The organism is Corynebacterium sp. LK2537 (assembly GCF_040946485.1).
Classification (GTDB): Bacteria; Actinomycetota; Actinomycetes; order Mycobacteriales; family Mycobacteriaceae; genus Corynebacterium.
In genome coordinates, this window is sequence record NZ_JAYWLQ010000003.1 from 113845 (window position 1) to 171515 (window position 57671).

A 57671-nucleotide genomic window follows, 5' to 3' on the forward strand; every position below is an offset into this window, starting at 1 on the left:
AGCTACCCGAGCTCAGGCTGCTGGAGTTTAGGCTGCTCGAGCCGGTATTCGGTTTCGCCTCCTCCCGGGCGCTGACGTAGTCCGGAAAGGCCCTCGGCTCCTCCAGCGGTTGCTTTGCCGGGGCCATGTCCAGGCCGAGGTCCTTAGCGAAGACGACGCGAGTGGACTCGTATACCTCCGAGGCATCCAGGTTCAGATCGAAAACCCGCGCGCCGCGCAAGGTGTGCATCGCCGGCGTGCCGTCCCGCAGACCATAGGGGCCAAAGCCGGTACCCGGCGCATAACCCAGCTCCACGCCGAAGTAGTTGCCTTTGTACGTGTTGATGTGGTCGTGGCCGCAGTAGATGCCTTTCACGTCTCCCCGGTTAGCCACCGCGGCGTAGATACCGGAGTTGAACGCGCCCTTATAGACGTCCTCGTTCTTCTCGCCAACTATCTGGTGGCGCTCCTTGGCCTTCCCATGATCGGCCAAGGCGTTATTGTCGGGGCCGCCGAACCACATATCGCGGTGCTCGTAGGTCGGGATGTGGAAAAACATTAATCCTGGGACCTTAGTACCCGCCTCAGCCTCGAGCCGCGCAGAGTGTTCCTCGTACCAACGGATCTGCGCCGGGCGGAGGTAATCATAGGCCGGCATACCCTCCAACGCTTGCCCGGCCACTTCCTCACCGAGGTACGCGCCGGAGTCCAACAGCCAGAGCGCAAACGCCGGAGTCTTTCCATCCAGCACGGGAATCAGCGTGTTCGAAACCCCATAGCCCTCCGCCGTGGCCGGCGCGTTGTGGTTGTGGCGGTATTGCCGGACAAAGCGGGTCATCTCCGGCTTCCGCACGGTGACCGCCCCGACCTCCTCGGCCGGGTCCTCGTCGTGGTTTCCGAAGGTCACCGCCCAGGCGATGCCGCGCTCTTCCATCGGCAAGACCACGTTGTTGATGGCCTGGTAGACCTGCTCGTTGGTGGCCGGCCCGGCCGCGATGACGTCGCCGTTAATCAGAGCGAAGTCGGGTTTTTCGGCGTCCAAGACCTTGTCCATAAACTCGATGGTCCGCCGATCGGTCAGGTGATCGTCCTGCGTGTCGTTGAACTGGATGACCTTGCAGCGGCGCTCGGCGTTAAAGCGCAGCGGCTTTAACGCTGGGGCCGCGACGGCGGCCGGCTGGTGGGTGGTGGCGGCGGCCATCCCCAGCGCGCCGGTGGCGGCCAAGAGCGTACGCCGGTTGAAGGAACTCACGGGCTTTTTCTCCTTTAATATACGAATGCAAAAGAAGAGCCTACGCAGTCGAGATAGCCCGTGAGTTAATACTGCGTAAACTCTGCTTCTAGTCTTCTGAGCGCCTTAGGCTTCCTGCGACTTCTTCGCGGTGTAGCGGTAGACGAAGGCGAGCACGACCACGAAGAGGAGGGCGCCGACCCAGTTGGCGGCGGGGCCGCCGTTGCAGATCTCCAGCGGGCTGTCACCGCCGGAGGCGGCGATGATGGCGGCGTTGACCACACCGAACAGGGACTCGCCGACGATGAGGCCGGTGGCGGCCAGGGTGCCCAGCCGCTTCTTGGCTTCCGCGCCGTCCTGCTGGCCGGCCCAGCGGTTGTAGAAATACCCCAGCAGGGCGCCTATCGGGATGGTCACCGAGAGCGTGGCCGGCAGGTACATGCCCATGCCGGCGGCCAGCGGCGACAGGGACTTGTTCGCGGTGGTGCGCTGCAGGGTCTCGTCAATGGCGATCAGGATGGCGCCGATGCCGGCGCCCAAGAAGATGAGGTTCCAGTCCAGGGAGCTGTCGAAGATGCCGGAGGCGACCGAGGACATCAGCGCGGCCTGCGGGGCGGCCAGCGCGTCCTCGCCGGCGCCCTCCATGCCCTGGAAGCCAAAGCCGGTCAGCATGACCTGCAGGATGGGCGGGATGACCAAGGAGCCGAAGACAACGCCGATAACCAGGGCGACCTGCTGCTTCCACGGGGTCGCGCCGACCAGCTGGCCGGTCTTAAGATCCTGCAGGTTGTCGTTGGAAATCGTGGCGATACCGAAGACGATCGCGGCGGTGAACAGGGTGTAGGCCACCAGGGAGAGCGGATCCGCGCTGGTGCCACGGGTAACCGCGGCGATGATGAGGGACGCCGCCAGCACCGCGATGATACCGATGGAGGAGATCGGCGAGTTCGACGCGCCGATAAGGCCCGCCATGTAGCCGCAGACCGAGGCGATGATGAGGCCGGCCAAGAGAGTAAAGAGCACGGAGACGGTAATCAGCACGCCCATGTGCTCGTGGATGTCGGTGCCCTGCACGAAATCCCACAGCAGCAGCCCGATGGGCAGCATCAGCACCACGATGGTGGTGGCCACGTACGGGAAGGGGATGTCGCGCTCGGTGACGTCGACGGCCTGGCCGGCCTTCCGCAGGCGGGAGGAGGCGAGGCTTTCCCCGATGCCTTTGGCGATGGGTCCGATGATTTTCAGCAGGGTCCAGATGGCGGCGATCGCCATCGCGCCCACGCCGATGAAGCGGATCTCGTCCGAGAAGACGGTGTCCACCACGTCCGGCAGGCTGGCCGTGGCCGCTATGTCCCCGGTCTTCCAGGGCAGCAGGATGAAATAGGAGATGCCGACGCCGACCAGCATGGCAATACCCACGGGCAGGCCGACCAGGTGGCCGACGCCGATGAGCGCCGGCGAGAGGCTCATGCCCAGGGTGGTCGCGCCCGCGCCCAGCTTGAAATAGCTGCCCAGCGAGGAGGCCGCGGCCTTCATGGCCGCCAGCAGGCTCATCCCCGCGGAGACTAGGCCGCCGACCAGGATGACGCGCAGGCCGCGGGCGTTTTCGGCGTGGTTGCCGTTGTCGTCGCCGACCTTGAGCACCTCAGCCGCGGCGACGCCCTCCGGATACGGAAGGTCGGAGCCGGTGACCAGCGCGCGGCGCAGCGGGATGGAGTACATAACACCCAGGATGCCGCCGATGGCGCAGACCGCGGCGGTCTCCAGGAAGGAAAAACCAGTCCAGTAGCCGACCATGACCAGGCCGGGCAGCACGAAGATGATGGCAGACAGGGTGCCGGCCGCCGAGGCGATGGTCTGGACGATGTTGTTTTCTTTAATATTGTGCCCGGCGAATTTGCGCAGGATAGCCATGGAAATCACGGCCGCCGGGATGGAGGTGGCAAAGGTCAGCCCCACCTTCAAGCCGAGGTAAACGTTGGCGGCGGTAAAGACTAGGGTGATCAGCCCGCCGATGATGATGCCGCGGAGGGTCAGCTCCCGCAGGCTCGCCTGTGAACCGGCGGCGGTTTCCGTTGTCGCCATGCCAGGTCCTTTCTAGCTAGTATGGAGGTTTTTCGCCCGCGCCCGTGGGGATTACTGCCAGAACCTGACAGGGTAGGAGTCCTAGCAGGTAGTTTCCTGGTTGCGAGTTAACGAAATTCTAGTACTTGACAGGTTGATTCCCTAAACGAGCCTCCCAGTAGGCGGGACGGGTAGTTTAGAGGGCATGACCGAAAATATTTCCGCACAGCAAGCACTCGAATTCGTCACCGGCGACCGCGAGCAGATTTTTAAGCAGCTTTCCGAGCTGGTCGGCTTCAACTCCGTCCACGGCGATCCGGAGCTTAAGGACCAGACCGAAAAGGCCGCCGCCTGGGCCGCCAACGCCCTGCGCGAGCTGGGCGCCGAGGTGGAAGAAATCTCCGCGGTAGACGGCTCCACCGCCGTGGTGGGCACCCGCGCCGGCAAGGAGGGCGCGCCGACGGTGCTGCTCTACTCCCACTCCGACGTCGTGCCGGCCGGCGACCCCGCCGCCTGGGACTCCGATCCCTTCACCCTGACCGAGCGCGACGGCCGCTGGTACGGCCGCGGCGCCGCGGACTGCAAGGGCAACGTCGCCATGCACCTGGCGGCCCTGCGCGCCGTCGAGGCCCTGGGCGGGACCGACCTGAACCTGAAGTTCCTCATCGAGGGCTCCGAGGAGCAGGGCGGCGAGGGCCTGTCCCACCTCATCGAGACCCGCCCGGAGCTTTTTGCCGCCGACGCGATCATGATCGCCGACGCCGGCAACGTGAAGGTCGGCCAGCCGACGCTGACGACTTCCCTGCGCGGCGGCGGCCAGATCGTGGTCCGCGTGGACACGCTGTCCTCCCCGGTGCACTCCGGCCAGTTCGGCGGCGCCGCCCCAGACGCGGTCAAGGCCCTGATGCGCGCCATCGACTCGCTCAGCGACGAGCAGGGCCGCCTGGTCATCGACGGCGTCGACACCCGCGCCAAGTGGGAGGGCCGGGAGTACTCCCGCGAGGACTACCGCGCGGACGCGCAGCTGCTGGACGGCGTGGACATCCTGGGTGACGAGACCGACGCCGTGGCCGACTTCCTCTGGGCCCGCCCGGCCGTGAGCGTGACCGGCTTTACCTCCACCCCGGTCGCCGAGGCCGTCAACGCCGTGCCGGCGACCGCGCAGGCCAACCTGAACGTGCGCGTGCCGGCCGATATGGACCCGCGCGAGGTCATCGACGGCATCGTCAGCCACCTTAAGGCCCACACCCCGTGGGGCGCGCATATCAGCTGCGAGGTCCCGGAGGTCAACCGCGGGTTTACCACCGATCCGACCAAGCCAGCCCTGGCCACCCTGGGCGAGTGCCTGGGGGCCGCCTACGGCGCGGAAGTCGCGCAGGTCGGCATGGGCGGTTCCATCCCGCTGACCGTGGAGCTGCAGGAGGCCCACCCGAACGCGGAGATCGCGCTGTACGGCGTCGAGGATCCGCAGGCGGCCATCCACTCCGCTAACGAGTCCGTGGACCCGACGGAGATTGAGCGCATCGCCACCGCCGAGGCGCTGTTCCTGCTGCGCTACGGCAAGTAAACCCCCGCTGGCACCGCCAACTGACCCCATATAATACCGCCAACTGACCCCATATAATACTGAGTGGAAAAATTTAGGTTTAAAATCCAGCACTTTAACGGTAAAGTGGGGAAACGTTGGCCGCGCCATTCATGACGCCGCCTCAACGCTGGACGCTCCCGCCTGGTGGTGTCGCTTGTGTTTCTCAGTGAAAATCAGATCGGTTCCGCCGCCATCCTCAAGCGCGGCGAATGAGTGCAGACTGCCGCTGGGGCAGCACCGTTGTGCGTCGACATGGACCCTTTACTCGCGGCACCCTGTCCTATCCGCGACTTACACGTAGGGAGCACTCGTCTCACCGTGCTGATTCTGCTTTGCGCACTGCTAATCGCCTCGATCAGTGCGCCTATCCTCATTCACTATCTGGGTAGACCCGCGTTCGGTTTGCTCGCCCTAGTCCCCGGCGCCGGCTTCGTGTGGGTGCTCAGCCTCTTTGCTAACGGGACGTTTAGAAACGGCGGTTCCGTCGACGTCACCGTCGAATGGATGCCCGCCGCGCACCTAGCCTTCGACTTACGCTTGGACTCCCTAGCCGGGCTGTTCAGCCTGATCGTGCTGGGCGTGGGGGCGCTGGTCCTGGTCTACTGCTGGGGTTATTTCGACCAAACGCCGCGCCGCCTCTCGATGTTCGGCGCGCAGATGGTCGCCTTCGCCACCGCCATGTTCGGCCTGGTGGCCTCCGACTCCATGCTGCTGATGTACGTCTTCTGGGAGATCACCTCCCTGCTGTCGTTCCTGCTGGTCTCCTACTACGGCGAGCGCGCTTCCTCCCGCCGCGCCGCCCAGCAGGCACTCATGGTCACCGTGCTGGGCGGGCTGGCCATGCTGGTCGGCATCATCCTCTTCGGCCGGCAGACCGGCATCTGGCACTTCTCGGAGATCTCCGGGTTCGAGCAGATCGAGCTGACCCCGTACATCACCGCCGCCATCGTGCTGATGCTCTTCGGCGCGCTGACCAAGTCCGCCATCGCCCCGGCGCACTTCTGGCTGCCGGGGGCTATGGCCGCGCCGACGCCGGTGTCGGCCTACCTGCACTCCGCGGCCATGGTCAAGGCCGGCATCTACCTGGTCGCCCGCCTAGCCCCGGACCTGCAGGTGGTAGACACCTGGCACCTGGTCATCATCCCGCTGGGCGTTATCACCATGCTGCTGGGCGGCTGGATGGCGCTCAAGCAGAAAGACCTCAAGCTCATCCTGGCCTACGGCACGGTCTCCCAGCTGGGCTTTATCACCGCCGTGGTGGCCATCGGCTCCCGGGAGGCCATGCTGGCTGGCCTGGCGCTGACCTTCGCCCACTCGCTGTTTAAGGCCCCGCTGTTCATGGTGGTCGGCGCCATCGACCACACTGCCGGCACGCGCGACATCAACGAGCTGTCCGGCCTGGGCCGCCGCCACCCGGTGGTCTACGGCCTGGCGATTGTCTCCGCGCTGTCCATGGCCGGCATCCCGCCGCTTTTGGGGTTCGTGACCAAGGAGGCGGTCATCGAGTCCGTCATGCACGAGCAGCTGCTGGTCGGCATGCCGCGCAACATGCTGCTGGTCGGCGTGGTCTTAGGCTCCATCCTGACCATGGCCTACGCGCTGCGTTTTCTGTGGGGAGCCTTCGCCACCAAGCCGGCCAGCCACCCGACCGGCGGCGGCACCTCCGAGGCGGTGGAGAACATGCACGCCATCGGGCCGATGCTCTGGTTCCCGCCGGCCGCGCTGACCGCCTGCACGGTGGCCTTCGGTATCTTCCCGCGCCCGCTGTCGGATCTCATCAACCAGCACCTGGACAACGTCTACGGCGCGGACCCGGAGGCGACCTACCTGGCGCTGTGGCACGGCTTCAACGTGCCACTGGCCATCTCCGCGCTGATTATCGTCTGCGGTGTTGCCATGCACTGGCAGCGCGGCGTGGTCGCCAAGGCCCAGCTGGAGCACCCGGCCCTGGGCTCGGCCGACGTGGCTTACGATGCCACCATTGACGGCATCCGCAACCTGTCGCTGCGCACCACCGCCTTTACCCACCGCGGCTCGCTGCAGATGAACCTGACCATCATCTTCGCCTGCCTCATGCTGCTGCCGGCGGCCGCGATCGTCTCCGGCGGGCTCAACGACGTGCGCATGATCGTGGCGGAAAGCCCCTGGCAGGCCATCGCCGCCATCATCATGATCGTCGCGGCCATCGCGGCGACCGTCACGCACAACCGCCTGTCGGCCGTGCTGATCGTCGGTGTGTCCGGCTACGGGCTCTCCGCCGTCTTCGCCCTGCAGGGCGCGCCGGACCTGGGCCTGACCCAGCTGCTGGTCGAGACCCTCATTGTGGTGCTGTTCATGCTGGTGCTGCGCAAGATGCCGGCCAACGTCGAGTGGCGCCAGGGACCCCAGCTCAACCGGCTGCGGGCCTGGCTGTCGGTGGGCGTGGGCCTGACCGTGACCATCGTGGGCATGTTCGCCATCAACTCCCGCACCGCGGATCCCATCTCCGAGCCCATGCCGGAGCTGGCCAAGGAGATCGGCCACGGCGCGAACGCCGTCAACGTCCTCCTGGTCGACATGCGCGCCTGGGACACCATGGGCGAAATCACCGTGCTGGTCATCGCCGCCATCGGCGTGGCCTCCCTGATTTTCCGCACCCAGTCCTTCGAGCGCGACTCCCGCCGCCCGACGCTGCGGGTGACCGGCCGGCGCTGGCTGGCCGCGGAGGTCGAGACGGAGCAGGCACTGAACCGCTCGCTCATGATCGATGTCTCCACCCGCATCCTCTTCCCGCTGATGATGGCGCTGAGCTTCTACTTCTTCTTCGCCGGGCACAACGCCCCGGGCGGCGGGTTTGCCGGCGGCCTGGTGGCCGCGCTGGCGCTCACACTGCGCTACCTGGCCGGCGGCCGCGAGGAACTGGAGGAGGCCCTCCCAGTCGATCCGGGCCGACTCATGGCCACGGGCCTGTTCGCCTCCCTAGCCGCGGCCATCGTGCCGATGTTCTTCGGCCGCCCGCCGCTGGCCTCGGCCTACGGCTCGCTGGACATCCCGCTCATCGGCAGCGTGTCCTTCCCCTCGGCACTGGTCTTCGACGTGGGCGTCTACCTGATCGTCATCGGGCTTATCCTGTTCATCCTCTTCTCCCTGGGCGGCAAGCTCGACGAGGAGGAAGAGGTCCGTAAGCAGCGCGCCCGCGACCGGGCCCGCTCGCTGGCCCGCCGCCAGCGCCAGCGCGAAAACGCGAAAAACAAGAAGGCCGCGGCGGCCCGCAGCCAACCGGCCAAGGCGGCGGCCCACCACCAGTCCACCGCCAACGACATCACCAACCGATCCACCGGAAAGGAGAAATAAATGGAAGCGAACCTGTTCTTGCTGCTCGCCACAGGCGTGCTGATCTCCGCCGGCGTCTACCTCTTGCTCGACCGCGCCATGACCAAGATGATGCTGGGCCTGCTGCTCATCGGCAACGGCGCCAACCTGCTCATCCTGCAGGCCGGTGGTTCGGCCGGCTCCCCGCCGGTGATGGGCCGGGAATCGGCCCAATACGGCGAGAAGATCGCCGACCCGCTGGCGCAGGCGATGATCCTGACCGCCATCGTGATTTCCATGGCCATGACGGCTTTCATCCTCACCCTGGCCTACCGCCAGTACCGCTACCGCACCGCCGACGTCATTGAGGACGACGCGGAAGATGCCGCAATCGCCAAGATCGCGGCCCGCCCGGGCAACGCGAAGGCCGCACCGGACCACGACGCCTCCGACGACCCGACCACCGGCCGGGCCACCAAGCACGGCGACCAGTTCGGTCCGAAGTTCTTCGAGGAGCCCGTGAAGGGGGCCAAGGATGAGTGAGACTTTCCAGTCCATCGTTGACTGGGCCCTGCCGAACATGGGCTACATCATTCCGCTGCCCATCCTGATCCCGGCCTTGGCCGCCGCGGCCGCGATGATGTTCGCCAAGAAGCCGGGCGTGCAGCGCCAGATCGCGTTCTTCTCGCTGCTGGTGACGGCCGCGGTGAACGCGGTGCTCATCATCGTCGCCGACGCGGAGGGCATCCAGACCGTCCAGATCGGCGGCTGGGACGCGCCCGTCGGCATCACGCTGGCCGCGGACCGACTGGCCTCGGTGATGCTGTTTACCTCCTCCATCGTGCTCTTTAGCGTGATGTGGTACGCCATCTCCCAGGGCGTGCGCGACGGCTCCAAGGACGAGCCGGTGGCGGTCTTCCTGCCGACCTATATGTTGCTGACCATGGGCGTGAACGTCTCCTTCCTGGCCGGCGACCTGTTCAACCTCTACGTCGGCTTCGAGATCTTCCTGGTGGCCTCCTACGTGCTGCTCACCCTGGGCGCCTCGCCCGGCCGCGTGCGCGCCGGCGTGGGCTACGTGATGGTCTCCATGGCCTCGTCGATGATCTTCCTCTTCGGCATCGGCATGGTTTATGCCTCCGTGGGCACGGTCAACCTGGCCCAGATCGGCATGCGCATGGAAGACATCCCGGCCGGCACGCAGACCGCCATCTACGGCGTGCTGCTCATCGCCTTCGCGATCAAGGCCGCCATCGTCCCGCTGGACGCCTGGCTGCCGGACTCCTACCCCACCGCCCCGTCGCTGGTGACCGCGGTCTTCGCGGGCCTTCTGACCAAGGTCGGCGTCTACGCGATTATCCGCATGCGCACCACGGTCTTTACCGACGGCCGCCTGGACACGCTGCTGATGTGGGTCGCCCTGGCCACCATGGTGCTGGGCATTTTGGGCGCTATCGCCCAAAGCGATATCAAGCGTTTGCTGTCCTTTACCCTGGTCAGCCACATCGGCTACATGATCTTCGGCGTGGCCCTCGGCACGGCCCAGGGCCTGTCCGGCGCGATCTTCTACGCGGTCCACCACATTCTGGTGCAGACCTCCCTGTTCCTGGTGGTCGGCCTCATCGAGCGCCAGGCGGGCACGTCGTCGCTGCGCCGCCTGGGCTCGCTGATCTACTCCGCCCCGCTGATTGCGATCTTGTATTTCATCCCGGCGGTCAACCTGGGCGGCATCCCGCCTTTCTCCGGCTTCATGGGCAAGATCCTGCTGCTGCAGGCCGGCGCGAACGAGGGCTCCTGGCTGTCCTGGGTGCTCATCGCCGGCGCCGTGATCACCTCCCTGCTGACCCTGTACGTGATGATGCTGGTCTGGTCCAAGGGCTTCCTGCGCGACCGCGCCGATGCCCCGGAGGGCAACGTGGCCATGGCCCGTCCGTCCCCGCTGGGCGATATCACGGATGAGGTCGCCTACTCCGACCGCGAGGACGTCGGCAAGCTGCCGCTGGGCATGGTCGGCTCCACCGCGCTGCTGGTGGCCGCCTCCACGGCGATCACCTTCCTGGCCGGCCCGATCTCCGGGATCACCTCGCGGGCGGCCGAGTCGGCGCAGGATACCTCGATTTACCAGTACACGGTGCTGGGCGACAACGCGGACAACCCGACCCGGCACCTAGACCAGCGCGAGCGCTACCACGGCGGCCAGGACTCCCTGGAGTCGCGCACGCACCCGCTGCCCGAGCCGGAGCCGGGCATTGCCACCAGCCCGAACGACATCGACGAGTCGGAGGAGGAAGAGTAAATGACTCATCCCATTAAACCCACCTTTTCCCGCCGGCTCAGCTACCGCTTCCGCCCGGGCTTCCTGCTGGCCATCACCATCATGTGGGTGTTGCTCATGGGCGAGGTCTCCTTTGCCAATATCGTGGCCGGCATTGGCGTCGGGCTCATCATCATGGTGATTTTCCCGCTGCCGGCGATGCCCATCAACGGCCTGTCGGTGTCCTGGGGCCGGCTCATCAAATACGCCTTCACCTGGACCGGGGAGCTATTCCAGGCCTCGCTGAAGGTCGGTTGGTTGGGCGTGCGCCCCCAGCCGAAGCCGCGCAGCGCCATCTTGAACGTCCCCATGCGCGTGGAGAGCGAATTCGTTCTATCCTTTGCGGTGATGCTCTACAACCTGCAGCCAGGTGGCACGATTACGGATATCGACATCGCCAACCGCATGCTGACCGCCCACGTGCTGGACGCGGACTCGGAGGACGACATCGCCCGCGAGATCGCCGACATCCGCAAGCTGGAGGCGCACATGATCGATATCTTTGAAAGGAAGGTGCGCTAGATGGACCCGACAATCTACAACATCGTCTTGGCGGGCGCCGCCGTGCTGTTCATGGCCGCATTCCTGATGACCACCTGGCGGATCATCGTCGGCCCGAACTCCATGGACCGGCTGATCGGCATGGACGGGTTTGTCGCCATGTTCCAGTGCGCCATGGCGGTTTATATCTGCTGGACGCTGAATACCACCGTGGTCAACTCCATGCTGGTCGTGGCCCTGCTGGGCTTCATTTCCACGGTCTCGGTCACGCGCTTTAGGAAGAGGGATAACCAGTGACTTATTCGCTCATCGCCGATATTGTCTCGCTCATCCTCATCGTCTGCGGCGCGCTGCTGGTCTTCTCCGCCGCCGTGGGCGTGGTCCGCTACAAGGACACCATGTCCCGCGTCCACTTCGTGACCAAGCCCCAGACCGTGGGGCTCATCCTGACCATGCTGGGTGCCCTCATTAGGGTGACCGGCTCCGAGACCTTCGGGGTCGCGGAGCGAGGAGACCTCGGCATGCTCTTCCTGCTGGTACTCTTTGCAATGATGACCAGTCCCGTTACCGCGCAGCGCATGTCCCGTATTGCCCGGCGTGAGGGTCTGTACGGAAAGGAAGACGATATGACGCGCAACGACCGACCGGCAGGCAAATCCATGCGCCGGAAGTAGCAGGCACGCCACCGTGAAGAAAATCTACGGTCTGCCCACCGTCGGGCTGGTCTTTTTGGCCCTGACCTGGTGGGCATGGCACCAGATCGCCCCAGTGCGAGAGCAGTCCGCCTTCGTGTGGCGGATGCCCCTGGATTTGGCGATCTACCTCAAAGGCGGCGCGGAGGTCGCCCAGGGCCAGCCGCTCTACGACGGCCCCCTGATTTTCGACCTCCCCTTCACCTATCCCCCGTTCGCCGGCGTCGTTTTCGCCGGCCTCGATCCCTTAAGCGACAACGCGACCATGGCGCTGTGGCACGGCGCGACCTTCCTGGCGCTTTTTGCCGTCGTCGCCCTGGCCCTGCGGGAGCGCGGCCTACGGCTGGGGGTGCTCGGGATCCTCGTCTTCTTGGTATTCACCCTGACCACGGTCAACCTGGAGCCCATTCACGGCACGGCCTACTACGGCCAGATCAACGTCTTTTTGATGTTTTTGGTCGCGCTCGATTTCCTGCCGCGGAAGTTCCGCCTGGCCGGCATCGGCACGGGCCTGGCCGCCGGGCTGAAGCTCACCCCGGCGTATATGGGCCTGATTTTTGTCATTCAGCGGCGCTGGTGGCACGCGGTGATCTGCGTGCTGACCTTCCTGACCACCGTGGTGGTGGGCCTGGCGGTCGTGGGCGACGGCATGCGCTTTTGGACGGAGTCGATGTTCGAGTCCTCGCGCGTGGGCGCGCATACCAACCCGGGCGCGCAGGCGCTGCGCTCGGTGCTCGAGCGCGCCTTCGGCGTGGCCGGCGGGCCGGTCTGGCTGGGCGTTATCGTGGCCGTTTTCGCGCTGACCTGCGCCGCGGTCTTCCTGGCCAGCCGCAGCGGGAACAACACGCTGGCGCTGGCCTTTACGGGCTTGAGCTCCTGCCTGGTCTCCCCGTTTAGCTGGTACCACCACTTCGTCTGGGTGGTGCCGCTGGGCATCGGCTTTTTCGCCTGGATCAACCAGACCCTGGGCCGCAAGTGGCGCGGCACCGTCCTGCGCGAGCAGGTAGTCGGGCTGGTCTCCGTCGCCGGCCTCTGCCTGATCCTCGCGCCATTCGTGGGGCAGCGCAGCTTCCCCTGGTTTGCCTACCGCACTCTGGACGGGCTCGAGGCCACCTGGCCGGCGCTGGTGTTTTCCTGCTCGCCCATCGTCTTCATGCTGGTCTATGTCATCTACCGGCTCATCCCGCGCACCCCGGTCGACGAGGGCCCGGACACCCAGGACCTGCCCGTGGTCACGGGCCGGCACCGCGCGGCCTAGCGCACCGGGCGCTTGTTCTCCATCTCCTGGCAGGCCAGGTCGACCGCGCCGACCCAGCTGCCGGTGGATTCGAAGATGGCGCGCTGGCGCTCGTAGCCGGCGCCGCCGTCGATGATCTCGCGGATAAGCAGCAGCTCCTCCTCACAGCCCAGCTCGCGGCTTAGGTCGGCCAGCTCCTCCATGAGATCGGCCAGCTCGTCCTTGACCCAGCGCTCGTCCGTCTCCCGCGAGGTGATGACCAGCGCGTCCATGCCGTAGCGCGCCCCGCGCCACTTGTTCTCGGCCACGTGCCACGGCTGCAGGGTGGGCAGCGCCTCCCCGGCCTCCAGCATGCGGTCGTAGTGGACCACCAGACAGTGGGTGAGCGCGACGATGGCGGAAAGTTCGCGCAGGTTGCTCGTGGCGTCGGAGACGCGCACCTCGACCGTGCCCCACTTGGAGGCCGGCCGGATGTCGAAGTGCATGGAGCCGGTGTGGTTGATGACCCCGGAGATCGCCTGATCCCGCATGTAGTCCTGCCACTGGGACCAGCTGGTGAACTGATACGGCATGCCGGCGGTGGGCAGCTGCTGGTAGAGCATGGTCCGGTTGGAGGCGTAGCCGGTGTCAATCCCCTCCCAGCCCGGGGAGGAAGCGGAGATGGCCAACAGGTGCGGGTACTTGGTCATCAGCGCGTTGATAATCGGCCAGACCTTGTCCTCGTGGCTGATCCCGACGTGGACGTGGGTGCCCCACAGCAGCATCTGCTGGCCCCAGTACTGGGCGCGGTTGATGATTTCGCTGTAGGCCTGCTTTTCCGAGACCGGGTTTTCGCGGAAGTCGGAAAACGGGTGCCCGCCCGAGGACCACAGCTTGACCCCCATCTCGTCCGCCACGGCGCGGACCTTGTCCAGGGTGCCGCCCAGATCCGCCATGGCCTCCGGCACGGTGTGGGTAATGCCCGTGACCAGCTCGACGGTGTTTTGCAGGAATTCCTTTTCCAGGCGGACGTCCGGGTGCGCGGCGCGGACCCGGTCAATGAGCTCGGCGCCGCGCGGGACGAAATCCCGCTTTTCTGGATCCACCAGCGCGATCTCCCACTCCACCCCCAGGGTGGGTTCGGCGGAGCGCGCGAATTTTTCTTCCGGGATCTTCACGCGTCAATCGTATCTATTCAGCGTTAGAATCCGTTAGCTGCCGCGCCTTTTAATTCTTTATTTATCCGTGGCTAGGCGTCGGTGAGCACCACGGTCAGGCCGCGGCCTTCCGTGGCCTTGTCCGGCAGGCTGTCAATGTTTTCGCGGGCGATGCCGCCCAGCTCCGAGGCGATCTTGCGGGCCTCGGCCTCCGCGGCCGCGTCGCCCTTGGGGAAGAAGACGGTGGTCTCCGGCAGGACTTCCTCCGGGAAGTTGCCGACCTCGCCCAGCTCGTAGCCCTTGCCCTCTAGGTCGCGGGAGACGCGATCGGCCAGGCCCTGGGTCATGGAGTTGTTCAGCACGCTGACCTTCTTCGGGGCCGGCTGCTCGGCCGGGGCGGGGGCGGCCTGCTCCGGCTGGCCCGCCGCCGGGGCGGCTTCCTCCCGGTTGCTGTCCTCGGCGGGCGCCGGGGCCTCGGTGCTGTGCTCGGCGTCGGCGTCCTTCTCCTGGCTGGGCGCGGCCGCGGAGGTGGTCGGGCCCTCCGCGCCGCCGGCGGGGGCGGAGGAGGTGGCGGCGGCCGGGGTGGATTCTTCGTCCCCGCCGCCCTGGGTCAGGGCGTAGAGGGCCCACAGGCCCAGCACGACGGCGACGGCGATGAGCACCATCGCGAAACCGCGCAGGGGCAGACTGGTCGAGGTGGCGTCGTTCTTCTCCTGATTCACATTAGTCACAGAACTTACTTTAAACCCCAGGAGTTTCATTTTGTTGCGCGGCGCGCCGGATTTCTTCGCGTTGGCTGCGCACCCGCCGCAGCCGGCCCACCAGCACCGGCGCGTATTCCTGCGCCGCCGGCAGGTCCAACAGCGCGTTGAGGCGTTGGTGGTAGCGCACCGGCGTCAGGTCCAGCTGGGCGCGGATGGCCTCTTCCTTGCGCCCGACGGCGCGCGGGGCGTGCGCCTCGAAGTCCAGAATGGCCACGTCCTGCTCGGATAGGCCAGACAGGTCGGGTAGGTCAGATTGCGCGGACATGCTTAAACTGTAGAACATGAGTATTCGCCCCATCGTGATCCACGGCGACCCCGTGCTGCATCACCCCACCGAACAAGTCACGGAAGACATCTCCAGCCCGGAGTTCCAGCAGCTGATTAGCGATATGCACGAGACCATGGACGCCGCCCACGGCGTCGGGCTGGCCGCCAACCAGATCGGCATCAACAAGCGCCTGTTCGTCTACCACTGCCCGGACACCGACGGCCCGGACGGCACGGAGAAGGAAGACGGCGGGATGCGCCGCGGCTGCGTCATCAACCCGGTGCTGGAGACCTCCGAGATTCCCGTGACCATGCCGGCGGACGACGGCTCCGACGACGAGGGCTGCCTGTCCGTGCCGGGCGAGTCCTTCCCCACCGGGCGCGCCGACTGGGCGCGGGTGACCGGCCAGGACGAAAACGGCAACGACATCACTGTCGAGGGCTACGGTTTCTTCGCCCGCTGCCTGCAGCACGAGGTCGGCCACCTGGACGGCTACGTCTACACCGACACCCTCATCGGCCGCTACAAGCGCGCCGCCAAGAAGGCCATCAAGCGCGAGGGCTGGAACGTCGCCGGGCTGACCTGGACCCCGGGCGTGGACGAGGATCCCTTCGGACACACGGACGGTGAGGACTAGGCCGTGGGCTTCGCGTTTCGCTCCGACGCGGTGGAGGTAGGCGACCGGGTCGTGGCCCGGCGCGAATACGCCGGCGGGGTCAAAAGCGACGTCATCGGGCACGTGCAAAGCCTCGACCCGCTGGTCATCCGCCCGCAGCAGGTGGGCGGCTACCCCTCCGACAAGGAGGCGGTGGAAATCGCGCCGGAGGAGCTGAAGATCATCAAGAAGCTCTCCCCGCGCACCATCCGCAACTCGGATATCCGCCACGTCGAGGAGGCTATCGCCGACGCCTACCCGGACCCGCACGAGCAGTGGTCGGCGGACGGGCAGTGGCTAATGCGCGCCTCCGGCTCGGTGCCGCTGGGTCCCTCGGCCGGGTTCACGCCCCTGCCGGCCACCGAGATCCTCGATAACGCCGGCCCGCGCCTGCTGCTGCCGGAGCGCATCGGCAAAAACGGCCTGCCACACTCCCGCCCCGTGGGCCCGGAGCAGGTCTGCTACGTCGGGGAACTGCCCGACGAGACCAGCGCCGAAAGCACCGACACCGCGCCCGCCGCCCTGGGCACGGCCGGCGACGACACGGTGTGGGTGGTCGTGCCCACCGCCCCGGCCAGCGCGGCCGAGCTGCGCGAGAAGCTGCGCTGGGGACGGGCCCAGGGCGCGACCCGTGCGGTGGTGGTCCTGGAGGTCCCGGACGCCGCCGCCCGCGCGATTGCGTCCGAGTGCGGCCTGGATGAGCACCATCGGCGGCGGTTCGCTACCCTGTAAATCATGCGCATAGCCACCTGGAACATCAACTCCGTCCGCACGCGGGCCGAGCGCGCGCTGGCCCTGCTGGACGCCCACGACATCGACGTGTTGTGCCTGCAAGAGACCAAGGTGGCCGATGACAAGTTCCCGACCCAGGTTTTCGAGGACGCCGGCTACCACGTGGCCCGGCACGGCCTGAACCAATGGAACGGCGTGGCCATTATCAGCAAGCAGGCCCCGGAGGAGACCTACGAGGGCTTCCCCGGCCAGCCCGGCTTCGCCAAAGACCCGGACAAGGAGCAGGCCCTGGAAGCCCGCGCGCTGGGAGTGGTCATCCGCGGCGTGGAGATCTGGAGCCTGTATTTCCCCAACGGCCGCGAGATCACCGATCGCCACTACGACTACAAGCTGCAGTTCTACTACGCGCTGGCGCGCTACGTGGAGCAGCGCTCCCACCGCAAGCTGCTGCTGACCGGGGACTTCAACGTCGCCCCGCGCGACGAGGACGTCTGGGACCTGTCCGTTTTCCGCGGCAAGACCCACGTGACCGAACCGGAGCGCGCCGCCTTCCAAATGCTGCTGGAGGCCGGCACGCAGGAGGTCACCCGCCAGTTCACCCGCGAGGAGCGCTGGACCTACTTCGACTACAAGGGCATGCGCTTCCAGAAGGGCGAGGGCATGCGCATCGACTTCCAGCTGGCCTCGCAGCCGCTGGCCGAGCGGGTCCAGTCCGCCGCGGTCGACATGGCCGAGCGCGCGGAGAAGGGCACCTCCGACCACGTGCTGCTGATGGCCGACTACGACCTTCCGGACTTCGACGCGGTGCGCTAATGAGCCTCAGTATTGATCTGACCTTCTGGCAGGCCTTCTTCATGGTGCTGGACTACGCCATCAAGGCCGTCGCCATCGGCATCGTCCCGGAGGGCCGCCGCCCGTCCAGCTCCAATGCCTGGCTGCTGGCCATCCTGTTGCTGCCCTTCGTGGGCCTGCCGCTGTTCCTGTTGATGGGCTCGCCGTATATCAACCGGCGCCGCCACCGCATCCAGCAGGAGGCGAACGAGATGATCGACGACATCACCGCCGCCACCCCGGATCACCCGGAGGACCGCCTGCCCTCGGAGGTCGAGTCCCTCATCCACCTCAACCGGGAGCTGACCGGTTTCCCCTGCGTGGTCGGCCACAACCAGGGCCTGCACGCGGACTACGACGAGTGCATCCGGGCGATTGCCCGCGCTATCGATGCCGCCGAGGAATACGTCTACGTCGAAATCTACATCCAGTCCTGGGACGAGGCCACCGACGTCTTCTACCAGTCCCTGGCCCGCGCCCGGAAGCGCGGGGTGGAGGTCAAGCTACTGCTCGACCAGATCGGCAGCATCAAGTACCCCGGTTACTTCAGCTTCGGTAAGAAGCTCAGCGCCATCGACGTCGACTGGCGCCTCATGCTGCCCATCCAGCTGCACAAATTCCGCTTCCGCCGCCCCGATCTGCGCAACCACCGCAAGATCGTGGTCATCGACGGCCACACCGGCTTCCTCGGCTCGCTGAACATGATCAAGCGCCAGTACAAGACCGACGACCGCGCCTGGATTGACTACATGGTCGAGCTCACCGGCCCGGTGGTCACCTCCCTGGCCGCCGTCTTCGCCGTGGACTGGTACCTGGAATCCAACGAGACCCTGGGGCTCAAAGAACTGCCCTACGACGACGCCTGGGACGCCGACGCCAACTTCTTGCAGCTCATCCCCTCCGGCCCGGGCTATACCACGGAGCCGAACCTGCGCATGTTCAACTCCGTGGTGCACCACGCCAAGGAACGCCTGGTGATGGTCTCGCCCTATTTCGTCCCGGACGAGTCCCTCATGGAGGCCGTCACCACCGCCTGCTACCGCGGTGTACGGGTGGAGCTCTACGTCTCCGCCAAGGCCGACCAGTTCATGGTCAACCACGCCCAGTCCTCCTACTACCAGACCCTGCTAGAAGCCGGCGTCCACATCTACCAGTTCCTCGAGCCCTACGTCCTGCACTCCAAGTTCACCCTCGCCGATCCGGACGAGCCGGCCAATACCTCCACCTACCCGCTGGCCATGTTCGGCTCATCCAACATGGACATGCGGTCTTTCGGCCTGAACTACGAGTCCACCATGCTGGTAGCCCGCGGCGACCTCATCGACCAGCTCAACCAGCTAGCCGCCAACTACCGCGGCGTCTCCCACGAGCTGACCCTCGAGGAATGGAACACCCGCGGCTTCTTCCGCCGCTACGTGGACAACGTCATGCGGCTGACCTCGGCGCTGCAGTAGCCGCCCGTGCGTGACACATCAACATTGCTAGAGTGGGGAGCAGAAAGTTCAATCACCGATCGCTTTTTAAGGAGCATCATGTCCAAGTCTTCCAAGCCGACCCTCGGCCACCGTCTCGCCTCCGTCGCCCTGCGCGCTCTCCCGGGCGCTTTCATCCTCAACTCCGGCATTGGCAAGCTGGGCCTGCGCGGGGAAAACGCCGCCGGCCTGCGTGACTTCGCCGCCACCGGCATCCCGGCCCTGGGTGACATGGATCCGGACGACTTCGGCAAGTTCATCTCCTACTCGGAGATTGGCGTCGGCGGCGCCCTGCTGGCCCCGTTCATCCCGAACCGCCTGGCGGGCCTGGCCCTGACCGGCTTCTCCTCCGGCCTGCTGACCCTGTACTTCAACAACGACAACATGACCCAGGACGACGGCATCAGCCCGTCCGAGGACGGCACCGCCATCGCCAAGGACAGCTGGATCCTGTCCATCGGCCTGGCCCTTATCGCCCTGGGCAAGGGCAAGAAGTAAAACTACTCACCCACATGCCAACGCGTGGCGGCAAAGGCGGCGGCCACCGCCACGCCCGCGCAGACGCACATGCCCAGTGACATCGTCAGCAGACGATCACTGCCCAGCCCCATCAGCGGGCTGACCAACCCGCCCAGCAGCGACTGGACCCCGCCCATCACGGCCGAGACCGAACCGGCCTTATCCCGGCGCAGGCCCGTGGCCAGGGCCGCGGAATTGCCCATGATGAACCCGGTGGGCGCGACGCAGAAAAACAACGCGACCAGCACCACCCCGCCGCCGGCCCCGAAGGCGATGGTGGCCAGGAGCACCGCGTTCGCGCACACGCTTAAAATCACCCCGGCGCGCAGCATCACCTTCGGTCCGTGGCTATCCACCAGCCGCATATTCACCAGGTTCGCGGCCAGCAGGCCCAGCGAATTCACCGCGAAAACCAACGAGTAGCCGGCCGGGCTAAAGCCCAGCACGTCCTGGATGACAAAGGGCGAGGCGGAGATATAGCAGAACATCGCGCTAAAGCCGAAGGACATCGAGCCCAGGTAGCCCAGGATCGCCGGGTGGGACAGCACCGTGGCGTAATTGCCCAGCACCTGGCCCAGCAGGCGGCCCTGCCGGTTCCGGCCGCCGGTTTCCGGCACGACCAGTCACGCCAGGAGCAGCTGCACCACGTGCAGGCCCACCAGCACCCAGTAGATGCCGCGCCAGCCGATGGGCTCGGCCAGCAGGCCGCCGATGATGGGGGCGAGCGCCGGCGCGATGGCCTGGATGGCCATGAGCAAAGAAAAAGCCCGGGCCGCGGCCTTGCCGACCAAAAGGTCCGGCACCACCGCGCGGGAGAGCACCACGCAGGCCCCGCCGCCCAGGCCGTGCAGGAAGCGGGCCGCGATCAGCACCCCTATGTTGGGGGCCAGCGCCGCTAGCACCGATGCGGCCACCGCCCCCACCGCGCCGAGCAGGAGCAGGGTCTTGCGCCCGAGGGCATCGGAAAGCGGGCCGATAAACAGCTGGCCCGCCGCCAGGCCGACGAAGAACGCGGTCAGCGTGAGCTGGACCCACGCATCCGCCACCCCGAACTCCGCCGCGATGGCGGGCATGACCGGCAGGTACACGTCCGTGGCGAAGGCGGCCGTGGCCGACAGCAGCGCCAGGGACAGAAGAAGTGAATAGGGCACGGTTTCCTAGACTAAACCGTGCGGGCTTTAGGCGTCGCGCTTTTGCAGCAGCAAAACGCCCAGCAGCCACAGGCCACCGGCCCACAGCAGGAAGATAACCAGGTTCATCCAGTTGGCGTCCCACATCGCCTTTTCCGGCACGGTCTCAAAGATCCAGTTCTGCAAGGCCGTAAACGGCATGAACGGGGCGATGTGCTCACCAATCTTCGGCAGTCGCCCGATGAGCTGGTCGATGCCCAGGTTCAGGATCAAGCAGATGGCCACGGTGCCGGCGGTCTGCCGCAGCAACAGGCCCATGCCCTGGGAAAACAGCACCATCGCCGCCATCACCAGCGGGTAGACCCAAAGGAAGCGCCGGGCGCTCTCACTGTTCCACGGGTCATAATCCGGGGCGACCTCGCCGGCAATGGCCTGGGTGAGCAGGTAGACGCCCACCAGCGCGATGAATACCAAAAGAGCGGAAATTACCGCGTACATGACCAGCTTGACCACCGCCACCATCGGGCGGTTCGGGTTGGCCATGTAGACGTTCGTCTGGATGTTGTAGCGGTATTCGGTGGTGATGATCATGATGGACTGGATCATCAGCACCGGCAGGCCCAGCATCCAGACGGCGGTGGCCGAGGACTCCGGAGTCAGGAACATGGCGGTCTCCGGCGTCTGCCGGGCAACAGATGCGTTCAGGGCGCTCCAGCCCCAGGTCAGCAGGAAGAACACGGCGCTGGTGAGCCAGAACGACCGCGTGGTAATCAGCTTGGTCCACTCTGCGCGCAAAGTATTAACGAGCATCGTCAGCCCCCTCAATCTGGCCGTGGTATTGGACCGCGTGGCCGGTCATTTCCATGAAAGCGTCCTCCAGCGAGGCGCGGTGCAGCGTGAGCTCGTTCAGCGGCACGCCCACCGAGTACGCCAGCTGCCCGATAAGGTCCGTGGCCTGCTCTGGGATAACCAGCGTGGGCCGGCCCTCCTGGTCCTGGCTGTACTGGTAGGTGATGTTCTCCTCCTCCAGCGCGTTGGTGAACGCGTCCAGGTACTCGGAGCGGACGATGACCTGCGAGGCGGCGTGCTCCTTGATGAAGTCGTAGGTGGACTGGTTAGCCACCAGCTGGCCGCGGCCGATGACCACCAGGCGGTCGGCGGTCATGGACATCTCCGACAACAGGTGCGAGGAGACCAGGATGGTGCGGCCTTCCCGGGCCAGGGCCTGGAGCAGGTCGCGCACCCAGCGGATGCCCTCCGGGTCCAGGCCGTTGACCGGCTCGTCCAGGATCAGCACGCCCGGGTTGCCCAGCAGGGCGCTGGCCAGGCCCAGGCGCTGCCCCATGCCCAGCGAGAAGCCGCCGGCCTTCTTGCCAGCCACGTCGGACAGGCCCACCAGGCCCAGCACCTCGTCCACACGACGGGTGGGGATGCCGTTGGACTGCGCCATCCACTTCAGGTGGTTGGCCGCCGAGCGGTTCGGGTGCACGGCCTTCGCGTCCAGCAGCGCGCCAACCTCCCGCAGCGGGTTCTTCATCTCCCGGTAGCTTTTGCCGCCGATGCGAGCCGTGCCCGCCGTCGGCTTATCCAAGCCCAGGATCATGCGCATGGTGGTGGATTTGCCCGCACCGTTGGGTCCCAAGAAGCCGGTCACCATTCCGGGGTTGACCGTAAAACTTAAGTTATCGACGGCGCGGACCGACTTATACTGCTTAGTCAGCCCGTTCACTTCAATCATGCCCACTAGCGTGCCACAATTCGGGCGGTTTTACCTGCCCAAGGCACGCGCCGCCCGGCACAAATCCGCGTAAGCGGAGCGGAAGGCGGACAGCAGCGGCAGCTGCTCGACCTCGCCGAGCGGCACCCAGCGCAGCTCCAGCGACTCCTCGTTGGGCACGGTGTCCAGCGGGTTTCCGGTCTTGGTCCGGGCCAGCACCGAGGTATAGGTCCAGCCGCCGGGCAGGTCCGGGCGCGCGGGGTTGGCCGGGTAGGGGCCGGCGGTAACAATCTCATCAATAATTTCTATGTCCGCCGGGTCGATGGTGCATTCCTCGACCGCCTCGCGCACCGCCGCCTGGCTGGCGGTTTCGTGCAAGTCCCGCGCGCCGCCGGGAATCCCCCAGGTGCCGCCCTGGTGGGTCCACTGCGCGCGGTGCTGGAGCAGGACCCGCGGGCCCTCGGCCAGCAGGAAGAGGCCGGCCGCGCCGTAGAGTCCCCAGGCGGGTTTGCCGCCCGGGCCCGCTGCCCAGCCGTCGCCGCTTTCGGGTTTGCCTGCCACATTCATCACCCTCCATGCTATAACTTTTGGCAAAACCCCGCGGTCAGGTGGCGTAGCACACAGCGGAAAAGCTATTCTAGATGAATGACCGGTTCCGGGGCACCCAGCTTGATGCGGCCACGCCGCAGGAAACCTAAGTCGACCCAGCCCACCGAGCACGACTCCCAGTTCGCCGGGGGCGACCACTGGCTCGACGACCTCACGGCCCCAGCAGACCCTGCCTTCAACCCGGCCACCCACCTGGCGATGTCCACCTTCGCCGGACCCGCGCGCCTGGCCCGCCGCGTCTGGTCCTTCCTGGAGACCACGCCCGGCAAGCTTTTCACCGTCACGGTGATTCTGACCCTGGCCATCGCCGCGGCCGGCATCTCCATGTCCAATTCTTCGGCCGCCCGGCAGGACAACCTGGACACCCTGCTGTCCACCACGGAGCCGATGTCGAACTCGGCCCACAACCTCTACACCTCCCTCTCCCTGGCGGATACCGTCGCCACCACCGGTTTCGTCCAGGCCGGCGTCGAGTCCGGCGAGAACCGGCAGAAATACAACGACGCGATCGACCGGGCATCGGTAGCCGCCACCGAGTCCATCCTGGGCACCTCCGACGACGACCAGCGCATCCGCGACCTGGTCGGCTTCATCCAGCGCGAGCTGCCGGTCTATACCTCCATGGTGGAAACCGCCCGGGCCAACCACCGCGCCGGCAACGCCGTGGCCAGCGCCTATATGTCCAATGCCTCGTCGCTGATGCGCGAGGAGATCCTGCCCGCCGCCGACGAGCTTTTCCAGCTGACCAGCCAGAAGGTCTCCGACGAGCGCCGCGAGCTCACCCGCCCCCAGTGGGTTCCGCTGTCCGGCCTGGTGGCCGCCGTCATCTTCCTGGTACTAGCCCAGTGGTGGCTGTGGCGGCTGACCCGGCGCCGCTTCAACCGCGGCTTCGTCACCGCCACCAGCCTGCTCACCCTGGCGGTGCTGTGGGTGGGCCTGTCCAACCTGGCGACCTGGTCCGCCGGCATGCAGGGCTTCGAGGACGCCTCCCGCCCGTGGGACGCGCTGACCAATTCGCGCATCGCCGCGCAGCAGGCCCGCACCTCGGAGACCCTGGCCTTGGTCAACCGCCAGTCGGAGCAGGAAACCGCCGTGACCTTCGACGAGACCACCGAATCCATCTCCCACGCGCTGGAGGACTACGCGGCCTCCGAGTCGATCACCACCGAGTCCGAACTCGACCGCGACGACCTCATCCGCGGCGCCCAGCACTCGCTGGAGCGCTGGACCCAGTCCCACGAGGCGCTGCTCAACGCGCTGAGCGAGGGCCGCTACGACGACGCCATCTTCCTGGCCACCGATCCCAACCCGGGCGACACGCTGCCCGGGGAGACCTCACCCACCAGCGCCGCCAGCTCCTTCAACGAGCTCGACCGCACCCTGGACCAGCTCATCGCCGACGCCCGGCGCGCCATGCGCCTGCATATCCAGGAGGGACTGACCGCCATGACGCTGGTCTCCAGCGCGGTCATGCTGCTGACCGTGGCCGCGGTGATTTCGGTCTGGCTGGGCATCCGCCCCCGAGTGCAGGAGTACCTCTAATGCGCAAGAAAGTCCTGCCCGCGCTCGCCATTCTCCCGCTGCTGCTTACTGGCTGCGTGACGCACTCTTCCGAGCTCGCCCCGACCAACGAGATCGACCGCATCCTCCCCGAGCGCACGCAGGAAGAACAAGCCGGCCCCCCGCTGCCCGCCGGCGCCTACTACGAGCCCGCCGATGCCGAAGCCGCCGACGCGGACTCCCGCGGCAACCCCGCCGGTTCCTGGCGCCCCGACGACAAGGACGCCAAGGAGCGGGTGCCCGAGATCGTCAAGCGCGGCTGGGTGATTGTCGGCGTGGACCAGTCGCACAACCTGCTCAGCTACCGCGACACCACCACCGGGCAGATGAGCGGCTTCGAGGTCGACCTGGCCCACGAGATCGCCCGCGATATCTTCGACGATCCGTCCAAGGTGGATTTCCGCTTCCTGTCCTCGGCCGAGCGCGTGGACGCGCTGGAGTCCGGCGAGGTCGACATGGTGGTCCGCACCATGACCATCAACGAAGACCGCCAAAAACAGGTGGAGTTTTCCACGCCCTACCTCGACGCCTCCACGCGCCTGCTGGCGCTGAAGTCCAGCGGCATCGACTCGCTCGAGTCCACCGCCGGCAAGCGGGTCTGCGCCACCGCGGGCTCGACCTCGCTCAACCAGGCCCGCCTCCACCTGCCCGACGCCCAGCTTTTGATCACGCACTCCTGGGGCGACTGCCTCATGGCCCTGCAGCTGAGCCAGGCCGACGCCGTCATCACCGACGACACGCTCCTGTCCGGCATGGTGGATCAGGACTCCTACACCGAGATCGTCGGCGAGCCCATGTCCACCGAGTCCTACGGCGTAGGCATCAAGAAATCCCGCCCGGGGGCAGACACCCGCCCGCTGGTCCGACAGGTCAACTCCACGCTGGAGCGGCTGCGCCGCGACGGCACGTGGGCGCGCCTCTACAACGAGTGGTTCGGCCCCTACCTCGCCCCCGCCAGCCCGCCGGCCCTGGACTACCGTAGCGAAGACCCCGACGACGACTCCGAGGAGGCACGCAATGACTGATCGCTCCGATCACCTGGAACCGGGCCCGGATTCCGACCTGGACGCCGCCACCGCGGCCGTGCCCTTCGATCCCTTCGCCGACGACGAGGAAGGCGAGACCGGCACCGCCGCCGTGGCCTTCGATCCCTTCGCGGACGACGACGAGGACGACGAATTCGCCGCCGACTCCGACAACATCGCCGCGCTGATCAAGGACCTGGGCAACCTGCGCGACAAGAAGGCGCGCGACGCGCAGCAGGTGGCGGATACCTCGCAGCGCTCCCGCCAGAAGGCGCTCGACACCTTCCGCTCTAGGCGCGCGACCCGCCGCCGCGACCGCGAGGTCGCCGACGGCATGGTCCACCTGCCGTTCGTCTCCCCCAGCAACCCGCGCCAGGCGCTGCTCGACGTGGACGAGGTCGTCGAGCGCAAGAAGATCCCCCGCCCGCAGCTTAACCCCGGCGACATGGTGGCCAGCCAGTACGAGATCCTGGGCGTTATCGCCCACGGCGGCATGGGCTGGATCTACCTGGCCAACGACCACTTCGTCTCCGGGCGCGTGGTCGTGCTCAAGGGCATGCAGGCCCACAAGTCCGAGGACGAGACCGCCGCCGCGGCCGCCGAGCGCGAGTTCCTGGCGGATATTACGCACCCGGGCATCGTGAAGATTTTCAACTTCATCGACGACGCCCGCGTGCCCGGCGGCTTCATCGTGATGGAATACGTGGGCGGGCCCTCCCTGCGCAGCCGCCGCAACGCGCAGCCGGGCAAGGTGCTGCCCATCGACATCGCCATCGCCTATATCCTGGAGCTTTTGCCGGCCCTGGACTACCTGCACTCGCGGGGGGTGGTCTACAACGACTTGAAGCCCGACAACATCATCGTCACCGAGGACCAGGTCAAGCTCATCGACCTAGGCGCGGTCTCCGGGATCGGCGCCTACGGCTTCATCTACGGCACGCAGGGCTTCCAGGCCCCCGAGGTGGCCACCCAGGGCCCCTCGGTAGCCAGCGATATCTACACCATCGGCCGCACCCTGGCCGCGCTGACCATCGACCTTCCCAGCGAGGACGGCATCTACCTGCCCGGGCTGCCGAGCCCGGCAAAGGAACCGCAGTTCCGCCGCCACCTGTCCTTCTACCGGCTGCTGCTGCGCGCCACCGACCGCGACCCGGACAAGCGCTTTAACAACCTGGGCGAGCTGCGCACGCAGCTCTACGGCGTGCTGCGCGAGGTCATCGCCGTCCGCGACGGTGTCCAGCACCCCTCCCAGCACTCGCTGTTTTCGCCGCAACGTACCACCTTCGGCACCAAGCACCTGGTCTTCCGCACGGACCAGCTCATCGACGGCATCGACCGCACCGTGCGGACCACCGCCCCCGAGGTGGTCTCCGCCCTCCCGACCCCGCTGCTGGACCGCAGCGACGTCGGCGCCGCGCTGCTGCAGGGCGCGTCCTATACGGAGCCGCAGGAGGCCCTGGAAACCCTCCGCCAGGCGATGCAGACCGACGAATACGAGCAGTCCGCCGAAATCCCCCTGGGCGTGGTGCGCTCCATGATCGACCTCGGTTACACGGGTCAGGCCCGCAGCTGGCTGTCCTCGCTGGAGCAGCGCCTGGGCGGCGACTGGCGCTTCGAGTGGTACTCCGGCGTGACCGCGCTGCTGCTGGACGACTACGCCGAGGCGCAGAAGCACTTTTCCACCGTGCTCAGCCTCCTGCCCGGCGAGGCCGCGCCGAAGCTGGCGCTGGCCGCCATCAACGAACTGCTCCTGCAGCAGCTGGGCTACGACGGCTCCTCCCTGCTCATGCCGAAGGTCGCCCGCGCCTGCGCGGTCCAAGAGCTCAGCTTGGGCGACCTGCCCGACGAGGACTTCGCCGGCCAGCCCGAGCTCTGGGAACACATCACGCAGGACCCCGGCGTCCTGCGGTTTAACTCGATGCGCCTCTACGGGCTGGTCTGGGCCACCAACCCGACCACGGTCTCCTCCGCCTTCGGGCTGGCCCGCCAGCTGCGCACCGAGCACCAGGTGGAGATGGCCGTCAACACCCTCGACCGCGTGCCGAACGCCTCCCGCCACCAGCGCATGGCGCGGCTGACCACGGTGTTGCAGCTCATCTCCCACTCCCTGACCGAACCCCGCGTGCGCCGCGCCGCCCGCCGTCTGGAAGAGATCCCCACCAACGAGCCGCGCTTTTTGCAGATCAAGGTCGCCGTGCTCTCCGCCGGGCTGACGTTCCTGCGCGATCACCAGCTCACGCACGCCGCCAGCCCGAACGACCTGTTCGAGTACGCCTTCACCCAGCGCGGCCTGCGCTACGGGCTCGCCGACACGCTCCGCGCGCTCGCCCGCCAAGCCCCCTTCTCCCGGCACCGCTACGCGCTGGTCGACCTGGCGAACCAGGTCCGGCCGGTGACGACGTTTTAGGTTCGGTGGGTACTGGGGCCGGGTCCGGGGGAAATATCGACCCCTGCCAGCGGGTTGGTCCGCGGATTTCACCTTTAACGCGTTGACCAGCGGTTTTACGGGTCGGAAATATCTGCCTTTGGGCAGAGGGCGATATTTTCCGCGGATTCTCCTCTGCCCCGGCCGAAAATATCTACTTCTACCGCCCAACCTCCCCGCAGCCGACACGCACAAAGTCGTGAACAGCGGTTTTAGACACCGGAAATATCGGCTTCTGTGCAAAGGACGATATTTTCCGCCCAGCGCCCGGCACCCAGCGCCCGGCGCTCGTCGCCCTACCTCCCCGCCCGCCGCAACGTGGTGGTCAGCATCTCCATGAACTCGGCGTATTCGTAGAAGAGTTGCCGCGGTGTCACGCGACGGACCACGAAACCCTGGTTTTGCAGGTAGGCCTCGCGGTCGCGCTCGGAGCGGATGACGTCCTCGACCGCGCGGCCGTAGGTCTGCCCGTCGTATTTGGCGGCGCCGTCCACCTCGAGGACCAGCCATCCGTCGATGAGCAGGTCCACGCGGAAAGCGCCGATCTGGGCCTGGGCCTCGACGCGGTGGCGCTTAGCCAACCCGCTATGGATTAGCAGTCCGCGGGCAAGCGACTCGTACGGCGACTCCGAGTTGCCGATCGCGGCACCGATGACCTGACGGGCCTGACCAATCCCCCGGGTGCCTTTGAGCCTGCCGGCCACGGCCATCAACTCGGCGCGCTCAAAACCGCGGGCCAGGTAGCTGTCGGCGGCGACTAGCCCGCGCACGAAGCCGTGCAGGCGGGCCAGATCCACCACGGTGCGGGCCGGGCTGGTGGCTCTGACGCTGGCATCACTTTCCGCAACCGCCACCGAGACGATATCGCCCGGCGGCAGCTTCATCTTGTGGTAGCGCCACCCGGGCGGGACCTGCGCGTTAGGCGGGGCGGTGCCGCCGGCCAGGGCGAGTTCTATGTCCTCGCCCCCGCGGGCGCTGAGCACCCACAGCCGGTGGATGCGGGCGGCCGAGCGGGAGGTCAGCACCGCGCGGTGGGCGCTCAGCGCGGCGGCCAGGCAGCGCAGCCGGGCCTGTTCGTGGGCGGGCAACGACGTGAAATCCTGCGCGTCGGCGGTTACCTGCGGCGCGAGGCGGGTGCAGTGGTTATCAGTGGTACGGGGTCTTAGTCAGTTTCATACCGCCATCCTGACCGCCCACGCAAACACCGGTCTAGGCCGCCCGGGCCCAGATACAGCAAAACTGTGGATAACTGGGCGCGGGCCCTAGTTATCCACAGTCGCAGGCGCACTCAAGTGGCGCGCGGCAGCACGAGGTGCTAGTACAGGCCGGCCTCGCGGGCCATGGCGGCGATATCGGCAGACTTCTGCGCGATGGCCAGTTCCTCGTTGGTCGGGACGACGAAGACCTTGACCGGGGAGTCTGCGGTGGAAATCATGCGCGGCTCCTTGGAACGGACCAGGTTGGCTTCCTTGTCAAAGTGGATACCGTACATGTCCAGGTTGTACAGGGAGTCCTGGCGGACCTCGGTGTCGTTCTCACCGACGCCGGCGGTGAACGTGATGGCGTCGACGCGGCCGAGCGCAATCATGTAGGAACCGATGAAGCGGCGCAGCTGGTGGATGTAGATGTTGTACGCCAGCCAGGCGTCGGAGTCCTCGTTCTCGATGCGCTCGCGCAGCACGCGGAAGTCATTGACGCCGGAAATGCCCTTCACACCGGACTGCTTGTTAAGCAGCTTGTCGATCTCATCGATGGTCATGCCCGCCTGGCGGGACAGGTGGAAGATGATGCCCGGGTCGATATCACCGGAACGGGTACCCATGGCCAGGCCGGCCAGCGGGGTCAGGCCCATCGAGGTGTCGATGGCGCGCCCGTTGGAGATCGCGGCGGCGGAGGCGCCGTTGCCCAGGTGCAGCGTGATCTGGTGGGTGTGGCCCGGGTCGCGGCCCAGCAGCTTCGGGACCTGCTGCGAGACGAACTCGTGGGAGGTGCCGTGGAAGCCGTAGCGGCGGATGTCGTACTTCGTCGCGACTTCCTTGTTGATGGCATACAGCGCGGCGGCCGGGGCCATGCGGTTGAAGAAGGCGGTGTCGAAGACGGCCACGTGCGGCAGGTCCGGCAGGATGGCGCGCGCGACGCGGATGCCGTCCAGGTTGGCCGGGTTGTGCAGCGGGGCCAGCGGGATGAGGTCCTCGATCATGGACTCGATCTGCTCGTCCAGCAGCTGCGGCTCGCTGAAGAGGCGACCGCCGTGGACGACACGGTGGCCGACGGCGATGAGCTCCAGCTGGGTGGGGCCGACCTGGTTGTCCTCCATGATCTCGAAGGCGCGCTTCAGGCCCGCGGTGTGGTCCGGGATTTCCAGCTCTTCGCGGATCTTCTCGCCGTTGACGGTGACGTTGATGGCACCGTTCGGCTCGCCGATCTGCTCGACCAGGCCGGTGACCAGCGGAGCGTCGGTGGCTTCGTTCTCCGGGTTCACCACCTGGAACTTGATGGAGGAAGAGCCGGAGTTAAGTACTAGAACGTAGGCCATTTAGGCGTTGCCTCCTGCCTGGATAGCGGTAATAGCGACGGTGTTGACAATATCGGGAACGGTAGCGCCACGGGACAGATCGTTGACCGGCTTGTTCAGCCCCTGCAGGATCGGGCCCACGGCCAGGGCGCCGCCGGTGCGCTGCGCGGTCTTGTAGCCGATGTTGCCGGCTTCCAGGTCCGGGAAGATGAAGACGTTGGCCTGGCCAGCGACCTCGGAGTCGGGCATCTTCTTCTTGGCCACACCCGGGTCGCAGGCGGCGTCGAACTGCAGCGGGCCGTCGACCTTGAGGTCGCCGTTGATCTGAAGGGCGGCCTCCACGGCGGCCACGGCGCGGTCCACGTCCGGGCCGGAGCCGGAGGTGCCGGTGGAGTAGGACAGCACGGCCACGCGCGGGTCGATGCCGAACTGGGCCGCGGTCTTCGCGGAGACGGCGGCGATCTCGCCGAGCTGCTCGGCGGTCGGGTTCGGGTTGACCGCGCAGTCGCCGAAGGCCCACAGGCGCCCGCGCATGACCATCAGGAAGATGGAGGAGACCACGGAGGCCTCCGGGGTGGTCTTGATGATCTGGAAGGAAGGCTTGATGGTGTGGGCGGTGGTGTGCGCCGCGCCGGAGACCATGCCGTCGGCCAGGCCCTTGTGGACCATCATGGTGGCGAAGTAGGAGATGTCCTGCATGGTCTCGCGGGCCTGCTCGAGGGTCACGCCCTTCTTCTTGCGCAGCTCGGCGAAGTCGGCAGCGAATTCCTCGGCCAGCGGGGAGGTCAGGTGGTCGATGATGGTGGCGTCAGTCAGATCCACGCCCAGCTCGCCGGCGCGGGTGGCAATGGAGTCCGGGTTGCCCAGGATGGTGAGCTTGACGATGCCCTTTTCCAGCAGCTGGCCAGCCGCCAGCAGGATGCGGTCGTCGTCGCCCTCCGGCAGCACGACGTGGGCGCCGGCGGCCTTGGCCTGGCCCAGCAGCTGCTGCTCGAAGACGGGAGCGGACATGACCGGCTCGACGTTGAGGTTAATCTGGCGGGCCAGGGCCTCGCTGTCCTTGAGCTGGTCCGGCGTGACAACGCCGGCGACGGTCGCCTGCACGTCCTTGGCGTGGCGGACCGCGAGTTCGGCCGCGCCCTTTTCCTGCTCGGCTACGAACAGCAGCGGCACGCCGACGGCGGCGGCAGCTACGGAGTCGAAGTGGGTGTCGCCGGTGCCCTGAATAACTACGGGGCCGTCGGCGGTAAGTTCCGCAGCGACGACGTCGGCGAGCTTCGGGTTGAGCTCATCCAGAGTGCGCAGCTGCGCGTCTAGCTGGTGGGCAGTTTCCGCAAGGTTGAGGTCGGCAAAATCACGACCTACGACACTGACAAGGACAGAACGAGCATTAGACATGCGACGAACCTTTCATTCGCTGTCACGGGGCAATATCCACAGCAAAAGTGCTGTATATCACTCAGTAATTTGTTTAGTGACCTCCTCTACCCTACTTCAGAATGCCCATTTTTTCCGATTCGCGTAGATGTAAAACAGGTCACTCATGACTATAAGTTTTGGGCAGAATCCGCGATTGCGCGTTTAACCGCAGCTACGGACTTTTCTAAGGCCTTCGTTTCCCAGTCATCCAGCTCCACTGTCAGGCGCCGGAGGACCCCCGAACGCCCGATCAAACATGGCAGGGAGACCGCGACGTCGCCGTCGTAGCCGTATTCGCCGTGCAGGGTGGTCGAGACCGGGAAGATGGCGCGCTCATCGAGCAAGACCGCCCGCGCCAGGCGCATGGCCGAGGCGGCGACGCCGGCGTTGGTCCAGCCCTTGGAGTGGAAGACCTGGTAGGCGGCCTCGACGACGCGCTCGGCCAGGTCCGCCGCGTCGAGCCGGACGCCGGGGAAGTATTCGCCGAGCCGGGCGGCGGGAATGCCGGCCACGGACAGGTGGGACAGGACCGGGAAGGCGGCCATGCCGTGCTCGCCCATCATGTAACCGTCGACGGAGTCGGGGCTAATCCCCAGATCGTCGGCGACCAGGCGGCGCAGGCGGGACGAGTCCAGCATGGTGCCGGTGGCGAAGAGCTTGTGCTCCGGGTAGTCGAATTCGTTCTGGGCGATCCAGACGATGGTATCGGCCGGGTTGGTGATGAAGATGAGCACGGGGCCGGCGTCTTTGTCGGCCACGTTGGCGCACACCTCGCGCATGATGCCGCGGGTGATGTCGCCGTTGACGGGCGCGAGCGCCGCGCGGTCCGGGTTGGCGTCGGGGTTGTCGGGGTCCACGATCATCGACGGGCCGGCGGCCGAAATGACGACGTCGGCGTCCGCGCACTCGGAGTAGTCGCCGCGGCGCACGCGCGGGACGAAGCTACCGGGCACGCCGGTCAGGTGGTGTTGGTCGAGGGCCTCGCCGCAGGCAATGTCGGGGTCGCTATCGATGACCACAATGTCGGCAAACAAGCCGGAATGTACCGCCTCTGCCAGCACGTAGGAACCTACGTGGCCCGCTCCGGTGATAACGAGCTTGGCTGGTCGGTTCATGATTTTCCTTTCAACGAGTAGTAAAACAGTACGGGTTCTCGGCAAGCGAAAACCGCCGACCTCGAGTGTAGGCCGGCGGTAGCAGCGCTTACAGGGAGTGGAAGATGGAGAAGAAGATGGTTGCCACGGCCACCAGGCCGATGAAGGTGACGAACCAGTTGGACGGCTTGCCGCGGAAGCGCTTGAGCGCGTCCACCTTGTGGATGGCCCACATCGGAATCAGGAAGAGCAGGACGGCAATGGCCGGGCCACACAGGGTCTCAATCATGCCCAGGATGGACGGGTCGGCCCAGGCGACCAGGATGCAGGTCACCAGGATGAAGATAAGCGAGCCGGTCTCCAGCGCGCGGCTGTGAGTGAACTTGGTGTTGCCGGCGACGTGGTTGCCGGTGACCACCAGACCCTCGACGGACTCGGCCGCGCCTAGGTAGTGGCCCAGGAAGGACTTGCAGATGGCCACCAGCGCCACGATGGGGGCTACCCATTGCAGGAAGGGGGCATCGAAGTGGTTGGCCAGGTAGGACAGGATGGTGATGTTTTGTTCCTTGGCCTCGGCCAGGTTTTCCGGCGACAGGGACAGGGCGCAGGAGAAGACGAAGAACATCACGACGATGACCATGAGGCCTTCGGCCGCCGCCAGGACCTGGCCGGTCTTCTTATCCGCCCACTTGTCGCCGTATTCCTGGCGCTTCTCGGAGGCGAAGGAGGAGATGATCGGCGAGTGGTTGAAGGAGAAGACCATCACCGGCACCAGCAGCATCAGCGTGGTGGCCAGGCCGTTGCCGGAGGCCTCCCGCGCGACGTCTAGGTCGAAGGTAGAGAAGAAGGCGGTGTTCCAGCGCGGGATGAGGTAGAGCGCCAGGAAGATCAGCACGGCGATGAAGGGGAAGGCCAGCGCGGACATCACCTTGACCACGATTTCCTGGCCCATCTTCACCACGAAGATGAGGCCGCCGACCAGCAGGGTGGCTAGCGCCCAGCGCGGCCAGGGTTCAACGTGCAGCTGGTGGATGAGGAAGGACTCCAGGGTGTTGGTCAGCGTGACGGCGTAGACCAGCACCAGCGGGTAGACCGCCACGAAGTAGAGGACGGTCATCACGACGCCGGCGTTGGCGCCGAAGTGCTCCTCCATGACGTCGGTCAGGTGGGACTTCGGATCGGAGCCGGACAGGACCAGGCGGGTCATCGCACGGTGGGCCCAGAAGGTCATGGGGAAGGCGATGATGGTCATGATGATCAGCGGGATAATGCCGCCGATGCCCGCGTTGATGGGCAGGAACATGACGCCGGCGCCGATGGCGGTGCCGAACAGGCTCAGCGTCCAGATGGTATCGGTTTTGCCCCAGCCGGGGGCTTTGTCAGCGCTGTCGGGGCTACCCGGCGCCGTGGTGGTTGGTGCCCGCCGGGCGTCAGCGGCCTCGGGAGGGATGACGGACATGGTGTGTTCGACCCTTTCGACGTGTTCCCCGCAGCCCTACGCGAAAGAACGGGCCGATGGAGAACTATTTATCACTTCACGCTCCATCCTCCGGAAAACCCCCGCAGGATGCTATGAGCAAATTCACATTTGATGATTAATTATTATCACATCACCAAAATGAGAACTTTTCCGCAGGGATCCGTTATAGTAATTAGCCACACTCGGTTCTGACATAGTTTTTACCTAGTAGCCAACAGGAACCACCGGAAAACCCGCCCAGGCTGCACCGACCCCAAACGCCCCCTGAAAATCCCCTAGGGAAACGGTGTTTCACCCTAAGGCCGCACCTCCCCCGCCGGATGCCCCCGACTATTGGGCATGTCACGGAAAAACCGGGCACTATGACCAAAATCAAAGCCCTTTTGCCCAGGTCAGAGAACTTATAACATCGGAGGCATGAGCACTACAGTCCAGACCCCGCTCGTCACCGCCGCCGAAATCGAGGCCGCCCACGAGCGCATCCAAGATGAAATCAACCGCACCCCACTGCGCTACAGCGAACGACTGTCCCAACTGACCAACTGCAACGTCTACCTCAAGTGCGAGGAACTGCAGGACGTGCGCTCCTACAAGATCCGCGGCGCGCTCAACAGCATCAAGAACCTGAGCGACGAGGAGCTGGCCGCCGGCATCGTCACCGCCTCGGCCGGCAACCACGCCCAGGGCGTGGCCTACGCCTGCAAGACCATGGGCGTCCAGGGCAAGATCTTCGTGCCGGTGTCCACCCCGGCCCAGAAGCGCGACCGCATCCTGGCCCACGGCGGCCGCTTCGTGGACCTGGTCGTGACCGGCGAGTCCTTCGACGAGGCCTCCGCCGCCGCCCATGAGGACGCCGCCGAGCGCGGGGCCACCTTCATCGAGCCCTTCGATGCCCACGACACCGTCGTCGGCCAGGGCACCATGGCCAAGGAAATCCTCGAGCAGCTGGCCGAGGAGGGCAAGGAGCTGCACGCGCTGATCGCCCCCGTCGGCGGCGGCGGCCTGCTCTCCGGCCTGACCAGCTACGTCGCGGAGAAGGCCCCGGAGGCCCAGATTTACGGCGTGGAGCCGGCCGGCGCGGCATCGCTAGCCGCAGCCTTCCGTAATAATGGCCCGATGACGCTGCCGACCGTGGACCCGTTCGTGGATGGCGCGGCCGTCAAGCGCATCGGCGCGCTGCCCTACGAGATCCTCTCGGCCAACAAGGACCGGCTGGAGCACTTCGCAGTCAGCGAGGACGACGTCTGCATCGAGATGCTCAACCTCTACCAGAACGAGGGCATCGTCTCCGAGCCGGCCGGCGCGCTGTCCGTGACCGGCCTGACCAAGCTGGACCTGGCGCCGGGCTCGACCGTCGTCTGCGTCATCTCCGGCGGCAACAACGACGTCATCCGCTACACAGAGATCATGGAGCGCTCCCTGGTCCACCGCGGCCTGAAGCACTACTTCCTCATCAGCTTCCCGCAGGTCCCCGGCCAGCTGCGCATCTTCCTCGACGAAATCCTCAACCCCGGCGACGACATCACCCGGTTCAAGTACCAGAAGCGCAACAACTGCGTGCTGGGCACCGCGCTGGTGGGCCTGGTGCTGGAAAAGCCCGAGGAAATCGACCAGCTCATCGAACGTTTGGACAACTCCAAGTTCGAGTACGAGTACCTCAAGCCAGGTACGCCTGAATATAAGATAGTCGGATAAGCCCTTCTGAGGCTGATTTGGGGAGCAGGCTTGTTACCCTATCTAGTACGTTGCTCGCATCCGAACGTATGATGAGCTCAGATTAGACAAGTAACAGCCACTCCCCCAAGAATCAGTGAGGACACCGACATATTATGACTTCCCCTCTGCGCGTTGCAGTCGTTGGTTCCGGCCCGGCCGGCATTTACGCATCCGATCTTCTGGTTAAGTCCGAGGTCGACGTCCAAGTCGATCTGTTTGAGAAGATGCCCGCCCCCTTCGGCCTGATCCGCTACGGCGTGGCCCCGGACCACCCGCGCATCAAGGGGATTGTTCAGTCTCTGCACAACGTCATGGAAAAGGAAGACATCCGCTTCCTGGGCAATATTGAGGTCGGCCGTGACGTCACCGTCGAGGAGCTGCAGGACTACTACGACGCCGTCATCTTCGCCACCGGCGCCACCGCAGACCGCCTGGTCAACATCCCGGGCGAGGACCTCGAGGGCGTCCACGGCGCCGGCGAGTTCGTGGGCTTCTACGACGGCAACCCGAACTTCAAGCGCGACTGGGACCTGTCCGCCGAGTCCGTGGCCGTCATCGGCGTGGGCAACGTCTCCCTAGACGTCTCCCGCATCCTGGCCAAGACCGCCGATGAGCTGCTGGTTACGGAGATCCCGGACAACGTTTACCAGACCCTGAAGACCAACCGCGCCAAGGAGATTCACGTCTTCGGCCGCCGCGGCCCGGCCCAGGCGAAGTACACCCCGAAGGAGCTCAAGGAGCTGGACGAGTCCCCGACCATCGAGGTCATCGTCGATCCGGAAGACATCGACTACGACGCTGCCTCCGAGGAAGCTCGCCGCGCCACCAAGTCCACCGACCTGGTCTGCCAGACCCTGGAGGGCTACGCCATGCGCGAGACCAAGGGCGCCCCGCACAAGCTCTACATCCACTTCTTCGAGGCCCCGGTGGAGATCCTCGGCGAGGACGGCAAGGTCACCGGCCTGAAGACCGAGCGCACTGAGCTCGACGGCACCGGGCGGGTCAACGGCACCGGGAAGTTCACCGAGTGGCCGGTCCAGGCGGTCTACTCCGCCGTGGGCTACCACCCGCAGGACGTCAAGGGCGTGCCCTACGACGAGGAGAAGGCCGTCATCCCGAACGACGGCGGCCACGTGCTGCGCGATAACGGCGGGGAGAAGATCCCGGGCCTGTACACCACGGGCTGGATCAAGCGCGGCCCGGTCGGGCTTATCGGCAACACCAAGTCCGACGCGAAGGACACCACCTCCATGCTGCTGGCCGATCACCTGGCCGGCGAGCTCACCGAGGCCACTAAGCGCGACCCGCAGGACATCCTGGACCTGCTGGCCAGCCGCGAGATCGCCGTGACCACCTGGGAAGGCTGGCACCGCCTGGACGCGGCCGAGCGCGCCGCCGGCGAACCGCAGGAGCGCGAGCGCGTCAAGATCGTCGAATGGGACGACATGGTCCGCTACGCCGGCCCGCAGGAGGACTAAGCCCGGCCGCTAAGCTGGTGGGCGTGACTAAAGAATCTTTTAACCCCACCATCACCGCCGCGCCGCTCGCGGCGCTGGCCCCGCTAGACGTCCACGCGCTCTACAAGCTGCGCGTGGACGTCTTCGTGCATGAGCAGGCCACCCCTTACGCCGAAATCGATGACACGGACGCCCAGCCGTCCACCATCCACCTTTTGGCCTGGGACAGTCCTGCAGCCGAACAAGAACGAGCGCAAGCACAAGAACAGACCCAGGATCCCACCTCCCGGCTCCTGGGCACGGCCCGCCTGTTCCCGGCGACCATCCCGGACCCGGACGCCGCAAAGCAAGGCGAGCCCGCCGACGCCCCGACCATCGAGGTCGTCCAGTTCGGCCGCTTCGCCCTGGATCCCGCCGCCCGGGGCACGGGGCTGGGCCGGCAGCTTATCGATGCCGCCTTGCAGTTCGCCGCCACCGCCCGTCCGGGCACGCCGGTCTACCTGGAGGCGCAATCGCCGCTGACCGGCTACTACGGCCGCTTCGGCTTTAGCGTGTGCGGCGAGCCCTTCGACGAGGACGGCACCCCGCACACGCCGATGATTAAGCGCGCCACGGCGAAGTAGCTAGGAGGCAGGCTCCTACTTCCGGCCCCACAGGGTGGTGTTTTCGACCGCGGCTTCCTCCTCGTCATCGTCGATGCCGCCGGTCAGCTCGGGGTTGACTCGCACGAGCGGCTCGTCGAGCAGCACCACCTTGTGCAGCTGCGGGATATCCGGGGTCTGGGAGTCCTCGACGACCTCGGCCGCGGTCGGGGTGCCGCGCACCTCGATGCGCGCGGCCGCCACGTTGGCCCTATCGCGGGCCTCCTCGATGTCCTCGCCCGTGGAGACCACCAGGCCCATGCGCCGGCCCTTGTAGGCGCCCGGCTTGCCAAACAGCGTCACGTCGGTCTCCGCGACCGCCATCGCCTGGCCCACGCCCTGGTAGGCCACGTCCTCGATGTCGTCGTCCGCGTGCAGCATATAGGACGCACCGGGGGTTACCAGGGTGACGTCGATCGGGTAGCCCAGAATGGCCCGGGCTTGCAGCTCGAACTCGGAGAAGCGCTGGGTGTAGCCGGTCAGCATGGCGGTATCCGACGGCCGCGGGGAGACGGAGGAGAAATACACGTCGTCGCCGGCGACGAAGAGCTCCACCCCGTAGACGCCGCGCCCGCCCAGCTCGTTGGAGATTCGCGCGGCCACCGAGCGGGCGTTTTCCAGCGCGCGCTGGCTCATGGGCATCGGCTGCCACGACTCCACCAAGTCGCCGTGCTCGTGGCGGTGCCCGATGGGCTCGCTAAACCACGTGGCCATCTCCTTGGTGGACGGGTCGATGGAGCGCACCGCCAGCAGCGTGACCTCGTAGTCGAAGTCCACGAAGCGCTCGGCCACCACGCAGTCCGAGTCTGAGGACACACGGCGGACCTTCTGCCAGGCGCTGGCGATTTCCTCCGGCTCGCGGACCAGCATGTGCCCCTTGCCGGAGGTCGACACGTCCGGCTTGATGATGCAGGGAAAGCCCAGCTCCTCGACCGCGGCGACGAGCTGCTCCTCCGAATTCGCAAAGCGGTAGGCCGTCGTGGGCAGGCCCAGCGACTCCGCCGCGCTGCGGATCGATTCCCGGTCCCGGGTGAGCTCACAAGCGCGTGCGGTGGGCACTACCACGGCATCCGTTTCCGCCTCCAGGCGCGACAGGGCATCCACGGCCACCATCTCCACCTCAGGCACGACGAAGTCCGGCTGGACCTGGGAGGCAATCTCCCAGACCGCCTGCGGGTCGGAAATCTGCGCCACGTGCGCCACGTGGGCGATGTGCAGCGCCGGCGCCCCCGGGTAGGAGTCCACCGCGTGCACCTCCAGCCCCAGGCGCTGGAACGCAGCCGTCAGCTCCTTGCCGAGCTCACCACCGCCGAGCAGCAGCACCTTGGTGGCGTTGGATGTCAGCGGCGTTCCGATATGTTGTGCAAAGTCCATAGATTGTTCCTCCAGAAGCTGTGAGACACCACAGCAAACTCTGCGACCATTATCGCATAGCGCCAGCTATCTGCCGCATTGGAACAGGCCATAACATTGCGCAGGTACCGGTCCCGCAACGCACAAACTCCCGCCCAGCTGCCATCACAGCATTCGACGGGAGTGTGTGTTCTATTGGTTTTCTGCCTGCTTAGGCGTCCTCGAGGACGTCGTGGCGCACGATGGTCTGGTCGCGGCCGGGGCCGACGCCAATGTAGGAGATGCGGGTGCCGGACAGCTCCTCGAGGCGCAGGACGTAGTCCTGGGCCTTCTGCGGCAGTTCCTCGAAGGTCTGGCAGCGGGTGATGTCCTCGTCCCAGGCCGGCATGGTCTCAAAGATGGGCTCGGCGTGGTGGAAGTCGGACTGGGTCATGGGCATCTCGTCGAAGCGCTTGCCGTCCACGTCGTAGGCCACGCAGATGGGGATCTCCCCGATTCCGGTGAGAACGTCCAGCTTGGTCAGGAAGTAGTCGGTGAAGCCGTTGACGCGGGTGGCGTACCGGGCGATGACGGAGTCGTACCAACCGCAGCGGCGCTTGCGGCCGGTGTTGACGCCGATCTCCCCGCCGGTAGTCTGCAGGTACTCGCCCCACTTGTCGAAGAGCTCCGTGGGGAACGGGCCCGCGCCCACGCGGGTGGTGTACGCCTTGATGATGCCCAGGGAGGTGGTGATCTGCGTCGGGCCCACGCCCGAGCCCACCGAGGCGCCGCCGGCGGACGGGTTGGAGGAGGTCACGAACGGGTAGGTGCCGTGGTCCACGTCCAACATGGTGGCCTGACCGCCCTCCATGAGGACGTGCTTGCCGTTGGACAGGGCATCGTTGAGCTCGAGCTCGGCCTCGATGACCATCGGGCGCAGGCGCTCCCGGTAGCTCAGGAAGTACTCCACGACCTGCTCCGGGTCGATGGCCTTGCGGTTGTACATCTTGACCAGCATCTGGTTCTTGATGTCCAGCGCGGAGGTAACCTTCTGGCGCAAGATGGACTCGTCGAAGATGTCTTGGACGCGGATGCCGATGCGCGCGACCTTGTCCGCGTAGGCCGGGCCGATGCCGCGGCCGGTGGTGCCGATGGCGCGCTTGCCCAGGAAGCGCTCCTGCACGCGGTCGAGCGTCTGGTGGTACGGCGCCACCAGGTGCGCATTGGCGGAAATCTTCAGGCGGGAGGCCTTCGCGCCGCGGGCTTCCAGCCCGTCGATCTCGTCGAAGAGGGCCTCCAGGTTAATCACGACGCCGTTGCCCAGGATCGGGGTGGCGTTTTCCGACAGGATGCCGGCGGGCAGGAGCTTGAGCTCGTACTTCTCGCCGCCGACCACGACGGTGTGGCCGGCGTTGTTGCCGCCGTTCGGCTTGACAACGTAGTCGACCTTGCCGCCGAGGATATCCGTCGCCTTGCCCTTGCCTTCGTCGCCCCACTGGGCGCCAACAATGACGATTGCTGCCATGGTTGCTAGTTCACTTCCCCATTTAAATTGGAGTCAAATACGCACTAACTCTACCTGGTTAGCCATCCGCGTGGGCTCTCCTACCCCGGCGAAGTAGCATAGAAAACATGCGTGTGATGATCTTACGCTGCGGTGCGCCGCAGTTTGCCCTGTCCTCCGCTCCGGACTCCAACTGGGAAATCCTGGACTGCGAGGCCGTACCCACGCGCAAAGAGCTCAAGGCGCTAGACGCCGCCGCCCGCGAGATCCTGCCCGAAGACCCCACGCCGTCGCTCGATGAAATCGCCGCCCAACCCGACGTGGCGCACCTAGGCGCGCCAGCGCCCGCGCCCCAGCCGGTACCCGAAGCGCTGCGCGTGATCGTCATCGGCACGGACGCCGCCCTGTCCGCGGTGATTACCCGGCTCATGCGCGCCGACACAATGTGGGTCGAGGTCGCCTACGTGCCGGTGGAAGACACTTCCGCCGCCGCCCAGAACTGGGGCCTGCCCCAGAATACGAACGATGCCTTCCGCCTGGCGCTGGAAGGTGTAGTCGCGCCGGTACCCACCATCCGCAACGACGCCGGCCAGGCCGTGGCGGGCTCGGCCACCATCAGCCAGTGGAACCCCGGGGCCATGACCGGGGAGATCATCGTCGACGACCACGTGCTCGTCCGCCAAGACGGCGAGGCCCTACGCGGGCCCCAGGCGGGCGTCTACGGCGCCAAACTGGTGCCCATGGTGGACGCCCCCGGCATCGTCGCCGCGGCGGCGCCAGTGGCCCGCCAGGGGGTGCTAGGGCGCCTGCGCCGGAAGCCGGCCGCGCCGCAGCCCGGCCCGGTCGATCCGTCCACCGTGGCCACCGGGCGCGCGGTCCAGGCCGGCGGGCCGGAGCTGCGCGTGACCGTGGACGGGGTCTCCCGGCCCCGCCCGGTCGACCGCGTGACCTTCTACCGGCACCTGCGCGACCTGCAGGTGGTGCGGGTGGCGCGCCCCTAGCGTTTAAAGGTCGTGCTCGTCCTCGTCGTAGATCTCCGGCGGGTAGGCCGGGGTCTGCGAGGTCGGGATGAGCACCGCCACGGCGGACTCGCGGGACATACCGCAGATCATTAGCAGATCCACCACGATGGAGCGCGTCTGCGCCAGGATGGCGTAGGCCGACAGCTGGCTGCGGCCCTCCACGATGTCCATGCTGGCCCTAGCGCCCGCCCGGCGCAGCCGCTGGACCAGGTGGGGCAGCTCCTGGGCCTCGTTGAGGCCGCGCCGGCTGCCGTAGATTTCGGCCAGCTCCTCCATCACCGAGCACAGCTCCTCGATGAGCTCAATCTGGACCGGGGAGACCTTGTCCCCGTCCTCGGTGATCACCAGCGCGCGGCGGGAGAGCACGCGCACCCCGCGCACACCGTTGTCCACGGGCACGAGGATGCGTTCCAGCGAGCGGATATTGCGCCTAGAACCCCACATGATGGGCGAGACCTCGGAGGCCTCCCGGCCCTGCTTGGCGGCATCGGCCAGCTTCTCGATATTGGTCTGCGTGCCGAAGACGGCCTGGCGGGCCTCCTCGATGATCTCGACGTCCTGCTTCTCCAACCCGCGGGAGACGTCGTAGAGCACGCTGGCGGCGATGCTGAGCACCTTGGAGACCTCCCGGCGCGCCTGGGCCAGCGGCGAGTTCGGGATCAGCGCGATGGTGACCACGCCGATGACGGACCCGATGAGGGCATCGATAGCGCGGTTGAGGCCCCCGGCTCCCTCGGTGGGCGGGAAGATAGTGGCGATCAGGATGGAGCCAAAGACGATCTGGTTGGTCAGCAGCGGCGACTTGGTCATAAACGAGCCGAGCAGCAGCGTCGCGCCCACGATGACGGTGATCTGGAACGGGCCCTGGCCGACGAATTGGAAGAGGATATCGCCGACCGCCACGCCGGTGATGCCGCCGATGGCCATCTCCACCGCGCGCTTCATCCGGTCGCCGCCGGACAGGCCCAAGATGATCACCGTGGAGATCGGCGCGAAGAAGGGCTGCGCGTGGCCCGCGATGTCGTTGGCCACCCAGTAGGACAGCCCCGCGCCGACGGTGGCCTGCAGGATAAACACGAAGCGCGAGCGCACGCGGTTCAACCGGGCCATCAATGACCGGTCGATACTGCGCAGGCGCTCGCGCGTGGTGAGTCGTTTACGTTCTTCGGCCATGGGCGCCATTCTAGGACACTTTTATAGCGCCGCGGACCGAAAAGACTGCTTTAGCGGGAAACCGTCTTCCCCACCGAGTGCAGGTCCTGGCAGGCCTCGATGACGCGCTCGGACATGCCCTGCTCGGCCTTCTTCAGGTAGGAGCGCGGGTCGTAGACCTTCTTGTTGCCCACCTCGCCGTCGATCTTGAACACGCCGTCGTAGTTGGCAAACATGTGGCGCGCGACCGGGTTGGTAAACGCGTACTGGGTGTCGGTGTCCACGTTCATCTTGATGACGCCGTAGCGCAGGGCCTCCTCGATCTTTTCCTTCTCAGAGCCGGAGCCGCCGTGGAAGACGAAGTCGAAGGGCTGGGCGCCCTCGTCTAGGCCGAGCTTCTTCTGCGCGGTCTGCTGGCCCTCCAGCAGGACCTCCGGGCGCAGCTTCACGTTGCCCGGCTTGTAGACGCCGTGGACGTTGCCGAAGGTGGCGGCCAGCAGGTAGCGGCCGTTCTCGCCGGTGCCCAGGGCGTCGATGGTCTTCTCGAAGTCCTCGACGGTGGTGTAGAGGTTGTCGCCAGCCTTGGCTTCCACGCCGTCTTCCTCGCCGCCGACGACGCCGATCTCAGCCTCCAGGATGATGTGGGCCTTACGGGCCTTTTCCAGCAGCTCCTGGGCGATCTCCAGGTTCTCATCGATCGGGATGGCGGAGCCGTCCCACATGTGGGACTGGAACAGCGGCAGCTCGCCGCGGTCGACGCGTTCCTGGGAGATGGCGATCAGCGGGCGGACGTAGTCGTCCAGCACTTCCTTCTGGCAGTGGTCGGTGTGCAGCGCGACGTTGATGCCGTAGTGCTTGGCGGCCTCGTGCGCGAAGGCGGCCAGCGCCTGGGCGCCCGCTACCTTGTTCTTGACTGCCAGGCCGGAACCGAACTCCGCACCGCCGGTGGAGAACTGGATAATGCCGTCGGACTCGGCCTCCGCGAAGCCCTTGAGCGCAGCGTTGATGGTCTCCGAGGAGGTGCAGTTGATGGCCGGGAAGGCAAAGCCAGACTGCTTCGCCTCGTCCAGCATGGCGTTGTAGACCTCTGGGGTAGCAATAGGCATAGAAGTGAATCTTCCTTACTTGGTTCGCGTTTGACTTACTGCACTACCAAGTATGCCTGTGATTTGGCTTGCGCGCCGCAGGTCTTGGTTAAGGAAAGGTGTGAGTTTGTACCTAGCCGGTGTCTGGTCCCGGCTAGTGGGGCTAGCCCCGGCCTTCTGCGCGGTCGCGGGCGACGCGGGCGGCGGCCTCCATCAGCATCCAGCCGGACAGCTGCACCGACAGGTCGCGCTCCGCGATGCGGATGACGCCGACCTTCTCGCCCAGCGTGGTCGGGCCCAGGCCGAAGTTGTGGGGCAGGCGCGCGTCCGCGGTCCAGTCCGTGCCGAAGATGGGCAGACCGTCGACCTCCAGGCGGTGCTCCCAGACCGAGGCGGCCGAGGACATCACCAGGCGGGCGGCCAGCTTCTTCGCCGCGCGGTTGGCGGGCGAATCCCCCGGCAGGCGCACGGCCGCGTCCGCCAGGTAGCGCACCAGGATGCCCTTGAACAGGCCGCCGTCGCCGTCGCCGGTGTCCCAGTCGATGACCCCGGCGGGGGTGGCCATATACGAGGCGATGGCCTGGATGAGCCCGCGGATGCGGGTCAGGTACTTCACGGTGTCCTCGGCGCGCTCGGCCTCCTGGACCGAGTCCAGGTGCTCCAGTGAGGAAAAGCCGGCGCGCTTGCGCAGGGCCAGCGCGATTTCCACGCAGGCGCCCAAGACCACGCCCTGGCAGTAGGGGTGCAGGTTGCGCACCCACTCCGGGCCGTCCATGCGCATGCGGATGCCGTCCATGATAAGCCCCTGGTCATCGACCAGGTTTTCGTAGAGCCACTCGACGATCTTCTCGGCCTCCGCCAGGTGCCCCGTGCGCGCCAGCAGGATCGCCGCCGGCCCGTTGGAGGGCACGTTGAAGAAGTTCTCGCCCTCCCGCCACGGCAGCACGCCCAGGTGCTCGTCGCGGCCGGCGCGGATGTTGTCCTGCAGCTCCGCGAGCTTCGAGTAGGGCTTGACCTTGCTCAGCTGCCCGGCGCGCTGCAGGGCGAGCGCCAGCCAGGCCTTGTCGTCGAAGTAGCGGTTGTTCTTCAGCGGGCTGAGGTTGCGCACTCGGATGCCGCGCACGGTTTCGGTGATCCGCTTGCGCCGCATCTTGGTGTTGTGGCGCTGGGCGGCATCCACCAGGCAGTCCAGGTAATGCGCCTGCCACCAGTAGTGCCAATGGAGGAAGATCTTTTCCTTGCCGGTGGGCGGCCAGCGCACGATTGCCAAGTTGGTCTTTGGCAGTCCCCACACGCGTGCTGCGTGGCGGTCATTGATGGCGGTTTCTGCCAGATCCGCGCGGTGTGCCCACTTTTCGTCCACTCAGGTGCCCTAATTTCAGTCGATCTATTACTCACAGGAAGTCTAGCGCGCTCCCAGCTCACACGTGCAATTTTGCGCAACTGGCTGGCGCCCCCCGCCTACCAGCTGTGGGACAGATCCGCGTGCTGGCGGATCCAGGCATGCATGGCGATGCCGGCCGCCACGCCCGCGTTGATAGACCGGGTGGAACCGAACTGGGCGATGGAACAGGTCATCACCGCCCCGTCCTGGGCGGACTGGCTCACGCCGGGGCCTTCCTGCCCGAACAGGAGCAGGCATTTCTCCGGCAGCTCGGCGGTCTCCAGCGGCACGCAGCCCGGGGTGTTGTCGATGGCCACGACCGTCAGCCCCTCCTGCCCCGCCCACTCCAGCAGCTCTTCTACCGTGTCGTGGTGGGCCAGGTGCTGGTAGCGGTCCGTGACCATGGCGCCGCGGCGGTTCCAGCGGCGGCGGCCGACGATGTGGACCGTGTCCACCGCAAAGGCGTTGGCCGTGCGCACCACGGTGCCGATATTCGAGTCGTTCTCGAAGTTCTCAATGGCAATGTGCAGGCTGTGGCGCCGGCTATCGATGTCGGCGACGATCGCCTCGCGCCGCCAGTAGCGGTAGGCGTCCACCACGTTGCGGCGGTCGCCCTCGGCCAGCAGCTCCGGGTCGTAGCGCTCGGCCTCCAGGCCGGTGGGCCACGGCCCCTCCCACGGGCCGACCCCGTGCCGGCCCTCGTTCCATTCGGTGGGGCCGGGCTGTTGGTCGGCTTCGCTGCCGCGGGCGTCCGGCTTAAGCAAGGTCGAGGTCCTCCAGGCCCAGCAGGAAGCGGTATTCCAGTCCCTCGGCCGCGATGGCTTTGTCCGCGCCGGTGGCGCGATCCACGACGGTGGCGATGCCGACGACCTCGGCGCCGGCCTCGCGCAGGGCGGCCACCGCGGTCAGCGGGGAGTTGCCCGTGGTGGTGGTGTCCTCGACCACCAGGACCTTCTTGCCCTGAACGTCAGCGCCCTCGATGCGGCGCTGCATGCCGTGCTTCTTGGCCTCCTTGCGCACCACGAAGGCGTCGATCGGGCGGCCGTCCGCGTGCATGATGGAGGTGGCCACCGGGTCCGCGCCCAGGGTCAGGCCGCCGACCGCGGCGAAGTCCCAGCCCGCGGTCAACTCGCGCAGCAGCGCGCCGATCAGCCGGGAGGCCTCGTGCTGCAGGGTCGCCCGGCGCAGGTCGACGTAGTAGTCCGCTTCCTTACCCGAGGACAGAGTCACCTTGCCGTGCACCACGGCCAGCTTTTTGACCAGCTCGGCTAGTTGGCTTTTTTTCTGCTCGTCCAGCTTCATGAGGTTTAAAAACTCCTTTGCTTAGCCCGCGCGGGACGAAGTCTGCGTCCGCTACTCGCGCAACTGCGTTTTTGTTGTTTTCTCGCTGTTTTCTAGCTTAAGACACCCCGTGGGTGAAAACCACGCCCAGGGCGCCTTAGGCGTCGCGGTTGTCGTCGCCTTCTTGGTGGTCGTTGTGGTCGCTGGGCTCGGCGGGGTCGCGGACGGGGTGCTCCGGGATATCCCCGATGGGGCCCAGCTCGGCTTCGATCTCGTCGAAGATCGAGGAACCTCGGCCCAGGTCGCGCGGCAGGCGGGCGACGGATTCGTCCGCGTGCGGGCGCTCCTGCCCGTCGGCGATGGCGTCCACCTCGTCCGCGCCCAGCGCGCGGTGCTCCATGGAGCCGTGGGCGGCGCCGGCCCGGCGGCTGGGCAGCACCATCGGTTCCTCCGGGCGCTGGACCGGCGGGCGCGCCATGTCCTCGGCGGGGTTGGGCACCGCGGTCGGGCCCGTCGGCGCGACCGGCTGCGGCGGCGGCACCACGCGCGTGGGATCCCCCTGTTCCGGGTGGTAGACCAGCCCGGCGGCCGGGCGCGGCGGCAGCACGCGGGCGACGTCCGCCAGCACCGCCATCGGGGCGAGCATCTCATCCCACTCGGCGCTGCGGGCGGTCTTGTCGGTCTGCGCGAGTACCCATTCGTTTTCCATCCACACCGCGGTCACTGCCTCCGGCAGGTATTCCAGCCCGGTGGCCAAGCGGTCGTCGCTCATGCGCTCGACCACGCCCGGCTCCGTGGCGTAGACGCTAAAGCCGGCGATCTCGTTCGCGGCGACCAGGTCCTCCGAGGCCTCTTCCACCAGCGGCAGGCCCGTGCGGCGGAAATCCACCACCACGTCGGAGCTCGCGCCGGTGCGCAGCGCCATCACGTTGACTCCGCCCAGGTCGAGCAGGAAAAGCTCGTGGCCGAAGACCGTGCCGTGGGCGATGTCCCGCGGGCGCGCGCCCCCGGCCGCCGCGCCCCGCGTCCACTCGTCCGCCAGGTAGGAATCCTCCTTGGCGAAGTCGAAGCCGTGCTGGTTTGCCCAGGCCTTGCGCTCCCGGCGCAGCGCGCCCGGCAGCATCGGGCGCCCGATCTTCTTCTTCGGCACCGCCTTCGGGGCCGGCTCCGGCTCCTCCGCGCTGGCGGCTTCCGGGGCCTCCGGGGCCTCGGCTGCTTCTTCCGGTTCCGCGGCTTCCTCGTCCCAGCCGTCGTCGGCAGCGTCGACGCCTTCCGGCTCGGGGCTATCGACCTCGGCGGTCTCGGGGTCGTCGTCCTCTTCGTAGACGATGTCCGGCGCCGGCGAGGGATCCGGCTCCGGCACCTCGGACGGGGCCTCGGCCTTGCCCCAGGTCTCGGGCTCGGTCTCGGGTTCGGTATCGGCCGAGGGGGCATCGGCAGCGTCAAGGCTGTCGGCACGGCTGTCATCGCGCTCGGCCAGCGAGCGCTGCTGCGCGGCTTCCTGGGTCTGGGCGGCGCGCCACAGGAAGACTGCGCCCGCAACAGCCAGCAGGGCCAGGATCAAAAGCAAAATAGGTGTCATTAGCGCCTTAGTTTACTGCCTCCCGCGGCGGCGCGCGGGCGGTGGGGCCGAAGGGTTTTAGGCGCCGAGGGACTCGCGGTCGCCGCGCTCGACCGGGTTGGTCGCATCCGCCGACCACTGCGACCAACCGCCGACGTAGTGGCGCGCGCCGGTCAGGCCCACCCAGTCCATGGTGGCCAGGGCCAGGCCGGAGTGGTTTCCGGAACCGGAGTAGACGATGGCGTCCTTGACGTTGTCCTCGTTGATGCCGGCGTTGTGGAAGACCTCGCGGATCTCCTCCTGGGTCTTCCAGGTGCGGTCCGCGTGGTGCAGGTAGCGCTCCGGCACGTTGACCGCGCCCGGGATGTGCCCGGCTTTGAGGTCGAGGTTCTCGCGACGGCCGGCAAAGCGGTTGGGCTCGCGGGTATCAATCAGGATGCCGTCGTGCTCCTTGACCTCGTCGATGGTGGCGACCATGTCCGGGTTGGGGTCCACGGTGGCGTTGGTCTCCACGGAGATATTGCCCGGGCCGGTCAGGGTGGGCAGCTGCTCCCGGCGCCAGTGGGCCAGGCCGCCGTCGAGGACGCGCACGTCCTCGATGCCCGCCCAGCGCAAGATCCACCACGCGCGGCCGGAGAAGAGCCCGCGGCCCTCGTCGTAGACGACGACCGGGCGGTCCTTGCGCAGGCCCCAGGTCACGAACCATTCCTGCAGCTTGTCCGGATCCGGCAGCGGGTTGCGGCCGTTGCGGGAGCCCGGCAGGCCCGCCATGGCGGCGGAGACGTCGCAGAGCTGGGCGGTCGGGATGTGGAGTGCGTGGAACTGGTTCCGGGCGCTGTTTTCACCCGAGCCCCACAGGCAGGCCAGAACGGTGAGGCGATCGCCGGCGTAGATGGCATCGAAAAGCTCGCGGGGGGAGACCAAAATACTCATGTTTCCCACTCTAGAGCCAAAGCGGCCGCGCCGCCCGCCGTGGCGGCATGACCTGGACGCGCGCAGGCAAAAGGCCCCGGCCACCCCGTCACGATTGGCGGGAAAGCCGGGGCCTAGCCGCGGGCCTTTAGTCCTCCGACTGCTCGGTGGACTGCATGTCCAGGGACTCGCCGTCCGCGGCCACGGTGACCCGCACGATGTCACCGTCGCGGATCTCGCCGGCCAACAGCTTGCGGGCCAGCTTGTCGCCGATGGCCTGCTGGGTGAGCCGGCGCAGCGGGCGGGCGCCGTAGTCCGGGTCGTAGCCGCGCTCGCCCAGCCAGGTCTTGGCCTCGTCCGCCACGTCCAGCGTCAGGCGCTTGGCGGCCAGGCGCTCGGCCAGGTTAGCCAGCTGGATGTCCACGATGCCGCGCAGCAACTCCGTCGACAAGCTCTCGAACATCACCACGTCGTCCAGGCGGTTGATGAATTCCGGCTTGAAGGCCTTCTTCACCGCCGCCATGGTCTCCTCCTTCGTGCCGCCGGCACCCAGGTTGGAGGTCAGGATGATGACCGTGTTGCGGAAGTCCACCGTGCGGCCCTGGCCGTCGGTCAGGCGACCTTCGTCCAGCACCTGCAGCAGGACGTCGAAGACGTCCGGGTGGGCCTTTTCCACCTCGTCGAAGAGCACCAGCGTGTACGGGCGGCGGCGGACCGCCTCCGTGAGCTGGCCGCCGGCCTCGTGGCCGACGTATCCCGGAGGGGCACCAACCAGGCGGGAGACGGAGTGCTTCTCCCCGTACTCCGACATGTCGATGCGCACCATCGCCGAGGCATCATCGAACAGGAAGTCCGCCAGGGCCTTGGCCAGCTCGGTCTTACCGACGCCGGTCGGGCCCAGGAAGAGGAAGGAGCCGGTCGGACGGTTCGGGTCCGCGACCCCGGCGCGCGAGCGGCGCACCGCGTCCGAGACGGCCTTGACGGCCTCGGACTGGCCAACCACGCGGCGGCCCAGGATCTCTTCCATGTTCAGCAGCTTCTCGGTCTCGCCCTCGAGCATCTTCCCGGCCGGGATACCCGTCCACGCGGAGACGACCTCCGCGATGACGTCCGGGCTGACCTCCTCGGTCAGCATGGAGTTGGTCTCCGACTGGGCGTGGGCGCGGGATTCGGCGTCGGCCAGCTGCTTCTCCAGCTCCGGGATGCGCCCGTAGCGCAGCTCCGAGACCAGCTCGTAGTCGCCGTCGCGCTCGGCGATTTCCGCCTTGCGCTTGAGCTCCTCGAGCTCCTCCTTGGCCTCCTGGACCTCGTCGATAGCCTTCTTCTCGTTAGCCCAGCGGGCCTTGAGCTCGCCCAGCTTCTCCCGCTCGTCGGCCAGCTCCTGCTGGAGCTTGGCCAGGCGGTCCCGGCTGGCGGCGTCGGATTCCTTCTTCAGCGCCAGCTCTTCGATCTCCAGCCGGCGGACGACGCGCTCGAGCTCATCAATTTCCTGCGGGGAGGAGTCGATTTCCATCCGCAGGCGGGAGCCGGCCTCATCGACCAGGTCGATGGCCTTGTCCGGCAGGAAGCGGTTGGTGATATAGCGGTTGGATAGCTCCGCCGCCGAGACCAGCGCCGAGTCCTGGATGCGCACGCCGTGGTGCACCTCGTAGCGCTCCTTGAGGCCACGCAGGATGCCGATGGTGTCCTCCACCGAGGGCTCGCCCACGTAGACCTGCTGGAAGCGGCGCTCCAGGGCCGCGTCCTTCTCGATGTACTTGCGGTACTCGTCCAGGGTGGTCGCGCCGACCAGGCGCAGCTCGCCGCGGGCCAGCATGGGCTTAATCATGTTGCCCGCGTCCATCGAGCCCTCGCCCGTCGCGCCGGCGCCGACCAGGGTGTGCAGCTCATCGATGAAGGTGATGATCTGGCCCTCGGAGGCCTTAATCTCATCGAGCACCGCCTTCAGGCGCTCCTCGAACTCGCCGCGGTACTTCGCGCCGGCGACCATCGAGCCAAGGTCCAAGCTAATGAGGGTCTTGCCCTTCAACGACTCCGGCACGTCGCCGGCCACGATGCGGCGGGCCAGGCCCTCCACAATCGAGGTCTTACCGACGCCGGGCTCACCGATGAGCACCGGGTTGTTCTTGGTACGGCGAGACAGGACCTGAACCACGCGGCGGATTTCCTGATCGCGGCCGATAACCGGGTCAATCTTGCCTTCCCGGGCCCGGGCGGTCAGATCCGTGGAGTACTTCTCCAGGGCCTGGAACTGGTCCTCCGGGTTTTCGGTGTTGACCTTGGCGGCCCCGCGCACCGACGGGAACGCGCCCTTAATGGCGTCGTAGGTAGCGCCGCGGCCGGTCAACAGCTCCGCCGCGTCCGTCTTCGAGCCGGCGATGGCTGCCAGCAGCACCTCGGTCGAGACGTAGTCATCCCCTAATTCGCCCGCCAACTCCTGGGCCCGGGTCAGCACGTTGAGCGCGTCCCGGTTGAAGTTCGGGTTGGCCATGTTGGCCCCTTCGGCCTTCGGGTAACCGTCGACCAGCGCGCGGGCCTCCTGCAGTACGGTCTGCGGGTCCACGCCGGTGGCCTTCAGCACCGGGGCAGCGATGCCGTCCTGCTGGTCCAGGATGGCCGCCAGCAGGTGGGCCGGGCGAATATCCGGGTTCCCACCCGCGGAGGCGGTCTGCAGCGCCTGCTGCAGGGCCTCCTGAGTCTTCGTAGTTGGGTTGAATGAGTTCATAATCTGCTTTCTCCTTTAAGTAAATCTCCCTACCTCGGGGAGGTGATCCCACTGTAGAGGCTTCACTAGATGTAACGCAGACAAACTTGAGTATATTCCACTCAACTTTCGAAAATCTTATTTTTCTTGGCCGGGGGCCGCGCTCTGGGCTTCGTGGCTGCCTTCGTGCTCGTCCTCGCGCCAGCCACTGGGCTGCTCCTCGTCGCTGTCGCGGCGCTCGTTCTCACGGTCCGAGAACGTCGCGCGGCGCACCTTGGCCGAGCCGTCGAAGTTGGAACCCAAGGCCCCACCCATGATGCCCAGCGAGGTGGTAAACCACGCGATGTCGACGTAGTCGCGCCAGCCGACGGCCTCGCCGAGCTGCTCGGTCAGGTAGTCCGGCGGGATGACCACCACGGTCAGCGCCGCCATGCCGCAGAAAGTCAGCCCGAACATCATCAGCACGGTCGCCAGGACGGTCAGGCCCGTCGAGGCGTTATCCAGCCGCGCGCGCTGCCGGAAGGTCTGGTGGGAGACCCGGTGCCACATGCCGTTGTAGATGACCAGCCAGGTGGACAGCACCAGGATGGCAACCACGCTGACCAGGGCCAGGCGCTGGGGGCTAAGCGCGTGCGCCATCTGCCAGACCGAGCCGTAGAAGATACCGAACCCGCCGGTGGCGACCGTGACCGCCAGGCAGCTGGCCAGGGCCGTCAGCATCCGGCCGGGACGGTTGGTGCGCACCATGCCGGCGACGAAGCGGGCGCGCTGGCCGGTGACGAAGGTAGCATCGGCATGCTCGTCCGCGCCGTCAACGTGCGACGGGGAGCACTCCTCACCTGGGCCCGACCACTGGCCGCTATTGCCGAAGGCCCGGACCCGCTCGGCCAGGTTCTGGCGGCCGAGCCGGAAGCCGAAGGCCGGCAGGCTCACGATGGCGGCATCGCCGGCCTGACCGACCACCTGCGCGGCCACGGGATCGCCGTCGGCGGTCATCGGCATGTCCGTGATGTAGACGAACCGGTCCCAGCCGTAGCGGGTCCGTATCGCCTCAGCCGAGGCCGACAGCGCGATGTTGCCGGAGCCATCCGTGGGCACCGACTCCACCACCACGTCGGCATCGCTTAGTTCTTGATTGACCACTCGGGCGGGCAGGCCGTTATCGACCAGCACTCCCCATTTCGACACACGCGTCACGCACCTTTTCTCTTCATATATTCGGGGGTGCTTATTCTACGCGCGGGGTCTGGCTCGGATCGAACCCCTGGATCGACAAAGCCGCCGCGACCCCTTATCGGACTTGGGGTGCGGCGGCTGGCGGCGCGAGGTATTAGGACTTCTGCCCCACGTGGCCGATGCCTTCCTTGAGGATGGTGCCGCGCGGCGGCATCCAGCCAGCGAACTTGAAGGTGAGGTAGATGCCGACGGCAATCGCCAGCGAGATCCAGCCCAGCCCGGCGGTGAAGCCGTAAATCACGGCGATCGGGGCCACGACGGTCATGCCGATCTCGAAGGGGCCGAAGCCGACGTAGGCCATGCCGTATTCCGACAGGGTGCCGGACTCCAGCTTCGGGTCGACGATCTTGAGGATGGCGATACCGGTGGCGACGGTGGCCGTGGCCCAGCCCCAGCCGAAGATGCCGCGCTCAATCCAGCGCTCGCCGAAGAACTCGGCCGGGAACCACAGCAGGAAGAAGGTGCAGTAGATGGTACCCAGCACGAACAGGACCAGCAGCGGGACCCAGTAGCTAGCGATGGCGGCCGGCACGATGGCGGCGATACCGAAAGCGATCAGGTAGTCGGTGGCAGCACCGGAGACCATGGAGATGGCCTCGCGGTCCAGGTAATCGTTAGCACCCACGGCGTTCATGATGGCGCGGATGATAAGGCCCACCACCATGGACATGGCGAACAGCGGGATGGAGACGTTCTCCCAGACCGAGGAGATAGCCGAGTTGATGAGGTAGGCAATCATGACGGTCAGAACGATGAAGCCCAGGTGCAGGGTCAGCGGCTCAATCGCGGACGGGTTGGTGGTCGCCCGCCCCAGGGACGGGCGGTCCTCGACGTTGCGGATGTAGCCGCGGCGCAGCTCCTCCGGCAGCTCCTTCGGGACGTGGGAGACCTTGCCGCGGCGGATGCCCCAGTTGCCGGCGACGACGCCGCCGATGATGGCGGCCAGCGTACCGACGGTCGCCGAGGTAAAGCCCAGCGAGGACGCGGCCTCAGCGCCAACGCCCTCCAGCGCGCCGCCGACTGCCGCGGCGGTACCGAAGCCGCCGGTGAAGCCGACCGGCAGCATCATGCCGAACCAGTTCGGGGTGTCAAAGACCGGCATGAACAGGAAGACACCCAGCAGGATGAACAGGCCCCACTGGCCCGTGAACATCATGGTGGAAAAGCCCCACATGTTGCGCGCGCCCTTGCGCATGGAACCGCCGACCTCCATGGAGTAGGCCATGGAGGCGAACACGACGGCGATCAGCAGGGAGGTGTAATCGCCCAGCGCGTCGGAGAAATTGATCCAGCCCAGCAGCTCGGGGCCCAGAATCAGGCCCAGCAGGCCGGCCGTAATCGGGGCGGGCAGCAGCAGGTCCTGGAAAATGAACTTGACCTTGTGACGCAGGACGTTGCCGATCACCATGAGCAACGAAATCCAGCCCACGTCCAACATCAGGGAATAAGCAGAAAACTCTTCCACCGGCTATCCTTTCACCTTCATCGTGAATTGCCGCTGCCCACCGTGGGCCGCGGCCGCTCCCCACGGGGCGCCGGCCTGTGAATTTGCCGTGGAACCGCTGTCACCGCGGCACGCCAAATTCCAAATAGCTGACTTTTGGGGGAGTTCTGACCGTGAACACATTACTTGCTTACGGGTGATATACAACATACCGGGGTGTTTTATTAGGGCGCCATTACCCCCGAATAAAAAGGGCCAATCCTCGGCAAACGGTTAGACTAGCTGGTATGTATTCAGCTGAAGTTGTGGTCATCGGCGCCGGTCAGGCCGGCCTCGCGTCCGCTCAGCAGCTCAAGCGGCGCGGCGTGTCCGCCATCGTCCTCGACGCCAACCGCGGCCCCGGCGGCGCCTGGCGCCACCGCTGGGATTCGCTCACCCTAGGTAAGGCGCACGGGATTGCCGATCTCCCCGGCCTGGCCGCCCCGGCCGGCGACGACGCCACGCCGGCTTCCCGCGTCGTCTCCGACTATTACGGCACCTACGAAGAGCACTTCGGCCTCGACGTGCGCCGCCCGGTCCGGGTGGAAAACGTGCACTACGATTCCGCCGCCCACACCTTCCACCTGGCGACCACCGCGGGCAGCTTCCAGGCGCCGGCGCTCATCAACGCCACCGGCACCTGGGACAGCCCGTTTATCCCGCACGTCCCCGGCGCGGCGGAGTTCCGGGGCTGCCAGCTGCACACCAAGGACTACACGCGCGCGGCCGATTTCGCCGGCCAGCGCACCCTCGTCGTCGGCGGCGGGCTGTCCGCCGTGCAGTTCCTGCTGGAGCTCGAAGGCGTCACGGAGACCATCTGGGCCACCCGGCGCCCGCCGGACTTCGTATCCACCGCCTTCGATGCCCGCTGGGGCCGCGCCGTCGAAGACAGCGTGCGGGCCCGCACCCACGCGGGCAAGCGCCCCGCCTCGGTCGTGTCCACCACGGGGATCCCGCCGTGGCAGGACTACCTGGACGCCGTCGACCGCGGCCTGCTGGTCTCCCGCGGCATGTTCAGCGCCATCGATGCCACCGGCGTCACCTTCTCCACTCCCCGCTCGTACGCTGCCCCGGACGTCCACGACGCGGACGCCGAGACCCGCGCCAAGGCCTGGCGCCCCTTCCCCGCCGGCACCCACGTCGAGGTCGACACAATCTTCTGGAACACCGGCTTCCGCCCGCACCTGGGCCACCTGGCGGGGCTGCGGTTGCGCAGCCCACGCGGGGGAATCGAGATGCTCGACGAGGTCACCCCGGCCGCGAACCCGCGCGCCCTGCTGGCCGGGTACGGTTCCACCGCCTCGACCGTGGGCGCCACCCGCGCCGGCCGGCTGGCCGCCAAGCGTGCGGCGGAGGTTTTGGGTAGGTTTTAGGGCCGGTTCTGCGGGGGTTCTGCGAGTTCCGATCAACTTTTGGCCCGTGGGCCCACCCCGGGAACGCAAACTTGATCGAAACTCTCGCGAGCGCGTACCTGCCGCCTAGCGATAACGCGCCCAGGACACCTCCCGGATAATGCCCGAGTGCCAGTTCCACACCCCGTTGGAGGCCATGGGCGCCGGCCGCGGCTGCGTCACCTGCTTGACTACCCGCTTGAGGTGATAGTGCACGCAGCTGCCGCTATAGCGCAGGACCGTGTACCCCGCCAGCGTGGCCTCGTTCGCCTTCCACCGGTCCCGGATGAAGGTGTCGGGCGACTCCGCGGTATGGAACTGATAGCCGTCCACCTCGATGAGCATCTTCAACTCCGGCAGGTGGAGGTCGAAGAAGTACTGTCCTACCTGCACGTTGGTATCCACCCGGTACCCGGCGTCCCGCAAGGCCCGCACGAGCTTGCGCTCAAGCGGAGAATCGCTGCCGATGGAAGCCCGCCCAATAAGGCCGCACGCCCGCTTGCTGAGCCGCCGGCCGGCGATGTGCTGCTCCAGCACGCTCTTCGCCTTCCTCCCCCGGTACGCCTGCTCCAGCAGCTCGACGGCCTCTTCGTCAGTGCAGTAGTCGATCGTTAGGGCAGGTATATGCACCCGCGCCCCTTCCACCTGGAGTGCCGCCAGCCGCTGGGTCCGGTAGCCGGACACGTAGGCAGATCGCGGGAGCTTGCGCGGGGCGGCCAAGTGCAGCGGGAAGCTAAGCGGCTGACCCAGATAAATCTCGCGCGCGGTCGGCCCGGTGGCCACCGCCTGGGGCCAGCGTCGCATGGCTATCGCCAGCAGCTCCCCCGGCGTCGGCTCCCGCGTCAGGTACAGCCCCTTGGCAATCTTGACGTAGACCCCGGCCGCCGCGCGCCGCCACAGCGTCTTGGCATCCACGCCGGACACGACGATGTCGTCCATAAAGTATTCCCCCCTGCGCTACAGGCTAGCAGCGGAGAGCGCTTCGCCGGGGCGGGCGAGATTCTCGCCGGGGTACACGAGAGTTCCGATCAATTTTTCGCCGCCCGAGCGCGCCGGCAAGCAGAAACTTGCCCGGAACTCCCGCCAAGGCCGACGCCAAACCCAAACCCTTCCCTTTTGTTGACGCGTCCACTATAATGGCGGGCATGAAAGCCTTCGGATTCTTAAGCTTCGGACACTACGCATTCGGCAACCAGCGCGGACCCTCGGCCAGCAAGGTCGCCCGCATCCACCTCAACCTCGCCCAGGCTGCGGACGAGCTGGGCGTGAACAACGCCTCCTTCCGCGTGCACCACTTCGTGCCCCAGGCCTCCGCCCCGATGCCCCTGCTGGGCGCGGTGGCCGGCAGCACCAAGCACATCGAGGTGGGCACCGGCGTTATCGACATGCGCTACGAAAACCCGCTCTACTTGGCCGAGGAGGCCGCCGCCCTGGACCAGATCGCCGACGGACGCGTCGCGCTGGGCATCTCCCGCGGCGCGCCGGAGGTCGCCGAGCGCGGCTGGGAGGCCTTCGGCTACCGCTCGCAGGCCCCCAACGGCGCCGACCTGGCGCGGGCCAAC

50 protein-coding genes (2 of these 50 only partly in view) are annotated in these 57671 nt (G+C 66.6%); 22 read left to right on the forward strand and 28 right to left on the reverse strand.

The window, feature by feature from the left end; all coding sequences use genetic code 11:
- Together VVS03_RS05405 and VVS03_RS05410 are read right to left on the reverse strand one after the other, a co-directional pair.
- Positions 1-1231, reverse strand: partial view of a metallophosphoesterase family protein gene (locus VVS03_RS05405; protein WP_368534193.1) — the 5' portion only. 8 nt of this gene lie to the left of the window's left edge; 1231 of the gene's 1239 nt are visible here — the first part of the coding sequence; its start codon is at positions 1229-1231; its stop codon lies beyond the left edge, outside the window.
- Between the two features lie 105 nt (positions 1232-1336).
- A complete protein-coding gene (locus tag VVS03_RS05410) occupies positions 1337-3295 on the reverse strand; it encodes an OPT family oligopeptide transporter (protein ID WP_368534192.1) in 1959 nt (652 codons plus the stop codon).
- A gap of 184 nt (positions 3296-3479) precedes the next feature.
- Here VVS03_RS05410 and VVS03_RS05415 point away from each other — a divergent pair, with 184 nt between their 5' ends.
- From VVS03_RS05415 to VVS03_RS05450, 8 genes are all read left to right on the forward strand, one after another.
- Positions 3480-4841 carry a dipeptidase gene (locus VVS03_RS05415; RefSeq protein WP_368534191.1) on the forward strand — a complete coding sequence of 454 codons (1362 nt, stop codon included), beginning with the start codon at positions 3480-3482 and terminating at the stop codon, positions 4839-4841.
- A gap of 339 nt (positions 4842-5180) precedes the next feature.
- Complete coding sequence (locus VVS03_RS05420; RefSeq protein WP_368534190.1) at positions 5181-8195, forward strand: Na+/H+ antiporter subunit A; 3015 nt, start codon at positions 5181-5183, stop codon at positions 8193-8195.
- Positions 8196-8696: a Na(+)/H(+) antiporter subunit C gene (locus VVS03_RS05425; RefSeq protein WP_368519901.1), complete on the forward strand. Its 501-nt coding sequence runs from the start codon at positions 8196-8198 to the stop codon at positions 8694-8696.
- Positions 8689-10449: a Na+/H+ antiporter subunit D gene (locus VVS03_RS05430; protein WP_368519902.1), complete on the forward strand. Its 1761-nt coding sequence runs from the start codon at positions 8689-8691 to the stop codon at positions 10447-10449. The genes VVS03_RS05425 and VVS03_RS05430 overlap by 8 nt, the downstream gene beginning before the upstream one ends.
- Positions 10450-10989 (forward strand): Na+/H+ antiporter subunit E, encoded by a 540-nt coding sequence (locus tag VVS03_RS05435; protein ID WP_368519903.1) that lies wholly within the window; start codon positions 10450-10452, stop codon positions 10987-10989.
- Entirely contained in the window at positions 10990-11265 is a 276-nt protein-coding gene (locus VVS03_RS05440) for a monovalent cation/H+ antiporter complex subunit F (RefSeq protein WP_070768689.1), read from the forward strand. It abuts the gene before it with no gap.
- Positions 11262-11642: a monovalent cation/H(+) antiporter subunit G gene (locus VVS03_RS05445; protein ID WP_290223367.1), complete on the forward strand. Its 381-nt coding sequence runs from the start codon at positions 11262-11264 to the stop codon at positions 11640-11642. Before VVS03_RS05440 ends, VVS03_RS05445 begins: the two co-directional genes overlap by 4 nt.
- A gap of 13 nt (positions 11643-11655) precedes the next feature.
- A complete protein-coding gene (locus VVS03_RS05450) occupies positions 11656-12918 on the forward strand; it encodes a glycosyltransferase 87 family protein (RefSeq protein ID WP_368519904.1) in 1263 nt (420 codons plus the stop codon).
- On the opposite strand, the gene VVS03_RS05455 is transcribed toward VVS03_RS05450, so the two are convergent.
- From VVS03_RS05455 to VVS03_RS05465, 3 genes are all read right to left on the reverse strand, one after another.
- Positions 12915-14054: a glutamate--cysteine ligase gene (locus VVS03_RS05455; RefSeq protein ID WP_368519905.1), complete on the reverse strand. Its 1140-nt coding sequence runs from the start codon at positions 14052-14054 to the stop codon at positions 12915-12917. The two genes, VVS03_RS05450 and VVS03_RS05455, sit on opposite strands and share 4 nt — an antisense overlap.
- 71 nt (positions 14055-14125) lie before the next feature.
- Positions 14126-14764 carry a LytR C-terminal domain-containing protein gene (locus VVS03_RS05460; RefSeq protein WP_368521269.1) on the reverse strand — a complete coding sequence of 213 codons (639 nt, stop codon included), beginning with the start codon at positions 14762-14764 and terminating at the stop codon, positions 14126-14128.
- Between the two features lie 10 nt (positions 14765-14774).
- Positions 14775-15080 carry a DUF3263 domain-containing protein gene (locus tag VVS03_RS05465; protein ID WP_290223377.1) on the reverse strand — a complete coding sequence of 102 codons (306 nt, stop codon included), beginning with the start codon at positions 15078-15080 and terminating at the stop codon, positions 14775-14777.
- On the opposite strand from VVS03_RS05465, the gene VVS03_RS05470 reads away from it, so the two are divergent.
- The 5 genes from VVS03_RS05470 to VVS03_RS05490 all read left to right on the forward strand — a co-directional run bounded on the left by VVS03_RS05470 (position 15079) and on the right by VVS03_RS05490 (position 19253).
- Positions 15079-15702: a peptide deformylase gene (locus tag VVS03_RS05470; RefSeq protein ID WP_368521270.1), complete on the forward strand. Its 624-nt coding sequence runs from the start codon at positions 15079-15081 to the stop codon at positions 15700-15702. The two genes, VVS03_RS05465 and VVS03_RS05470, sit on opposite strands and share 2 nt — an antisense overlap.
- Positions 15703-15705: 3 nt before the next feature.
- The gene (locus tag VVS03_RS05475) at positions 15706-16452 is read left to right on the forward strand and encodes a GNAT family N-acetyltransferase (RefSeq protein ID WP_368521271.1); all 747 of its coding nucleotides are present in this window, start codon (positions 15706-15708) and stop codon (positions 16450-16452) included.
- A gap of 3 nt (positions 16453-16455) precedes the next feature.
- The gene (locus VVS03_RS05480; protein WP_368521272.1) at positions 16456-17265 is read left to right on the forward strand and encodes an exodeoxyribonuclease III; all 810 of its coding nucleotides are present in this window, start codon (positions 16456-16458) and stop codon (positions 17263-17265) included.
- A complete protein-coding gene (locus VVS03_RS05485; RefSeq protein WP_368519911.1) occupies positions 17265-18737 on the forward strand; it encodes a phospholipase D-like domain-containing protein in 1473 nt (490 codons plus the stop codon). Before VVS03_RS05480 ends, VVS03_RS05485 begins: the two co-directional genes overlap by 1 nt.
- A 78-nt stretch (positions 18738-18815) precedes the next feature.
- Positions 18816-19253 carry a hypothetical protein gene (locus VVS03_RS05490; RefSeq protein ID WP_368521273.1) on the forward strand — a complete coding sequence of 146 codons (438 nt, stop codon included), beginning with the start codon at positions 18816-18818 and terminating at the stop codon, positions 19251-19253.
- A 2-nt stretch (positions 19254-19255) separates the two neighbouring features.
- Here the strand turns inward: VVS03_RS05490 and VVS03_RS05495 are convergent, their stop codons facing one another.
- From VVS03_RS05495 to VVS03_RS05515, 5 genes are read right to left on the reverse strand one after another with little or no spacing between them, the layout of a single operon-like run.
- On the reverse strand, positions 19256-19891 hold the full coding sequence (locus VVS03_RS05495; protein WP_368521274.1) for a hypothetical protein: 636 nt from the start codon (positions 19889-19891) through the stop codon (positions 19256-19258).
- 6 nt (positions 19892-19897) lie between these two features.
- Positions 19898-20425 (reverse strand): MFS transporter, encoded by a 528-nt coding sequence (locus tag VVS03_RS05500; RefSeq protein WP_368521275.1) that lies wholly within the window; start codon positions 20423-20425, stop codon positions 19898-19900.
- Positions 20426-20452: 27 nt separating this feature from the next.
- Positions 20453-21214, reverse strand: a complete 762-nt coding sequence (locus VVS03_RS05505; protein WP_368519914.1) for an ABC transporter permease — start codon at positions 21212-21214, stop codon at positions 20453-20455.
- Positions 21204-22142, reverse strand: coding sequence for an ABC transporter ATP-binding protein (locus VVS03_RS05510; protein WP_368519915.1), 939 nt, complete (start codon positions 22140-22142; stop codon positions 21204-21206). The genes VVS03_RS05505 and VVS03_RS05510 overlap by 11 nt, the downstream gene beginning before the upstream one ends.
- A 30-nt stretch (positions 22143-22172) precedes the next feature.
- On the reverse strand, positions 22173-22682 hold the full coding sequence (locus VVS03_RS05515; protein WP_368521276.1) for an NUDIX domain-containing protein: 510 nt from the start codon (positions 22680-22682) through the stop codon (positions 22173-22175).
- A gap of 111 nt (positions 22683-22793) precedes the next feature.
- Between VVS03_RS05515 and VVS03_RS05520 the strand changes: the two genes are divergently transcribed.
- The 3 genes from VVS03_RS05520 to VVS03_RS05530 are packed head-to-tail and all read left to right on the forward strand — an operon-like array spanning position 22794 to position 27722.
- A complete protein-coding gene (locus VVS03_RS05520; RefSeq protein WP_368521277.1) occupies positions 22794-24272 on the forward strand; it encodes a hypothetical protein in 1479 nt (492 codons plus the stop codon).
- Positions 24272-25315 carry a glutamate ABC transporter substrate-binding protein gene (locus tag VVS03_RS05525; protein WP_368519918.1) on the forward strand — a complete coding sequence of 348 codons (1044 nt, stop codon included), beginning with the start codon at positions 24272-24274 and terminating at the stop codon, positions 25313-25315. The genes VVS03_RS05520 and VVS03_RS05525 overlap by 1 nt, the downstream gene beginning before the upstream one ends.
- Positions 25308-27722, forward strand: a complete 2415-nt coding sequence (locus VVS03_RS05530) for a tetratricopeptide repeat protein (protein ID WP_368521278.1) — start codon at positions 25308-25310, stop codon at positions 27720-27722. The genes VVS03_RS05525 and VVS03_RS05530 overlap by 8 nt, the downstream gene beginning before the upstream one ends.
- A 314-nt stretch (positions 27723-28036) precedes the next feature.
- Here the strand turns inward: VVS03_RS05530 and VVS03_RS05535 are convergent, their stop codons facing one another.
- The 5 genes from VVS03_RS05535 to VVS03_RS05555 all read right to left on the reverse strand — a co-directional run bounded on the left by VVS03_RS05535 (position 28037) and on the right by VVS03_RS05555 (position 34227).
- Positions 28037-28828 carry a hypothetical protein gene (locus tag VVS03_RS05535; RefSeq protein ID WP_368519920.1) on the reverse strand — a complete coding sequence of 264 codons (792 nt, stop codon included), beginning with the start codon at positions 28826-28828 and terminating at the stop codon, positions 28037-28039.
- 227 nt (positions 28829-29055) lie between these two features.
- On the reverse strand, positions 29056-30276 hold the full coding sequence (locus VVS03_RS05540) for an acetate kinase (RefSeq protein ID WP_368519921.1): 1221 nt from the start codon (positions 30274-30276) through the stop codon (positions 29056-29058).
- Positions 30277-31653 (reverse strand): phosphate acetyltransferase, encoded by a 1377-nt coding sequence (gene pta / locus VVS03_RS05545; protein ID WP_368521279.1) that lies wholly within the window; start codon positions 31651-31653, stop codon positions 30277-30279.
- A 149-nt stretch (positions 31654-31802) separates the two neighbouring features.
- Positions 31803-32789, reverse strand: coding sequence for a lactate/malate family dehydrogenase (locus VVS03_RS05550; protein ID WP_368521280.1), 987 nt, complete (start codon positions 32787-32789; stop codon positions 31803-31805).
- Between the two features lie 88 nt (positions 32790-32877).
- Positions 32878-34227, reverse strand: a complete 1350-nt coding sequence (locus VVS03_RS05555) for an HAAAP family serine/threonine permease (protein ID WP_368521281.1) — start codon at positions 34225-34227, stop codon at positions 32878-32880.
- Positions 34228-34665: 438 nt separating this feature from the next.
- Between VVS03_RS05555 and ilvA the strand changes: the two genes are divergently transcribed.
- The 3 genes from ilvA to VVS03_RS05570 all read left to right on the forward strand — a co-directional run bounded on the left by ilvA (position 34666) and on the right by VVS03_RS05570 (position 38044).
- Positions 34666-35943 carry a threonine ammonia-lyase IlvA gene (ilvA, locus tag VVS03_RS05560; protein ID WP_368519925.1) on the forward strand — a complete coding sequence of 426 codons (1278 nt, stop codon included), beginning with the start codon at positions 34666-34668 and terminating at the stop codon, positions 35941-35943.
- A 134-nt stretch (positions 35944-36077) separates the two neighbouring features.
- Positions 36078-37442: an FAD-dependent oxidoreductase gene (locus tag VVS03_RS05565; protein WP_368519926.1), complete on the forward strand. Its 1365-nt coding sequence runs from the start codon at positions 36078-36080 to the stop codon at positions 37440-37442.
- 23 nt (positions 37443-37465) lie between these two features.
- Complete coding sequence (locus tag VVS03_RS05570) at positions 37466-38044, forward strand: GNAT family N-acetyltransferase (RefSeq protein WP_368534189.1); 579 nt, start codon at positions 37466-37468, stop codon at positions 38042-38044.
- Positions 38045-38059: 15 nt separating this feature from the next.
- Here VVS03_RS05570 and purT read toward each other — a convergent pair whose 3' ends face one another.
- The gene (gene purT, locus VVS03_RS05575; RefSeq protein WP_368519928.1) at positions 38060-39436 is read right to left on the reverse strand and encodes a formate-dependent phosphoribosylglycinamide formyltransferase; all 1377 of its coding nucleotides are present in this window, start codon (positions 39434-39436) and stop codon (positions 38060-38062) included.
- A gap of 190 nt (positions 39437-39626) precedes the next feature.
- Positions 39627-40919: an adenylosuccinate synthase gene (locus VVS03_RS05580; protein ID WP_368519929.1), complete on the reverse strand. Its 1293-nt coding sequence runs from the start codon at positions 40917-40919 to the stop codon at positions 39627-39629.
- Positions 40920-41026: 107 nt separating this feature from the next.
- On the opposite strand from VVS03_RS05580, the gene VVS03_RS05585 reads away from it, so the two are divergent.
- Positions 41027-41899, forward strand: coding sequence for a hypothetical protein (locus VVS03_RS05585; RefSeq protein WP_368519930.1), 873 nt, complete (start codon positions 41027-41029; stop codon positions 41897-41899).
- 3 nt (positions 41900-41902) lie between these two features.
- On the opposite strand, the gene VVS03_RS05590 is transcribed toward VVS03_RS05585, so the two are convergent.
- The 10 genes from VVS03_RS05590 to VVS03_RS05635 form a co-directional block, all read right to left on the reverse strand.
- Positions 41903-43093: an aromatic acid exporter family protein gene (locus tag VVS03_RS05590; RefSeq protein WP_368519931.1), complete on the reverse strand. Its 1191-nt coding sequence runs from the start codon at positions 43091-43093 to the stop codon at positions 41903-41905.
- A 50-nt stretch (positions 43094-43143) separates the two neighbouring features.
- Complete coding sequence (gene fbaA / locus VVS03_RS05595) at positions 43144-44178, reverse strand: class II fructose-bisphosphate aldolase (RefSeq protein WP_368519932.1); 1035 nt, start codon at positions 44176-44178, stop codon at positions 43144-43146.
- A gap of 142 nt (positions 44179-44320) precedes the next feature.
- Entirely contained in the window at positions 44321-45520 is a 1200-nt protein-coding gene (locus VVS03_RS05600) for a glycoside hydrolase family 76 protein (RefSeq protein ID WP_368521283.1), read from the reverse strand.
- Between the two features lie 98 nt (positions 45521-45618).
- Positions 45619-46305: a TrmH family RNA methyltransferase gene (locus tag VVS03_RS05605; RefSeq protein ID WP_368519934.1), complete on the reverse strand. Its 687-nt coding sequence runs from the start codon at positions 46303-46305 to the stop codon at positions 45619-45621.
- Positions 46298-46843, reverse strand: coding sequence for an orotate phosphoribosyltransferase (pyrE, locus tag VVS03_RS05610; protein ID WP_368521284.1), 546 nt, complete (start codon positions 46841-46843; stop codon positions 46298-46300). The genes VVS03_RS05605 and pyrE overlap by 8 nt, the downstream gene beginning before the upstream one ends.
- Before the next feature lie 136 nt (positions 46844-46979).
- On the reverse strand, positions 46980-48404 hold the full coding sequence (locus VVS03_RS05615) for a hypothetical protein (protein ID WP_368519936.1): 1425 nt from the start codon (positions 48402-48404) through the stop codon (positions 46980-46982).
- Positions 48405-48461: 57 nt separating this feature from the next.
- Positions 48462-49316: a sulfurtransferase gene (locus VVS03_RS05620; protein WP_368519937.1), complete on the reverse strand. Its 855-nt coding sequence runs from the start codon at positions 49314-49316 to the stop codon at positions 48462-48464.
- A 127-nt stretch (positions 49317-49443) separates the two neighbouring features.
- Positions 49444-52020, reverse strand: a complete 2577-nt coding sequence (gene clpB / locus VVS03_RS05625; RefSeq protein WP_368519938.1) for an ATP-dependent chaperone ClpB — start codon at positions 52018-52020, stop codon at positions 49444-49446.
- A gap of 117 nt (positions 52021-52137) precedes the next feature.
- Positions 52138-53187 carry a hypothetical protein gene (locus VVS03_RS05630; protein ID WP_368521286.1) on the reverse strand — a complete coding sequence of 350 codons (1050 nt, stop codon included), beginning with the start codon at positions 53185-53187 and terminating at the stop codon, positions 52138-52140.
- A gap of 142 nt (positions 53188-53329) precedes the next feature.
- Positions 53330-54700, reverse strand: a complete 1371-nt coding sequence (locus VVS03_RS05635; protein WP_368519940.1) for a sodium/glutamate symporter — start codon at positions 54698-54700, stop codon at positions 53330-53332.
- Positions 54701-54966: 266 nt separating this feature from the next.
- On the opposite strand from VVS03_RS05635, the gene VVS03_RS05640 reads away from it, so the two are divergent.
- Positions 54967-56091: an NAD(P)-binding domain-containing protein gene (locus VVS03_RS05640; RefSeq protein ID WP_368519941.1), complete on the forward strand. Its 1125-nt coding sequence runs from the start codon at positions 54967-54969 to the stop codon at positions 56089-56091.
- Positions 56092-56196: 105 nt separating this feature from the next.
- Here VVS03_RS05640 and VVS03_RS05645 read toward each other — a convergent pair whose 3' ends face one another.
- Positions 56197-57048: an endonuclease domain-containing protein gene (locus VVS03_RS05645; RefSeq protein ID WP_368521287.1), complete on the reverse strand. Its 852-nt coding sequence runs from the start codon at positions 57046-57048 to the stop codon at positions 56197-56199.
- Positions 57049-57254: 206 nt separating this feature from the next.
- Between VVS03_RS05645 and VVS03_RS05650 the strand changes: the two genes are divergently transcribed.
- Positions 57255-57671 carry the 5' end (the start) of an LLM class flavin-dependent oxidoreductase gene (locus tag VVS03_RS05650; protein WP_368519943.1) on the forward strand. The gene runs 648 nt beyond the window's last position, so only the first 417 of its 1065 coding nucleotides appear in the window; the start codon lies at positions 57255-57257; its stop codon lies off the right edge, out of view.

Excerpts from the sequence above, each read along its gene's own strand:
- VVS03_RS05410 (WP_368534192.1), bottom strand. The coding sequence starts at position 3,295 with ATGGCGACAACGGAAACCGCCGCCGGTTCACAGGCGAGCCTGCGGGAG.
- VVS03_RS05415 (WP_368534191.1), top strand. The coding sequence starts at position 3,480 with ATGACCGAAAATATTTCCGCACAGCAAGCACTCGAATTCGTCACCGGC.
- VVS03_RS05425 (WP_368519901.1), top strand. The coding sequence starts at position 8,196 with ATGGAAGCGAACCTGTTCTTGCTGCTCGCCACAGGCGTGCTGATCTCC.
- VVS03_RS05430 (WP_368519902.1), top strand. The coding sequence starts at position 8,689 with ATGAGTGAGACTTTCCAGTCCATCGTTGACTGGGCCCTGCCGAACATG.
- VVS03_RS05435 (WP_368519903.1), top strand. The coding sequence starts at position 10,450 with ATGACTCATCCCATTAAACCCACCTTTTCCCGCCGGCTCAGCTACCGC.
- VVS03_RS05440 (WP_070768689.1), top strand. The coding sequence starts at position 10,990 with ATGGACCCGACAATCTACAACATCGTCTTGGCGGGCGCCGCCGTGCTG.
- VVS03_RS05470 (WP_368521270.1), top strand. The coding sequence starts at position 15,079 with ATGAGTATTCGCCCCATCGTGATCCACGGCGACCCCGTGCTGCATCAC.
- VVS03_RS05465 (WP_290223377.1), bottom strand. The coding sequence starts at position 15,080 with ATGTTCTACAGTTTAAGCATGTCCGCGCAATCTGACCTACCCGACCTG.
- VVS03_RS05480 (WP_368521272.1), top strand. The coding sequence starts at position 16,456 with ATGCGCATAGCCACCTGGAACATCAACTCCGTCCGCACGCGGGCCGAG.
- VVS03_RS05485 (WP_368519911.1), top strand. The coding sequence starts at position 17,265 with ATGAGCCTCAGTATTGATCTGACCTTCTGGCAGGCCTTCTTCATGGTG.
- VVS03_RS05490 (WP_368521273.1), top strand. The coding sequence starts at position 18,816 with ATGTCCAAGTCTTCCAAGCCGACCCTCGGCCACCGTCTCGCCTCCGTC.
- VVS03_RS05505 (WP_368519914.1), bottom strand. The coding sequence starts at position 21,214 with ATGCTCGTTAATACTTTGCGCGCAGAGTGGACCAAGCTGATTACCACG.
- VVS03_RS05510 (WP_368519915.1), bottom strand. The coding sequence starts at position 22,142 with ATGATTGAAGTGAACGGGCTGACTAAGCAGTATAAGTCGGTCCGCGCC.
- VVS03_RS05520 (WP_368521277.1), top strand. The coding sequence starts at position 22,794 with ATGCGGCCACGCCGCAGGAAACCTAAGTCGACCCAGCCCACCGAGCAC.
- VVS03_RS05525 (WP_368519918.1), top strand. The coding sequence starts at position 24,272 with ATGCGCAAGAAAGTCCTGCCCGCGCTCGCCATTCTCCCGCTGCTGCTT.
- VVS03_RS05530 (WP_368521278.1), top strand. The coding sequence starts at position 25,308 with ATGACTGATCGCTCCGATCACCTGGAACCGGGCCCGGATTCCGACCTG.
- VVS03_RS05540 (WP_368519921.1), bottom strand. The coding sequence starts at position 30,276 with ATGGCCTACGTTCTAGTACTTAACTCCGGCTCTTCCTCCATCAAGTTC.
- pta (WP_368521279.1), bottom strand. The coding sequence starts at position 31,653 with ATGTCTAATGCTCGTTCTGTCCTTGTCAGTGTCGTAGGTCGTGATTTT.
- VVS03_RS05550 (WP_368521280.1), bottom strand. The coding sequence starts at position 32,789 with ATGAACCGACCAGCCAAGCTCGTTATCACCGGAGCGGGCCACGTAGGT.
- VVS03_RS05555 (WP_368521281.1), bottom strand. The coding sequence starts at position 34,227 with ATGTCCGTCATCCCTCCCGAGGCCGCTGACGCCCGGCGGGCACCAACC.
- ilvA (WP_368519925.1), top strand. The coding sequence starts at position 34,666 with ATGAGCACTACAGTCCAGACCCCGCTCGTCACCGCCGCCGAAATCGAG.
- VVS03_RS05565 (WP_368519926.1), top strand. The coding sequence starts at position 36,078 with ATGACTTCCCCTCTGCGCGTTGCAGTCGTTGGTTCCGGCCCGGCCGGC.
- purT (WP_368519928.1), bottom strand. The coding sequence starts at position 39,436 with ATGGACTTTGCACAACATATCGGAACGCCGCTGACATCCAACGCCACC.
- VVS03_RS05580 (WP_368519929.1), bottom strand. The coding sequence starts at position 40,919 with ATGGCAGCAATCGTCATTGTTGGCGCCCAGTGGGGCGACGAAGGCAAG.
- VVS03_RS05585 (WP_368519930.1), top strand. The coding sequence starts at position 41,027 with ATGCGTGTGATGATCTTACGCTGCGGTGCGCCGCAGTTTGCCCTGTCC.
- VVS03_RS05590 (WP_368519931.1), bottom strand. The coding sequence starts at position 43,093 with ATGGCCGAAGAACGTAAACGACTCACCACGCGCGAGCGCCTGCGCAGT.
- fbaA (WP_368519932.1), bottom strand. The coding sequence starts at position 44,178 with ATGCCTATTGCTACCCCAGAGGTCTACAACGCCATGCTGGACGAGGCG.
- pyrE (WP_368521284.1), bottom strand. The coding sequence starts at position 46,843 with ATGAAGCTGGACGAGCAGAAAAAAAGCCAACTAGCCGAGCTGGTCAAA.
- VVS03_RS05615 (WP_368519936.1), bottom strand. The coding sequence starts at position 48,404 with ATGACACCTATTTTGCTTTTGATCCTGGCCCTGCTGGCTGTTGCGGGC.
- VVS03_RS05620 (WP_368519937.1), bottom strand. The coding sequence starts at position 49,316 with ATGAGTATTTTGGTCTCCCCCCGCGAGCTTTTCGATGCCATCTACGCC.
- clpB (WP_368519938.1), bottom strand. The coding sequence starts at position 52,020 with ATGAACTCATTCAACCCAACTACGAAGACTCAGGAGGCCCTGCAGCAG.
- VVS03_RS05640 (WP_368519941.1), top strand. The coding sequence starts at position 54,967 with ATGTATTCAGCTGAAGTTGTGGTCATCGGCGCCGGTCAGGCCGGCCTC.
- VVS03_RS05645 (WP_368521287.1), bottom strand. The coding sequence starts at position 57,048 with ATGGACGACATCGTCGTGTCCGGCGTGGATGCCAAGACGCTGTGGCGG.